Annotated in this window: 57 protein-coding genes (2 of these 57 only partly in view); 35 read left to right on the top strand and 22 right to left on the bottom strand. The window is 69.6% G+C overall.

The features are described from left to right. On the top strand, positions 1-291 hold the 3' end of the coding sequence (locus DMC64_RS22185) for a GlxA family transcriptional regulator (RefSeq protein WP_125735129.1). It extends 672 nt beyond the left edge of the window; the window shows 291 of its 963 coding nt (coding positions 673-963); its start codon lies off the left edge, out of view; the stop codon is at positions 289-291. A gap of 18 nt (positions 292-309) precedes the next feature. Next, a complete protein-coding gene (locus DMC64_RS22180) occupies positions 310-1,053 on the top strand; it encodes a DJ-1/PfpI family protein (RefSeq protein WP_125735084.1) in 744 nt (247 codons plus the stop codon). On the opposite strand, the gene DMC64_RS22175 is transcribed toward DMC64_RS22180, so the two are convergent. Together DMC64_RS22175 and DMC64_RS22170 are read right to left on the bottom strand one after the other, a co-directional pair. Next, complete coding sequence (locus tag DMC64_RS22175; RefSeq protein WP_125735083.1) at positions 1,050-2,276, bottom strand: FAD-dependent monooxygenase; 1,227 nt, start codon at positions 2,274-2,276, stop codon at positions 1,050-1,052. The two genes, DMC64_RS22180 and DMC64_RS22175, sit on opposite strands and share 4 nt — an antisense overlap. Before the next feature lie 31 nt (positions 2,277-2,307). Beyond that, on the bottom strand, positions 2,308-5,298 hold the full coding sequence (locus DMC64_RS22170) for a BTAD domain-containing putative transcriptional regulator (protein WP_125735082.1): 2,991 nt from the start codon (positions 5,296-5,298) through the stop codon (positions 2,308-2,310). Positions 5,299-5,933: 635 nt separating this feature from the next. Between DMC64_RS22170 and DMC64_RS22165 the strand changes: the two genes are divergently transcribed. Together DMC64_RS22165 and DMC64_RS22160 are read left to right on the top strand one after the other, a co-directional pair. Continuing rightward, a complete protein-coding gene (locus DMC64_RS22165; protein ID WP_125735081.1) occupies positions 5,934-7,565 on the top strand; it encodes a cytosine permease in 1,632 nt (543 codons plus the stop codon). Positions 7,566-7,652: 87 nt separating this feature from the next. Then, on the top strand, positions 7,653-9,386 hold the full coding sequence (locus DMC64_RS22160) for a sodium:proton antiporter (protein WP_125735080.1): 1,734 nt from the start codon (positions 7,653-7,655) through the stop codon (positions 9,384-9,386). 6 nt (positions 9,387-9,392) lie between these two features. On the opposite strand, the gene DMC64_RS43280 is transcribed toward DMC64_RS22160, so the two are convergent. Beyond that, positions 9,393-9,623 carry a hypothetical protein gene (locus DMC64_RS43280; protein WP_233629764.1) on the bottom strand — a complete coding sequence of 77 codons (231 nt, stop codon included), beginning with the start codon at positions 9,621-9,623 and terminating at the stop codon, positions 9,393-9,395. Between DMC64_RS43280 and DMC64_RS43275 the strand changes: the two genes are divergently transcribed. The 3 genes from DMC64_RS43275 to DMC64_RS22145 all read left to right on the top strand — a co-directional run bounded on the left by DMC64_RS43275 (position 9,592) and on the right by DMC64_RS22145 (position 11,669). Next, entirely contained in the window at positions 9,592-10,011 is a 420-nt protein-coding gene (locus tag DMC64_RS43275) for a hypothetical protein (RefSeq protein WP_233629763.1), read from the top strand. The two genes, DMC64_RS43280 and DMC64_RS43275, sit on opposite strands and share 32 nt — an antisense overlap. Before the next feature lie 5 nt (positions 10,012-10,016). Then, the gene (locus DMC64_RS22150; protein ID WP_125735079.1) at positions 10,017-10,427 is read left to right on the top strand and encodes a hypothetical protein; all 411 of its coding nucleotides are present in this window, start codon (positions 10,017-10,019) and stop codon (positions 10,425-10,427) included. Between the two features lie 144 nt (positions 10,428-10,571). Beyond that, positions 10,572-11,669: a Vms1/Ankzf1 family peptidyl-tRNA hydrolase gene (locus DMC64_RS22145; protein ID WP_125735078.1), complete on the top strand. Its 1,098-nt coding sequence runs from the start codon at positions 10,572-10,574 to the stop codon at positions 11,667-11,669. Between the two features lie 5 nt (positions 11,670-11,674). Here the strand turns inward: DMC64_RS22145 and DMC64_RS22140 are convergent, their stop codons facing one another. Then, the gene (locus DMC64_RS22140) at positions 11,675-11,929 is read right to left on the bottom strand and encodes a Prokaryotic metallothionein (protein WP_125735077.1); all 255 of its coding nucleotides are present in this window, start codon (positions 11,927-11,929) and stop codon (positions 11,675-11,677) included. A 511-nt stretch (positions 11,930-12,440) separates the two neighbouring features. Here DMC64_RS22140 and DMC64_RS22135 point away from each other — a divergent pair. Continuing rightward, the gene (locus DMC64_RS22135) at positions 12,441-12,803 is read left to right on the top strand and encodes a DUF5313 family protein (protein ID WP_125735076.1); all 363 of its coding nucleotides are present in this window, start codon (positions 12,441-12,443) and stop codon (positions 12,801-12,803) included. Here DMC64_RS22135 and DMC64_RS22130 read toward each other — a convergent pair. From DMC64_RS22130 to DMC64_RS22115, 4 genes are read right to left on the bottom strand one after another with little or no spacing between them, the layout of a single operon-like run. Continuing rightward, positions 12,786-13,886 (bottom strand): acetate/propionate family kinase, encoded by a 1,101-nt coding sequence (locus tag DMC64_RS22130; RefSeq protein WP_125735075.1) that lies wholly within the window; start codon positions 13,884-13,886, stop codon positions 12,786-12,788. The two genes, DMC64_RS22135 and DMC64_RS22130, sit on opposite strands and share 18 nt — an antisense overlap. After that, positions 13,874-16,174 carry a phosphoketolase family protein gene (locus tag DMC64_RS22125; RefSeq protein WP_125735074.1) on the bottom strand — a complete coding sequence of 767 codons (2,301 nt, stop codon included), beginning with the start codon at positions 16,172-16,174 and terminating at the stop codon, positions 13,874-13,876. Before DMC64_RS22125 ends, DMC64_RS22130 begins: the two co-directional genes overlap by 13 nt. Before the next feature lie 51 nt (positions 16,175-16,225). Further along, positions 16,226-16,897, bottom strand: coding sequence for a response regulator transcription factor (locus tag DMC64_RS22120; protein ID WP_125735073.1), 672 nt, complete (start codon positions 16,895-16,897; stop codon positions 16,226-16,228). Continuing rightward, complete coding sequence (locus tag DMC64_RS22115) at positions 16,894-17,991, bottom strand: sensor histidine kinase (RefSeq protein WP_125735072.1); 1,098 nt, start codon at positions 17,989-17,991, stop codon at positions 16,894-16,896. The genes DMC64_RS22120 and DMC64_RS22115 overlap by 4 nt, the downstream gene beginning before the upstream one ends. 193 nt (positions 17,992-18,184) lie before the next feature. Between DMC64_RS22115 and DMC64_RS22110 the strand changes: the two genes are divergently transcribed. The 4 genes from DMC64_RS22110 to chrA are packed head-to-tail and all read left to right on the top strand — an operon-like array spanning position 18,185 to position 20,852. Beyond that, on the top strand, positions 18,185-18,514 hold the full coding sequence (locus tag DMC64_RS22110) for a DUF6223 family protein (protein ID WP_125735071.1): 330 nt from the start codon (positions 18,185-18,187) through the stop codon (positions 18,512-18,514). Between the two features lie 33 nt (positions 18,515-18,547). Continuing rightward, on the top strand, positions 18,548-19,309 hold the full coding sequence (locus DMC64_RS22105; RefSeq protein WP_125735070.1) for an ArsR family transcriptional regulator: 762 nt from the start codon (positions 18,548-18,550) through the stop codon (positions 19,307-19,309). Further along, the gene (locus DMC64_RS22100; protein WP_125735069.1) at positions 19,306-19,689 is read left to right on the top strand and encodes a VOC family protein; all 384 of its coding nucleotides are present in this window, start codon (positions 19,306-19,308) and stop codon (positions 19,687-19,689) included. The genes DMC64_RS22105 and DMC64_RS22100 overlap by 4 nt, the downstream gene beginning before the upstream one ends. After that, positions 19,686-20,852, top strand: a complete 1,167-nt coding sequence (chrA, locus tag DMC64_RS22095; protein ID WP_125735068.1) for a chromate efflux transporter — start codon at positions 19,686-19,688, stop codon at positions 20,850-20,852. The genes DMC64_RS22100 and chrA overlap by 4 nt, the downstream gene beginning before the upstream one ends. Before the next feature lie 3 nt (positions 20,853-20,855). On the opposite strand, the gene DMC64_RS22090 is transcribed toward chrA, so the two are convergent. Continuing rightward, the gene (locus DMC64_RS22090; protein WP_016333342.1) at positions 20,856-21,470 is read right to left on the bottom strand and encodes a carbonic anhydrase; all 615 of its coding nucleotides are present in this window, start codon (positions 21,468-21,470) and stop codon (positions 20,856-20,858) included. Positions 21,471-21,516: 46 nt separating this feature from the next. Then, complete coding sequence (locus DMC64_RS22085) at positions 21,517-21,966, bottom strand: MarR family winged helix-turn-helix transcriptional regulator (RefSeq protein WP_233629762.1); 450 nt, start codon at positions 21,964-21,966, stop codon at positions 21,517-21,519. A gap of 79 nt (positions 21,967-22,045) precedes the next feature. Between DMC64_RS22085 and DMC64_RS22080 the strand changes: the two genes are divergently transcribed. Beyond that, positions 22,046-22,522 (top strand): cupin domain-containing protein, encoded by a 477-nt coding sequence (locus tag DMC64_RS22080; RefSeq protein ID WP_233629761.1) that lies wholly within the window; start codon positions 22,046-22,048, stop codon positions 22,520-22,522. Here DMC64_RS22080 and DMC64_RS22075 read toward each other — a convergent pair. Continuing rightward, positions 22,507-22,908, bottom strand: coding sequence for a hypothetical protein (locus tag DMC64_RS22075; RefSeq protein WP_125735067.1), 402 nt, complete (start codon positions 22,906-22,908; stop codon positions 22,507-22,509). The genes DMC64_RS22080 and DMC64_RS22075 overlap by 16 nt on opposite strands. 77 nt (positions 22,909-22,985) lie before the next feature. Between DMC64_RS22075 and DMC64_RS43635 the strand changes: the two genes are divergently transcribed. Further along, complete coding sequence (locus DMC64_RS43635) at positions 22,986-25,262, top strand: LuxR C-terminal-related transcriptional regulator (RefSeq protein ID WP_125735066.1); 2,277 nt, start codon at positions 22,986-22,988, stop codon at positions 25,260-25,262. 33 nt (positions 25,263-25,295) lie between these two features. Here DMC64_RS43635 and DMC64_RS22065 read toward each other — a convergent pair whose 3' ends face one another. From DMC64_RS22065 to DMC64_RS22055, 3 genes are all read right to left on the bottom strand, one after another. Next, positions 25,296-26,156: a dienelactone hydrolase family protein gene (locus DMC64_RS22065; protein WP_081975980.1), complete on the bottom strand. Its 861-nt coding sequence runs from the start codon at positions 26,154-26,156 to the stop codon at positions 25,296-25,298. 188 nt (positions 26,157-26,344) lie between these two features. Next, positions 26,345-27,535 carry an oxygenase MpaB family protein gene (locus DMC64_RS22060; protein ID WP_125735065.1) on the bottom strand — a complete coding sequence of 397 codons (1,191 nt, stop codon included), beginning with the start codon at positions 27,533-27,535 and terminating at the stop codon, positions 26,345-26,347. Between the two features lie 39 nt (positions 27,536-27,574). After that, positions 27,575-29,134 carry a long-chain-fatty-acid--CoA ligase gene (locus DMC64_RS22055; protein WP_125735064.1) on the bottom strand — a complete coding sequence of 520 codons (1,560 nt, stop codon included), beginning with the start codon at positions 29,132-29,134 and terminating at the stop codon, positions 27,575-27,577. Between the two features lie 158 nt (positions 29,135-29,292). Here DMC64_RS22055 and DMC64_RS22050 point away from each other — a divergent pair, with 158 nt between their 5' ends. Further along, on the top strand, positions 29,293-30,456 hold the full coding sequence (locus DMC64_RS22050; RefSeq protein WP_125735063.1) for a TetR/AcrR family transcriptional regulator: 1,164 nt from the start codon (positions 29,293-29,295) through the stop codon (positions 30,454-30,456). Between the two features lie 12 nt (positions 30,457-30,468). On the opposite strand, the gene DMC64_RS22045 is transcribed toward DMC64_RS22050, so the two are convergent. After that, a complete protein-coding gene (locus DMC64_RS22045) occupies positions 30,469-31,230 on the bottom strand; it encodes an IclR family transcriptional regulator (protein WP_038510908.1) in 762 nt (253 codons plus the stop codon). A gap of 55 nt (positions 31,231-31,285) precedes the next feature. Between DMC64_RS22045 and DMC64_RS22040 the strand changes: the two genes are divergently transcribed. From DMC64_RS22040 to DMC64_RS22025, 4 genes are read left to right on the top strand one after another with little or no spacing between them, the layout of a single operon-like run. After that, positions 31,286-32,266 carry a 2-dehydro-3-deoxygalactonokinase gene (locus DMC64_RS22040; RefSeq protein WP_125735062.1) on the top strand — a complete coding sequence of 327 codons (981 nt, stop codon included), beginning with the start codon at positions 31,286-31,288 and terminating at the stop codon, positions 32,264-32,266. Continuing rightward, positions 32,263-32,859, top strand: coding sequence for a 2-dehydro-3-deoxy-6-phosphogalactonate aldolase (locus DMC64_RS22035; RefSeq protein ID WP_125735061.1), 597 nt, complete (start codon positions 32,263-32,265; stop codon positions 32,857-32,859). The genes DMC64_RS22040 and DMC64_RS22035 overlap by 4 nt, the downstream gene beginning before the upstream one ends. A gap of 11 nt (positions 32,860-32,870) precedes the next feature. After that, on the top strand, positions 32,871-34,019 hold the full coding sequence (gene dgoD / locus DMC64_RS22030) for a galactonate dehydratase (protein WP_125735060.1): 1,149 nt from the start codon (positions 32,871-32,873) through the stop codon (positions 34,017-34,019). Positions 34,020-34,024: 5 nt separating this feature from the next. Beyond that, positions 34,025-35,338: an MFS transporter gene (locus DMC64_RS22025; protein WP_233629760.1), complete on the top strand. Its 1,314-nt coding sequence runs from the start codon at positions 34,025-34,027 to the stop codon at positions 35,336-35,338. Here DMC64_RS22025 and DMC64_RS22020 read toward each other — a convergent pair. Beyond that, positions 35,316-36,050 carry a hypothetical protein gene (locus DMC64_RS22020; protein ID WP_125735058.1) on the bottom strand — a complete coding sequence of 245 codons (735 nt, stop codon included), beginning with the start codon at positions 36,048-36,050 and terminating at the stop codon, positions 35,316-35,318. The genes DMC64_RS22025 and DMC64_RS22020 overlap by 23 nt on opposite strands. A gap of 159 nt (positions 36,051-36,209) precedes the next feature. On the opposite strand from DMC64_RS22020, the gene DMC64_RS22015 reads away from it, so the two are divergent. From DMC64_RS22015 to DMC64_RS21975, 9 genes are all read left to right on the top strand, one after another. Further along, positions 36,210-36,926 carry a helix-turn-helix domain-containing protein gene (locus tag DMC64_RS22015; protein ID WP_125735057.1) on the top strand — a complete coding sequence of 239 codons (717 nt, stop codon included), beginning with the start codon at positions 36,210-36,212 and terminating at the stop codon, positions 36,924-36,926. A gap of 93 nt (positions 36,927-37,019) precedes the next feature. Next, a complete protein-coding gene (locus DMC64_RS22010) occupies positions 37,020-37,880 on the top strand; it encodes an NAD(P)-dependent oxidoreductase (RefSeq protein WP_125735056.1) in 861 nt (286 codons plus the stop codon). Next, positions 37,877-38,266, top strand: a complete 390-nt coding sequence (locus DMC64_RS22005; protein WP_037345193.1) for a nuclear transport factor 2 family protein — start codon at positions 37,877-37,879, stop codon at positions 38,264-38,266. The genes DMC64_RS22010 and DMC64_RS22005 overlap by 4 nt, the downstream gene beginning before the upstream one ends. Then, positions 38,263-39,333, top strand: a complete 1,071-nt coding sequence (locus DMC64_RS22000) for a maleylacetate reductase (protein WP_125735055.1) — start codon at positions 38,263-38,265, stop codon at positions 39,331-39,333. The genes DMC64_RS22005 and DMC64_RS22000 overlap by 4 nt, the downstream gene beginning before the upstream one ends. Continuing rightward, a complete protein-coding gene (locus DMC64_RS21995; RefSeq protein WP_125735054.1) occupies positions 39,330-40,199 on the top strand; it encodes an intradiol ring-cleavage dioxygenase in 870 nt (289 codons plus the stop codon). The genes DMC64_RS22000 and DMC64_RS21995 overlap by 4 nt, the downstream gene beginning before the upstream one ends. 81 nt (positions 40,200-40,280) lie before the next feature. Then, positions 40,281-41,492 carry an MFS transporter gene (locus tag DMC64_RS21990; RefSeq protein ID WP_125735053.1) on the top strand — a complete coding sequence of 404 codons (1,212 nt, stop codon included), beginning with the start codon at positions 40,281-40,283 and terminating at the stop codon, positions 41,490-41,492. 8 nt (positions 41,493-41,500) lie between these two features. Continuing rightward, a complete protein-coding gene (locus DMC64_RS21985; RefSeq protein ID WP_125735052.1) occupies positions 41,501-42,553 on the top strand; it encodes a zinc-binding dehydrogenase in 1,053 nt (350 codons plus the stop codon). An 84-nt stretch (positions 42,554-42,637) separates the two neighbouring features. Next, on the top strand, positions 42,638-43,108 hold the full coding sequence (locus DMC64_RS21980) for a carboxymuconolactone decarboxylase family protein (protein ID WP_125735051.1): 471 nt from the start codon (positions 42,638-42,640) through the stop codon (positions 43,106-43,108). Continuing rightward, positions 43,105-43,539, top strand: a complete 435-nt coding sequence (locus DMC64_RS21975; RefSeq protein WP_125735050.1) for an ester cyclase — start codon at positions 43,105-43,107, stop codon at positions 43,537-43,539. The genes DMC64_RS21980 and DMC64_RS21975 overlap by 4 nt, the downstream gene beginning before the upstream one ends. 3 nt (positions 43,540-43,542) lie before the next feature. Here the strand turns inward: DMC64_RS21975 and sigJ are convergent, their stop codons facing one another. From sigJ to DMC64_RS21955, 4 genes are all read right to left on the bottom strand, one after another. Then, on the bottom strand, positions 43,543-44,454 hold the full coding sequence (gene sigJ / locus DMC64_RS21970; RefSeq protein WP_125735049.1) for an RNA polymerase sigma factor SigJ: 912 nt from the start codon (positions 44,452-44,454) through the stop codon (positions 43,543-43,545). 85 nt (positions 44,455-44,539) lie between these two features. Beyond that, positions 44,540-45,358 (bottom strand): RNA ligase family protein, encoded by an 819-nt coding sequence (locus tag DMC64_RS21965; RefSeq protein WP_233629759.1) that lies wholly within the window; start codon positions 45,356-45,358, stop codon positions 44,540-44,542. Positions 45,359-45,443: 85 nt separating this feature from the next. Beyond that, a complete protein-coding gene (locus tag DMC64_RS21960) occupies positions 45,444-46,019 on the bottom strand; it encodes an ankyrin repeat domain-containing protein (protein ID WP_125735048.1) in 576 nt (191 codons plus the stop codon). 149 nt (positions 46,020-46,168) lie between these two features. Beyond that, positions 46,169-46,720: a heme-binding protein gene (locus tag DMC64_RS21955; RefSeq protein WP_037345206.1), complete on the bottom strand. Its 552-nt coding sequence runs from the start codon at positions 46,718-46,720 to the stop codon at positions 46,169-46,171. A gap of 186 nt (positions 46,721-46,906) precedes the next feature. Between DMC64_RS21955 and DMC64_RS21950 the strand changes: the two genes are divergently transcribed. After that, positions 46,907-48,076, top strand: a complete 1,170-nt coding sequence (locus DMC64_RS21950; RefSeq protein WP_125735047.1) for a sensor histidine kinase — start codon at positions 46,907-46,909, stop codon at positions 48,074-48,076. Next, positions 48,073-48,699, top strand: a complete 627-nt coding sequence (locus DMC64_RS21945) for a response regulator transcription factor (RefSeq protein WP_037345210.1) — start codon at positions 48,073-48,075, stop codon at positions 48,697-48,699. The genes DMC64_RS21950 and DMC64_RS21945 overlap by 4 nt, the downstream gene beginning before the upstream one ends. A 28-nt stretch (positions 48,700-48,727) precedes the next feature. Here the strand turns inward: DMC64_RS21945 and DMC64_RS21940 are convergent, their stop codons facing one another. Further along, positions 48,728-49,786, bottom strand: coding sequence for an aldo/keto reductase (locus DMC64_RS21940; protein WP_125735046.1), 1,059 nt, complete (start codon positions 49,784-49,786; stop codon positions 48,728-48,730). Positions 49,787-49,903: 117 nt separating this feature from the next. On the opposite strand from DMC64_RS21940, the gene DMC64_RS21935 reads away from it, so the two are divergent. From DMC64_RS21935 to DMC64_RS21920, 4 genes are all read left to right on the top strand, one after another. Next, positions 49,904-50,743: a helix-turn-helix transcriptional regulator gene (locus tag DMC64_RS21935; protein WP_125735045.1), complete on the top strand. Its 840-nt coding sequence runs from the start codon at positions 49,904-49,906 to the stop codon at positions 50,741-50,743. Positions 50,744-50,976: 233 nt separating this feature from the next. Further along, positions 50,977-51,345, top strand: coding sequence for a roadblock/LC7 domain-containing protein (locus DMC64_RS21930; protein ID WP_073848829.1), 369 nt, complete (start codon positions 50,977-50,979; stop codon positions 51,343-51,345). Positions 51,346-51,370: 25 nt separating this feature from the next. Continuing rightward, the gene (locus DMC64_RS21925) at positions 51,371-51,742 is read left to right on the top strand and encodes a hypothetical protein (protein WP_037345225.1); all 372 of its coding nucleotides are present in this window, start codon (positions 51,371-51,373) and stop codon (positions 51,740-51,742) included. Positions 51,743-51,764: 22 nt separating this feature from the next. After that, positions 51,765-52,475: a hypothetical protein gene (locus DMC64_RS21920; RefSeq protein WP_125735044.1), complete on the top strand. Its 711-nt coding sequence runs from the start codon at positions 51,765-51,767 to the stop codon at positions 52,473-52,475. A gap of 70 nt (positions 52,476-52,545) precedes the next feature. On the opposite strand, the gene DMC64_RS21915 is transcribed toward DMC64_RS21920, so the two are convergent. After that, on the bottom strand, positions 52,546-53,670 hold the full coding sequence (locus tag DMC64_RS21915) for a S1 family peptidase (RefSeq protein ID WP_125735043.1): 1,125 nt from the start codon (positions 53,668-53,670) through the stop codon (positions 52,546-52,548). Positions 53,671-53,866: 196 nt separating this feature from the next. On the opposite strand from DMC64_RS21915, the gene DMC64_RS21910 reads away from it, so the two are divergent. Then, positions 53,867-55,241: the 5' portion of a fatty acyl-AMP ligase gene (locus tag DMC64_RS21910; RefSeq protein ID WP_125735042.1), read on the top strand. Its footprint extends 275 nt past the window's final position; 1,375 of the gene's 1,650 nt are visible here — the first part of the coding sequence; the start codon lies at positions 53,867-53,869; its stop codon lies off the right edge, out of view.

Here is a 55,241-nt window from a genome sequence, read left to right as displayed (position 1 = left end):
GAAGACCTGAGCCCGCCGGCGCTGGCGGCCCGCGCCGGGGTCACCACGCGGCACCTCACCCGGCTGTTCACCGCCCAACTGGGCAGCACCCCGGCCCGCACCGTGCGGACGGCGCGGACCGAAGCCGCCGCCCAGCTGGTGCGGTCCACCGCGTTGCCGCTGGCCGCGGTCGCGCGGCGATGCGGATTCGCCTCGGCGGAGACCCTGCGGACGGCTTTCCGCCAGTACTACGGGATCAGCGGGGACACACTTCGCAGGATGACGGACATGCCCCGCCCGATCGGCACCTGAGCTCCCCAGAATCGCGGCATGGAGAGTGCGAAGACCACCCGCAGGACAGTTCTCGCCGGAGTCGCGGCAGCCGCGGCGTTCGGCCTCGGCACCGGCACGGCTCAGGCGGAGACCAAGGGACCGAAGATCGGCATCCTGCTCTACGACGGGTTCAGCCTGCTGGATCCGACCGGACCGGCCGAGGTGCTGTCCCGGCTGCCCGGCGCCACGGTGACGATGATCGCCCAGGAACGCGGCCCGGTGCGCACGGACACCCGTGACGTCGCGGTGCTGGCGGAACGTTCGGTGGCCGAGGTGCACCGCCTGGACGTGGTGCTGGTCCCTGGTGCGGGCAACCGCGGCACGGGCGCCGCCATGGAGAACCAAGTCCTGCTCGACTGGATCCGCCGGATCCATCGGCACACGACGTGGACTACGTCGGTGTGCACGGGATCCTTGATCCTCGGCGCGGCCGGGCTGCTTCGCGAGCGGGCCACGACGTACTGGGCCTCGGCGGACTATCTGGAGAAGACCTTCGGCGTGCGTTACGTGCCCGAGCGCTACGTTCAGGTCGGCAAGGTCGTCACCGCGGCGGGCGTGTCCGCCGGGATCGACCTCGCCTTCCATCTCGCGTCCCTTTTGGCCGGTGAAGAGATCGCGCGCGGTATTCAGCTCGCCGTCGAATACGACCCGCAACCGCCTTTCGACTCGGGCAACGCCGCGAAGGCGAGCCCGGAACTCAAGGCGCTCGCGCTGAAACTGCTCGCGGATTCGCAGGTCTAACGGGGGCCGTCCGAGACCGGGCGCTCGGCATAATCCTTCAATACCAACGCGTTCGCCGCTTCCCTGACCGGGCGGGCCATCTGCTCCAGGACACGGTTGCGGCCAGGGAGGTAGGGCATCAGCTTGATCATCCGGGTGTTGAACCACGCGAAAGCCCGCGACTGCGGGATGATCCCGCGCAGCGCGGTCTTCGCCAGGGCTTGGTTCTTCTCGACGTACGGACGCATTTCCGTTTCGTAGCGGGAAAACGCCGTCGTGACGTCGCCCGAAGCCGCCAGCTCGCCCGCCAGGACGTACGCGCCGACGAGGGCCAGGCTCGTGCCCTGTCCCGAGGCGGGCGACGGGCAATAGCCCGCGTCACCTAGGAGGGTGACGCGCCCGGCCGAAAACCGGTCCATGCGGATCTGGCACACCGGGTCGAAGTAGAAGTCGCCCGCCTCGCGCATGGCGTCGAGCAACGCCGGGATCTCCCAGCCCAGTTCGGCGAACTGGCGGGCGACGAGGTTCTTCTGGCTTTCGACGTCCCGCCGGTCGTAGGGCAACGGCGGGGCGCTGAACCAGAACGCGGCCTTGGCGTCGTCGGCGCGCGCGGTGCTGTAGACGTTGACCATCTTGCCGGGCGCGGCCGAGTGCAGCAGTTCCCAGCGGTCGAGTTCGAAGGTGTTGGGCACGGTGGAGATCGAGATGTAGGCGTCGAACCGGTGCAGGAAGTCCTCTTCCGGCCCGAAAGCGAGTGCGCGGACGCCGGAGTGCAGCCCGTCGGCGCCGACGACCAGGTCGAACCGGCGCGGCGCTCCGTGCGCGAACGTCACGTCGACGCCGCCGGAACGCTGCGCCAGCCCGGTGATCCAGTCGCCGAAGACGTACTCGGTGTTCTCCCGCGTGGCGTCGTACAGGATCTTCGCCAGGTCGCCGCGGAGGATTTCGGTGTCGTCGCCGTGGCGGAAGCCGAAAGTGTCGGCGTCGAGCGTGGCGAGCTGCTTGCCTCGTTTGTTCACGAACGCGGCGCCTCGCATGTCGGTGCTCGCCGCGTGCACCTCGTCGAGCAGGCCCATCCGGCGGACGACGTCGACGGCGACGCCGCGGATGTCGACCTTGTAGCCGCCTTCACGCGGGCTCGGGGCCCGCTCGACGACGGTGGCGCTGAAGCCGTGGCGGTGCAGCCACCAGGCGAGGGCGGGCCCGGCGACGCCGGCACCGGAGATCAGGATGTTCTTCGTCATGTCCGGCAGCGTGGACGTGCCCGCTCACCGGTCACGAACCGAGCGCGAACCGCCGCTGACCGAGTTCGTGGATCGCCTGTTCGGGAGGCATTTCGCGGCCCCGGGCGAACGCGTCGGAGTAGGCATCGGCGCCGATGCGGGCCCGGACGCGGTCCATCACTCCGTCGACGTCGGCGTCCCCGGCGACGGGCGCGCCGCGCAGCCCGACCGCCACGCCGAGCAGGAACGCCGCCCGCTCGTCCTCGTCACGCGCGGCGAGGACCCCGGCCAGTCCTTCGATCGCCTGGGCCGCGCCGGGCAGATTCGCGTATTCCAGCGCGGTCGCGAGCGCTTCCTGGTGCAGTCCGGTCGCCGCGTCGAGGTCGCCGGCGGCGGCCATCGTCCAGCCGAAGCCAGTGTGGAGCCGGATCCGTGTCTCGCCGCCGGTCACCGGGCCGGTGTCCAGGCCGAGCGCGGCGGTGTACCAGCGCCGGGCCGTCGCCAGGTCGCCCTCGCGACGGGCGATCTCGCCCAGCCCGCCTCGGGCCCGCGCGAGCGTCAGCGGGTTGCCGCGCGCTTGGTCGGCGGCGGCTTCGTAGTCGGCTTTCGCGGCCTCGGTGTCACCCGCGCGCAGGACGCCGTCGGCGCGGCGGCAGAGCAGATCGGCGGCGTCTTCGAAGGAACCGAGCTCCGCGGCCAGACGCACGGATTCGTCCATCAGCTCGCGGAACCGGACGTGATCGCCGCGCCAGTCCGCGAACTCGGCGAGCTTCTCCAGCGTGCTCGCCGCGCCCCAGCGGTCACCCAGCTCGCGGAACCCGGCCAGTGACGCGGAGAAGTGTTCTTCAGCGTCGGCGATCCGGCCGTTGTACTGCGCGCCGAGGCCGTCGCTGATCCGCGCGAACGCCCGCGACCAGCGATCGTCGCCGATGAGCGCGGCGAGCCGTTCCCCCTCCTTCGCCTTGGGGTGCGGGGAAAACGCCCACAGCAGGAACAGGTACGGGTAGCGCAGCGGGCCGTCGAGCCGCCGCAGGATCGATTCGATCCCGACGTCGGCGGCCGACGCGTGGACCAGGCCGAGGACGTATTCCTCGGTCAGCCCCTGCGGCGGTTCGGGGCCGATGGCGGCGAGCGCGGCGTCCGCGAACGGTGTCGCCTCGCCGCGCAACCCACGCAGCCACCAGTACCAGGTCAGGGCCGCGATGAGCCGCAGGGCGAGGTCCGGGGCGGCGGTCACGCTCCAGCGCAAGGCGGCGTGCAGTTCGGCGTGCTCGGCGCTCAGCGCTTCCAGCGCCACCAGCTGGTCCGCGCCGCGCAGCTTCGGTTCGGACGTGAGGGCGAGATCGAGGAAGTACTGGGCGTGTTCGGCGCGCCGGTCCTCGCCGTGCTCGGCGCAGAACGCGCGGATGGTCTCCAGCATCCGGTACCGGCCGCCGTCGAACTCGACGAAGGACTTCTCGACCAGCCCGGCCAGCACGCCTTCCGCGTCCGGCACGGCGCAGACGCGTCCGACGGCGTCGAGCCTCGCGCCACCGGCGAACACCGCGAACCGGCCGGCGAGCCGCCGTTCTCGCGGATCGAGGAGGTCCCAGCTCCACTCGACGACGCCGCGCAGCGTCCGGTGCCGCGGTTCGGCGGTCCGCTCGCCGCGGGACAGCAGCCCGAACCGGTCGCCGAGCCGGGCGGCGACATCGGCGGCGGACAGGGTCCGCAACCGCGCGGCGGCGAGCTCGATCGCCAGCGGCAGACCGTCGAGCTCGGCGCAGATCCGGGTCACGGCGGCCGGGTCCGGCGTTCGATCGGGAGCGACGGCCGCGGCCCGCTCGGTGAACAACCGGGCGGCGGCGCCCGCGGGCAGGGGACCGACCGGTACCAGCGTTTCGCCGGTCAGGCCCAGCGCTTCGCGGCTCGTGACGAGCACCCGCAGGCCAGGGCACTCCGACAGCAGGCGCCGCACCAGCCGTGCGGCTTCTTCGACGACGTGTTCACAGTTGTCGAGGACGAGCAGCGGCGACCGGTCGGCGAGCCCGGCGACCAGGCGGTCGGCGGGATCCGAAACCGCTCCCGGCGTCAGGACGCCTTGTTCGCGCAGGCCCAGTGCGGCGAGGACGGCGGGCGCGACCTCGGTCGCCGCGGCGAGTTCGACGAAGCAGACTTCGCCGTCCTGCAAGGAAGTCGCTTCGACGGCGAGCCGCGTCTTGCCCGCTCCGCCGGGCCCCGTGAGCGTGACGAGCCGCGTGGTGCCGAGCGCGGCGACGAGCCGGCCGAGTTCGTCGCGGCCGACGAATCCCGTGAGCGGCACGGGAACCCGGCGGGCCGGTGTCCCTCGCAGGACGGCGGCGTGCGCGTCGGTGAGCTCCGCGGACGGGTCGGCGCCCAGTTCGTCGGCGAGGCGGCTGCGGGCCTCGGCGAATACGGCGAGCGCCTCGGCGGACCGGCCGCTGCCATGCAGGGCGCGGACGAGCTGGGCGGTGAGCCGTTCCCGCAGGGGATGTTCCCGCGCGAGCTCACGGAGTTCGGCGACGAGCTTTTCGTGCTGTGCCAAGGCAAGCCCGGCCTCGACACGGTCCTCGATCGCGGCCAGCCGCAGCTCGGCGAGCCGGGCCGCGCACGGTGTGTCGGCGAGCCCGTCGAGAGCGGGCCCGCGCCACAGCGCCAGGGCTTCGGTGAAGAGCGCGAGCTTCGTGTCCGCCTCGGCGGTCTCGCGTGCCTGGGCCGTGAGGCGCTCGAAACGGTGGAGGTCGACGTCCTGGGGATCCACGGCCAGCCGGTATCCGGCGGGGGTGAACTCGACGAGCCCGTCGGGCGCGCCGCCGTCCTTCAGCCGCCGCCGGAGCCGGGAGACCTGGGACTGCAGGGCTTCGGCGGCGCCCTCGGGCGGATGGTCGCCGTGCAGGCCGTCGATCAGCCGGTCGGCGCCGACGATCCGCCCGGCGTCGAGCGCGAGGAGGGCGAGCAGACCCCGAAGCTGCGGCCCGCCGAGCGCGACGGGCGTCCCGTCGGGACGGCGGGCTTCGACCGGCCCGAGGATGGCGAACTGCACGCCGTCGATTCTGGCCCACTCCGGCTCGTCGTGAGCGGGGACTCGGGGATTTGGGCGCTTCGGGCGGGGGCGTGAGTGGCCTATCCCTCAAGAAGTGCGCCACCTTCGCCCTACTGGTCGATAGAACCAACCGCGTCTCAGCTACCTGCGGCCGGGCGGTTTCGCGTGACCGCAGGGACGACACGCGTGATCAGACGGACGACACGCGTGTCCAGGCGGACGACTCGTGACGGGACCCGGCCGCGCTGATGTCGCGATCTTTGCCTTACCCCTCAATAACCGCCTTTATCACTTGCGACCCCTCTGAAATCTCTCAATGTCCCTTGTGGACACTTACTGAAGGTCGCCATGACTGGGAAACCGTGCAGCTGGGTCTCAATCAGACATTTCGCCCTCTAAGGTTGTCGCTCTAGGGCGGCCGTGGCCGCTGACGTTGCGAAAGCCACTTTCCCAACCTCCAAAGTTGCGAAAGTGGCTTTCGCAACACGCCGCCTTCGCCCTACCCCCCTTGTTAACGGCCGCGCCGAATCCGGCAACACACGGAAACCCGCCCGTCACGACCGGGCGGACGGGCGGAAACGAGGCGTTCGTACCTTCTGGCTCCCGTCCCCGGTGCCCTGGAGGAGACCTCGGTCATGACCATCGAAGAATCGGAGACCCGTGCCGCGCCCGCCGGTCTCGGCGCGACGAAGGAAACCCTCGAGGACTACACCCTCCGATTCGCGCCGAGGACGTACCGTCGCTGGACACCGGCGGTGGTCGGCGCTTCCGCGCTGGGCGGGATCGCCTACATGGCCGACTTCTCGATCGGCGCCGGTATCGGCCTGACCCACGGCACGGGCAACGCGCTGCTGGCGATCGCCCTGGCGGCGGTGATCATCTTCGTGACCGGATTCCCGCTGGCCTACTACGCCGCCCGGTACAACATCGACCTCGACCTGATCACCCGCGGTTCCGGTTTCGGCTACTACGGTTCGGTGCTCACCAGCGTCATCTTCGCCAGCTTCACCTTCATCTTCTTCGCGCTCGAAGGCTCGATCATGGCGCAGGGCCTGAAATACGCGATATCGCTGCCGTTGTGGCTCGGCTACCTCGTGTCCACCCTGGTCATCATCCCGCTGGTCGTCTACGGCATGAAGGTGCTGGCGAAGCTGCAGAGCTGGACGAATCCGCTGTGGCTGCTGCTGATGGTGGCGCCGCTCGTGTTCCTCGTCGTGAAGGATCCCGGTTCGGTCCAGCGGTGGCTGTCCTACGAAGGCGAGGGCGGCGCCGGGCTGAGCACGGCCGCGATCATGCTCGGTGCCGGTGTGTGCCTTTCGCTCATGGGGCAGATCGGCGAGCAGGTCGACTACCTGCGTTTCATGCCGCCGCGTACGGCGGAGAACCGGCGCGCCTGGTGGACCTCGATGGTGCTGGCCGGGCCGGGATGGGTGTTCTTCGGCGCGATCAAGCAGGCGATCGGCGTGTTCATGGCGGTCTACATCCTCGACGCGGTGGGCAAGGCGGCCGCCGTCGAGCCGATCGAGCAGTTCACCGGCGTGTTCACCGAAGTCATGCCGTCGTGGCTGGTGGTACCGCTGGCACTGGTCCTGGTGGTGCTCAGCCAGGTCAAGATCAACGTCACCAACGCCTATTCCGGGTCGCTGGCGTGGACGAACTCCTTCACCCGGATCACGAAACGCTATCCGGGCAGGCTGGTGTTCGTGCTGGTGAACCTGGCCATCGCGCTGACCCTGATGGAGGCGGACATGTTCAGCTTCCTCAACGGCATCTTGAGCTTCTACTCGAACTGCGCGATGGCATGGGTGGTCACCGTCGCCACCGACATCGCGATCAACAAGTTCGTGCTCGGGCTCTCGCCGAAACAGCCGGAGTTCCGGCGCGGCATGCTGTTCGCGGTCAACCCGGTCGGTGTCGTCGCGTTCCTGGGTTCCTCGCTCCTCTCGATCTCCGTCTACTTCGGACTCTTCGGCGCCGGCATCCGGCCGTACTCCCCGCTGGTCGCGGTGGTGGTCGCGATCGTGCTGACCCCGCTGATGGCGGTGCTCACCCGAGGGCGTTTCTACCTGCGCCGCACCGATGACGGCATCACCGAGCCGATCCTGGACGAAGACGGCAATCCGAGCGGCACCCACTACGACTGCGAGGTCTGCGGAGAGGCCTATGAGCGCCCCGACATGACAGCGTCCGCGACCGGCGGGACAATCTGTTCGTTGTGCCTGAGCACGGACCGCGCAGGGCATCACATCCTTCCCGCCGGGCCCTGATCGAGGGCGTCGACTTGCGGGTCCGGTGACCTCGTGTCACCAATGGACACGGCAAGCCACTGACCGGCGAGAGGACACGTGAACCCGGTGAACCTGACCCTCGTCGTCGTCCTCGGTGTCGTCAGCATCGTCCTGGTGGCCGCGTTCTCCGAGCGGCTCAACGTGGCCGCTCCGCTGAGCCTCGTGGTGGCCGGTATCGGGCTGAGCTTCCTGCCCGGCGTCCCGCATCCCGAGGTCGAGCCCGAGCTGATCCTCGCCGGAGTGCTCCCGCCGCTGCTGTATTCGGCGGCGGTGAACATGCCGGTGGTCGATTTCCGGCGGAACATCCGGCCGATCACCGGTCTCGCGGTGCTGCTCGTGGTGGGGACGACCCTGGGCGCGGGCTGGCTGTTCCACGAGCTGATCCCGGACATCGGCTGGCCCGCCGCGTTCGCGCTCGGCGCGGTCATCAGCCCGACCGACGCCGTCGCGGCGACGTCCGTGGGGCGTCGGCTCGGCCTCCCGCCCCGGCTGCTGACCGTGCTCGAAGGCGAAGGGCTGGTCAACGACGCCTCCGCGCTCGTCCTGCTGCGGTCGGCCGTCGCCGCGGTCGCCGGGTCGGTGTCCGTCTGGGGCATCGTGGGGGAGTTCTTCTTCGCGGTCGTCGTGGCGGTCGGGATCGGATTGCTCGTCGGGATCGTCAACGTCCGGGTGCGCGCGTTGCTGGGCAACGCCGTGCTCAACACCGCGATCTCGTTCGTGGTCCCCTTCATCGCGTTCCTGCCCGCCGAAGAGGCCGGAGCCTCGGGAGTGCTCGCGGTCGTCGTCGCCGGCCTGGTGGCCGGTCATCTCGCCCCGCGGCATCTGCGCGCGACGGACCGGCTCGCCGAGGCCGTCAACTGGCGCACCGCGGCCTTCCTGCTGGAAAGCGCGATGTTCCTGCTCATGGGACTCAGCGTCAAAACCCTCATCGACGAGGTGCACAAGGACGGTTCGAGCGTGTGGCGCGCACTCGCCATCGGACTGGCCGCGTCGGCACTCGTCATCGTCGCGCGCATCGTCTTCGTCGGGCCGCTGGTCGGCGGCCTGTACCGCGAGCAGCGGAAGGCCGCGCGGTTCAAGCCCCGGCTGGAGACGACACAGGCGGTGCTGCGGGGTGACCAGTCGAATCCCGCCGTCACCGAACGGCTGGACAAGGCGTCACCGAGGCGGGTGGCGCATTTCCGGAAACGGCTCGACCGTGCCGCCGCCGACGTCGAGTTCCGGCTCACCGAGACCTTGGGCTGGCGCGGTGGGGTGGTGCTCGGCTGGGCGGGGATGCGCGGCGCGATCACCCTCGCGGCGGCGCAGACCCTGCCGCAGGACACGCCGGACCGCGCCCTGCTGGTCCTGATCGCCTACGTGGTGGCGACCACGACGCTGCTGGTCCAGGGAATGACGCTGCCGGCGGTCATCCGCGCGGCGCGCGTGCCGTCGGAGGACCCGGGCCGGTTGCGGCGTGAATACGTTCGGCTCACCACCGAACTGGCCGACGCGGCGAAGTCCCTTTTGGACGATCCCGACCTGGAGGACCCGGGCAACGGGCCCTTCGGCGACCGGGTCGTGGACCGGGTGCGCTCGGACGTGCGCGTCCCGCCCGCCTCGCCGGGCGACCGCCCGGCCCCGGAACAGATCGAGCAGTACCTGAGGTTGCGCCTGCGGGTCCTGACCGAACAGTCCGAACGTCTCCAGCACGCCCGGTCGAGCGGCGCATACAGCTCCGAGGCGCTGAGCCGGGCCCAGACCGCCCTCGACGTCGAGATGGCCCGGCTCGAGCAGCTGGCGGACCGGCCGGTCTCCTGATCGCGGTCAGCTCTCGGTCTTGACGTACAGCCGCACGGTTCCGCCGCGGTGCGTGCGGAAGTAGTTCTGGAGTTGCGCGCTGCTCGCGACGCATCCGGCACTGGTGAAATCGTTCTCGCCCGTGCGCGGCAGTACGACGGGGCACTGCGCGAGATAGCTGAATTTGTCCGGCCACAGCACGAAGAACGTCGCGGATCCGGAACCCGTGCCGCCGTTGTTGCGGAAAACCGCGCTCATCGAGCAGGCGTTTTCGTTGCACGGCCCGTTCCACTGCGAGGAACGCACCTGGAAATCGGGCCGCGCCGGTGGCGTCGTCCGGACAGCCCGCTCCGGCGTGGTCCGGGTCGTGCGAGGTGTGCTCGTCACCGCGAGCGGCCGGGAAGCCGTGGTCTGGCTCGACGGGGACGGCGCGAGTCCCTTCAACGGATTGAACCTGTTACGGATCGTTGCGGCGCGAGGGGAAGACGAGCATCTCGCGCCATCCCAGGACGGCGCGTTCCCGCTGGTGAGAGGCGGTGTTTCGTTCCCGCTTCCCAAGTCGCGCCATTCGTCTTGCTTTCGGCAGGCCCGGCTGATGACCATGGAAATCGTCCAAGGAAAAGAGAAAGAGGGGGAACGACAGTGAGCAGGATGAAGCGATTCGCCGCTGTGGCGGCGTTGGTGGCCGCTTCCGCGGCCACGATGGGTGTCACCACCGCGAGTGCGACGGAAGGTCCGCGGGACGGCGAGCGGGCCTCGTGCGCCAAGACGAAGATCTGGCTCAACGACGACTGGGGCTGCGTGATCTCGTACGGCGACCGCATGAAGGTCGCTGACGACACCTGGGACGGGAACGGCACGCGCCTGCGCTGGACCAGCTCGTTGCCGAATTCGCACGGGAAGTTCAAAGGCTCCTGCAAGGACTACAACGGATCGGAGAACGGTTCCGAGGAGTGCGATTACCAGTTCCCGGAGGGGACGACCATCAATTACAAGCTGGAGCAGATCAGCGGCGGTGAGGTCGTCGACGAAACCGACGGCTGGGTCCAGGCCGTGGTTTGACCCGGCCGGACGGGCACCCGGCGGCGGACACGGCCGTTCGGGTGCCCGCCCGTCCGCGCGCGCCGAAGATGACAAAGGGTGATTCACCCGCCTTCTCTCGGGTACCCGAAGATCGAAAGCGGAACCGACGAGACAGGAGGCATCGTGCAAAGCTCAACGCTCCGGGACGTCACCGTCCGAGAAGGACCGTTCGCGTCGGTCTACTTCGACAACTCGCACGACACCGAGGACGCCGCCGCGCAATTGGAGCTGCGCTGGCGTTCGCTCCGCAAGCGGCTGGCCGACGAGGGTGCGCAGGAGCCGACGCTCACCGCCCTCGACGCCGCGGTGGCCGCCGCCCCGCCTTCGGAGGGCAAGGCGGGGCGGGCCCTGATCGCGGAGAGGGACGAGGTCGTACTCGACGAGGAACTCGTGGAGCCGCCGCTCCGTGAGGTCGCCCGTGTCGCGCCGCAGCCGTATCTCCTCCCGCTCCTGCGGCTCGCCCCGGCCGTCGTGCCGCACGTCGTCGTGGTCGCGGACCGGACGGGGGCCGATCTGTTCGCGTCGGGTGAGGACGGTGCCGAACAGCGGACCGTCCAGGGCGAGGACCACCCGGTGCACAAGGTGCGCGGTGGCGGATCGGCCTACTGGAACATCCAGCATCGGGTGGAGGCCGTGGCCGAACGCAACGCCGCGGAAGTCGCGCAGGAGGCGGTGAAGCTCGCCGATTCCGTCGGCGCCGAAGTGCTGGTGCTCGCGGGTGAGGTGCAGGCGCGAGCGCAGGTACGCGACGAACTCGCCCCGCGCGGCAAGGAGAAGGTCGTCGAGCTGGAGGAAGGCGGCCGGGCGGACGGAAGTGGCCCGGAGGCCCTCGAAGCCGAGGTACACCGGGTGCTGACCGAACACGCCGAACGCGGCCGCCAGGACGTGATCGACCGCTTCCGTGCCGAACAGGGGCGCGAGGGCGGCTTGGCGGCGGACGGGCTCGCGCGGACGACGGCCGCCCTGCGTTCGGGTGCGGTCGAGACCTTGCTGATCGACGCCGATTCGTTGGCCGATCGCCTGGTCTGGGTCTCCGGCGAACCGACCCAGGTCGCGGCCGCGAAGGAGGATCTCGAACTTTCCGGCGCGGAGACGCTGACCGAGTGCCGCGCGGACGAAGCGCTTCCGGTGGCCGTGCTGGCCGAAGGCGCGGACATCGTCCCCGTCAGCGGTGAGGGTCTGACGGAGGGCATCGGCGCGGTTCTTCGGTTCGCGGTCTGACCGGATCAGGACGTCGCGACGGCGTCGCGTGCCTTCTCTCCGCCGGCGACCGAGCTCTCCCTTGCGCAGTGCGCGCAGCAGAAGAAGCGATCCTCCACCTGGATGCCGTGGCCGACCACGCGGCAACCGCAGTGCTCGCAGATCGGAGCCAGCTGGTGGATCGCGCATTCGAAGGAGTCGAAGGTGTGCTTCGCTCCGTCGACGGTGTGGATCTCGAACGTCTTTTCGTAGTCGTTTCCGCAGACTTCGCAGTTCGTCATGCTGGAGGGCTACCCGGTGTATGGCGTCGGCAACCGTGAGGGTCAAGTCCGTGAAGGCCTCCTTGAGGGACCCAGAGTCCCTCAAGGAGGCCTTCACGGACCGAAGGGTCGCCACAGGCGCACCAGCAGTCACAGCAGTCACAGCGGCCGCGCGTGAAGGCCCCCTTCCCTCGGCTCAGCCGAGGAAACTCGACCTTCACGCCTTCCCAAGTACATGAAGGCCCCCTTCCTTGCGCCTAGGTACAGGAAGGGGGCCTTCACGTACCTCGGCCGTCACGCGCCGACGGCTGGAACACGTTCCCGCCGCGGAGTCCGGCTCACCGCCCACACACTGCCGACCACGACCGCCGCGGCACAAGCCGCCGTCGTGGAAGCGCACACCGGGAACACGACAGCCCACGTGGCGCTCACGCAGACCAGGGCCCGCCGATCCACGCTCTCCTGGCCGCGCTGATCTCGCGTCAGGAAAACGGTGAGTGGGTACCCCTCCCGGTAGCGGAGGTGATTCGCGATGGACAGGCCAGGCCCGATCCGGTGGGTGCAGTACGTCTACGGGCGCAGACTGCCGGAGCGATACCGCGAATGGGTGCTGTACGACGCGACCTCGCGCACGTGGCTGCTGCGGTTCGCCCTCCGGATCTGTTTCGAGGCGTTGCCGTGGCTCACGATGGCGTTCGTGCTGCTGGTGACGCTCACGCCGTTACCCATTCCCGCCGTGCTGGGCGCGTTGATGCTGAGCCTGTTCCTGGGGCTGTTCTTCACGATGACCAGCGCCGACGAGCTGGCCGAGGTCCGGCTCGGCAAACACGGTTTCCCTCGTGGCACCGGAAAAGCGGCCAGATCCGCCCGGGGAGGCTCAGGCAGCTGGCCGTGACGACACGGTGGCGGCCGCAGCGGCCAGGGACAATTCCTCCCGCGATCGCACCGTCAAGATCGGTATCCCCGCGTTCCGGTCGCTGATGATCGCGTCCTGGGAGCGGTCGCTGGACAGATCGCCCTGTATCCCGAGCACGCCGAGTCCGCGCGCGACGGCCTCGGCGACCTCGGGCTGGTCCCAGCCGATGTCGCCGGTGAACACCAGTGCGTCCACGCGGTCGAGGCTCGCCGCCACGGCCGCGAGTTCGCGACGGACGCGATGTTCGAACACCGCCATGGTGAACCTGGCCGCGGCGTCGCCGGAACGACTGTCGCGGACCAGCTCCCGGGTGTCGTCCGAGGTCCCGGACAACCCCAGCAGCCCCGAGTGGTGATAGAGGCCGTCCTCGAGTTCGTCCAAGCTGACATGTCCTTCCCGCAGGAGCCACAACAGCATGCCGGGATCGACGCTACCGGACCTCTTCGCCATCATCGCGCCTTCGAGCGGGGTGAAGCCCATCGAGGTGTCGACGCTGCGGCCGCCGGAGACCGCGCACACCGAGCTGCCACCGGACAGATGCGCCACGAGCAGGCCGAGCCCGTCCGGCGGGCGGCCGAGCAGCTCGGCGGCGCGTCGGACCGCCCACGCGAACGAGTGCCCGTGGAACCCGTAACGGCGCAGGTCCCAGCGTTCACGCCAGCGCGCGGGCAGCGGGTACGTCCGCGCGACCTCGGGCAGCCCCTGATGGAAGGCGGTGTCCGGGCAGACGACGTGCGGCACGTCCGGCAGCAGCCCGGTCAGCAGCTCCAGAAGGGCTTCGGTGTTCGGAACATGTTCCGGCGCCAGGGATTTCGCCTTCGCGATCGCCTCCCGTACCCGGGCGTCCACCACGGCGGGCGCGACGAGCGCCGTCCCGCCGTGCACGAGCCGGTGCGCGACCGCGTCCACCCGCACGTCCTCGACGAACGACCGCACGTCTTCGGTCGCGTCCGACGGCGGTTTCCCGATTTCCGCCGAGTCGACGACGTCCTCGCCGTCGACCACGTGCAGCCGCAGACTGCCCGATCCGGGATTGACGGTCAGTATCCTCACGGGTGCCACCTCCAACCGGTGATCTCGGCCGGATCTTCACCGTCCTGATAGGACTGTCGCAGCACGGAATCCCGCCGCCGCACCAGTTCGCGGGCGAGATCCCCGCCCGCCGACGCCCAGCCCGCCGCCCGGCGGACGGCGTCGGCGGCGAGGTCGTGACGGGTCATCCGGTTGCTCGCGAGCAGGTCGAACGGGGTGGTCGTGGTGCCTTCCTCCAGGTAACCGTGGACATGGAAGCGGTCGGCGCGCGGACGTCCGTGCAGCACCTCGTGCACCGCGGACGGGTAGCCGTGGAAGGCGAACACCACCGGGGTGCCGTCGCCGAAGCAGTCGGCGAACGCCCCATCGGACATCCCGTTCGGGTGCCGGTCCGACGGGCAGAGGGAGAGCAGATCGACCACGTTCACCACCCGCACCCGCAGTTCCGGCGCCGTTTCCCGCAGCAGCTGGGCGGCGGCCAGGGTTTCCACGGTGGGAGTCGTTCCGGCGCAGGCGAGGACGACGTCGGCCGCGTCTTCGGTGTTGCCCGCCCACGACCATGCCCCGGCACCCGCCCGGCAGTGCGCCCTGGCCTCGTCGGGTGACAGCCACTGCGGGCCGCTCTGCTTACCGGCGACGACGACGTTGATCAGCCCGGTCGAGCCGAGACAGCGGTGCATCGTCTCCAGCAGCGTGTTCGCGTCCGGCGGGAGATAGATCCGGGAAGTGGTGGCCTTCTTGGTCAGCATCTGGTTGATGAATCCGGGCCCCTGATGGCTGTAGCCGTTGTGTTCCTGCCGCCAGCCGTCGCTGGTGAGCAGGTAGTTCAGGCTCGCCACCGGCGCGCGCCAGTCGACCTCGCCGGACATCTTGAGGAATTTGGCGTACTGGTTGACCATGCTGTCCACAATGGACACGAAGGCTTCGTAGCAGGGGAACAGGCCGTGCCGTCCGGTGAGGAGGTAACCCTGCAGCCAGCCTTGGCACAGGTGCTCCGAAAGCACTTCGTGCACTCGGCCGCGGGGGCCGAGGTGTTCGGTGTATCCCGTGACCTCGCGGTCGAATTGCCGCGGGGTCGCTTCGAGCAGCGCCCCCAGTTTGTTGGACTCCAGTTCGTCCGGGCAGACGACGCGGAACGTGCTCGGCGCGCGCCGGACGATCTCCGCCAGCCATTCGGCCAGCACTTCGGGGGCGCTGGCGTCGGCGGCGCCGGGTTCGTCGACGGCCACCGAGTACTTCGCCACCTCCGGAAGGGGCAGGTCACGGCGCAGCAGGCCGCCGTTGGCCTGCGGGACACGGCCGAGCCGCAATTCGGGAGCGGGTGGGACCGCGAGGATGTCCGCGGCCGGCACCCCGTTCTCGTCGAAGAGCTCCTCCGGCCGGTAGGACCGCAGCCAGCGTTCGAGTTCGGCGAGTTCACGCGGATCGTCCGCGGCGCCGGACAGGGGGACCTGATGGGCGTGGAAGGTACCTTCGAGCGGAGTCCCGTCCGGTGTGGTCGTCGGCAGACCCGCACCCTTGGTGTTCCGCAGGACGATCATCGGCGGCTCGTCCGTGTCGCGTTCGTGCGCTCGGGCCAGGGCTTCGGCCAGCGGTGTGTCCGGATCGTCGGCGTCGCGGACGTCCACGATGACCGGGCGCCAGCCGCAACCGGTGAAATAGGCGACGAGTTCGTCGTCCGACATCGCTTCATAGATTGTCGGTGACGCGATCTTGTAGCCGTTGAGATGCAGGATGGGCAACACCCTGCCGTCACCCGGGCCGCTGAATTTGGGGCTGTGCCACGCGGCGGCGGTCGGCCCCGTCTCGGCTTCCCCGTCACCGATCACGCAGGCGACCAGCAGGCCGGGATCGTCGAACGCGGCACCGAAAGCCGTCGCGAGGGCGTAGCCGAGTTCCCCGCCCTCGTGGATGACGCCGGGAACCTCGGGGGAGAGGTGGCTGGGGAAACCGCCGGGCCAGGAGAACCGTTGGACCAGGTCCGCGAGCCCACGCTCGTCGAGGGACAGCCGCGGATCGTATTCGGCGTGCGTCCCCTCCAGCCACAAATTGGCGTGGATGGCGGGCGCGCCGTGGCCGGGGCCGGTGATCAGCAGGGTCCGTTGCCCGGTTTCGGCGACGAGGCGATTCAACCCGGCGTACACGAGGGTCAGTCCGGGGCAGGTGCCCCAGTGCCCGAGCGGCCTCGGTTTCAGGTGTTCGGGCCGGAGCGGTTCGCGGAGCACGACGTTGTCCTTGAGATGGATCATCGCCGCGGCGAGGTAGTCGCACGCGCGCCGGTACCGCCGGAGCGTCCCGACCTCTGTTCCGCCAGGCACCCGGTCCTCCTTTCCGAGGGGTTTTCCGACGGGTACCCGACGACCGGACGGCTAACCGGGCGCGGACTCGCCCGGTGTGACCAGGCCTGATTCGTAAGCGAGGACCACGAGTTGCGCGCGGTCGCGGGCGTGGAGTTTGGTCATGGCGCGATTGACGTGCGTCTTCGCGGTCTGCGGGCTGATCACCATGTGGCCGGCGATCTCGTCGTTGGACAGGCCCCGCGCGACCAGGACCACCGCTTCGCGTTCGCGGTTGGTCAGTTCCTTCAGCCCGGAACCGCTGCCGCCGCCGAGCGGGACGGTGACGTACCGGTCGATCAGCTTGCGCGTGATCGACGGCGCGAGCAAGGCGTCACCGCGCGCGGCGACACGGACGGCGTGCAGGAAGTCTTCGGGCTCGATGTCCTTGACGAGGAAGCCCGCCGCGCCCGCGCGCAGCGCGTTGAAGACATATTCGTCCAAGCCGTAGTTGGTCAGGATGACGACGTGCACGCTTGCCAAGGCCGGGTCGGCGGCGATGCGCCGGGTCGCCTCGATGCCGTCCACGCCGGGCATCTGGATGTCGATGAGCGCGATGTCGGGCAGGTGTTTTCTGGCGAGTGTCACGCCTTGGCCCCCGTCGGAGGCTTCGGCCACGACCTCGATGTCGTCCTCGACGTCGAGCAGCGCGCGGAATCCGCTGCGGATCAGGGGCTGGTCGTCGACCAGCAGGACGCGGATCACGAGCGCTCCACGGGAAGTTCGGCCCGGACGGAGAAACCGCCCGTGTCTTTCGGTCCGGCGTCGAGACGGCCGCCGAGCGCGGTGACCCGTTCGCGCATCCCCAGCAGTCCGACACCGGGGATCGGTGTGGTGCCCGGGGTGGCCTTGCCGTCGTCCTCGACCTGGATCGTCAGAGTGTCGGGACGGTGGTCGATGCGCACCGACGCGGTTTTCGCCGCGGCGTGCCGGGCGATGTTGGTCAAGGATTCCTGGACGATCCGGTACGCGGTGCGGTCCACGGCCGCGGGCAGATCGTGTCGCCGCCCTTCGACGGTGAGCGTCGCGTCGAGACCGGCCGCCTGGGCCCGTTCCACCAGGTCGGGGACCCGGTCGAGTCCGTGCGGCGGGTTCGTGTCGTCGTCGCGCAGCGCCTCCAGGGTCGCCCGCAGCTCCCTGGTCGCCTCACGGCCTGCTTCGCGGATCGCCAGCAACGATTCCGGCACCGTCTCGCCCCGTTTGGTGGCCAGGTGGACGGCGACCTCGGCCTGAACCTTGATGACGGAGATCTGGTGGGTGAGCGAATCGTGCAGTTCCCGCGCGATGTGCAGCCGTTCCTCGTCGGCCCGGCGCCGCGCGGTCTCCTCACGGGTGCGCTCGGCCTCGTCGGCCCGCCGTTCGGCCTGTCGCAGCGCTTCACCCGCCGCGCCGGCGGCGATCAGCCAGGCCAGCTGCAGCGCGTCACGGCTCTGGGCGAAGGCATCGCTGACGGAAGAAGCGTTGGCGGAGGCCAAAAGCACGAGCGGGAGCGCGACGATCATGAGCACCGACCCCGCGACGGCGACGATCCGGTGTCCGGCGCGGACCGCGGCGTAGACCGCGACCAGGTAGGCGACGGCGGGCACGGTGAAACCCATGGCCTGATACCCCAGCGCGCACACCGCGGTCACGGCCAGGACCGTGAGGGGCACCCGGCGATGCGCGGCGAGCGCCAGGCCGCCGGCGACCAGCACCACGTAACCGAAGGGGTTCATGGTGGTGTCTTGATCGGACAGTGCCGTGACGAGCAGGACCACCGTCACCCCGACGGCGATCGCCCAGTCCCAGACCCTGTTCATGCGAGAACCCTAACCAGCCGTCCTCGCGCGCGACTCCTCCCCACGGACGATGCCGGGACTACCACGTACGCGGTAGTCCCGGGATTTCCACGACCGCGGCGGCAGTCCGGAATGCCTGCGTTCACCGGACGACGCGGGGCGGGTCCGGCGGACACGATCTGCGGACATCAGTCATCGAGCGAAGGAGTACCCCATGACCGTCCACTTGCTGTCCGCCGGCTACCTGACCCCCGGACGCGTCTGGTCCCTGATCGCCGCGCTGGTGGGGGTGATCGGGGTGGTCGCCGGCGGACTGGCCGTCGCGCGTAGCCGGTCCGGCGACACCCGGCGGGGAGCCGTCGTGGCGCTGGCGGCGGGGCTGCTCGGCATGGCGGGCGGCGTTTACGTGGTGGCCGCGGCGAAGGGCGGCCCTGGTACGGGCTACGGGATCGTCGGTGGGTTCCTCGCCTTGGTGGTCGGGCTGATCGCCGCGGCGCTGGGCGGGGTGGCTCTTTCGCGTTCCCGTCGCGCCGCCGAGGTCTAGATATATCAACCTGCGTTGATGTATCTTCGGCCGGTGGCGACCTTCGAGACGGCCGATCCGCCGCCGTTCGTACGGCTGGCGAGCGATCCGCTGCGCTGGCGGCTGCTGCGCGAGTTGTCGCACGGCGACCGCCGGGTGCGGGAGCTGGTCGACCTGGTCGGGCAGCCGCAGAACCTGGTGTCCTATCACCTGCGCAAGCTGCGGGCCGCGGAGCTGGTCAAGGCGCGGAGGAGCAGCTTCGACGGCCGCGATACCTACTACCACCTCGATCTGGGGCGGTGCGCGGACGCGCTCGCCGAGACGGGAAGCTCACTGCACCCCGCCCTGTCGCCGATCGGGGTGGAGGTGAAGCGGGCCGAGCCCCGCATCAAGGTGTTGTTCGTGTGCACCGGGAACAGCGGGCGCTCGCCGATGGCCGAGGCGCTGCTGCGGCACCGTGCCGGTTCGAGGGTCGAGGTGTCCAGCGCGGGCAGTCACCCGAAACCGCTGCATCCCGACGCCGTGCGCGTTCTCGCCGAACGCGGCATCGCCCTGACCCACGAACCGTCCCATGTGGACGATCTCCGGCGCAGGCGATTCCATTGGGTGATCAGTCTTTGCGACCGGGTCCGCGAGGTCTGCCCGGAGTTCCCCGGGCATCCGCACGTCGTCCACTGGAGCCTGCCGGATCCGGCCAAGGAACCCGAGAGCCGTTTGGCGTTCCGTCGGCTCGCCGACGAACTGGACCGCCGGATCGGGTTCCTGACCGCCCGGTTCGGCGGGAAATATCGCGATGATGAGGTGAACAGGACATGACTTCGGATTTGGTGAGTGTGCGGTACCTGGTCGACGACGTCGCGGCCGCCGTCGAGTTCTACACCGGACGCCTGGGTTTCGCCGTGCGTTCGAGCGCGTTGCCCGCGTTCGCCGACGTGGTGCGCGGGAATCTCCGGCTGCTGCTCAGCGGTCCGGCGAGTTCGGCGGGGCGGGCGCTGCCGGACGGTGCGAAACCGGCGCCGGGCGGGTGGAACCGCATCCATCTCGTCGTCGAGGACATCGACGCCGAAGTCGCGCGGTTGCGCGCGGACGGTGTCCCGTTCCGCAGTGACGTCGTGACCGGGCCGGGTGGCCGTCAGATCGTGTTCGACGACCCGGCGGGCAATCCGGTCGAACTGTTCCAGCCCGCTTCCCGGTGACGCCACACCGCGAGCCGAGCCTCGGCACCGTCCTGCGGGAATGGGGCCGGATCGGCTGCATCGGGTTCGGCGGGCCGCCCACCCATATCGCCCTGCTCCGCAAGTTGTGCGTGCAGCGCCGGGAGTGGTTGTCGGATCAGGAGTTCGAGGACGCCATCGCCGCTTGCAACCTGCTGCCCGGCCCGGCGTCGACGCAGCTCGCGATCTTCACCGCGTGGCGGGTCCGCGGCCGGGCGGGGGCGCTCGTCGGCGGCGCGGCGTTCATCGTCCCCGGTCTCATCGTGATTTTGGCGCTGGCCGCGCTGTTCCTCACGGGTTCCCCGCCGGCCTGGGTGCGCGGGGCCGGTGCGGGAGCGGGTGCGGCGGTCGCCGCCGTCGCGGTGCACGCGGGGGTCGGCCTGATCCCGGCGGGCTGGCGGCGCGCGGCCTCCACCGGTCGCGTGCGCTGGGCCCTGTACGTCCTGGCGGGTGTCGTGTCGGCCGCCGTGCTCGGCCCGTGGCTGGTGCTCGTCCTGCTGGGCTGCGGCGCGGTCGAACTGACCGTGAACCGCGCACGCCGCGGCGAGTCCAGTGCCGCGTTGTTCGCCGTTCCCGCCCAATCCTGGGCCGCGGCGGTCGCGGGCGCCGGTGTGTTCGCGTCCGTCGCGTGGGTCTCGCTCAAGGTCGGGATGCTGTCCTACGGCGGCGGCTTCGTGATCATCCCGCTCATGCAGGACGACGCGGTGAACACCTACCACTGGATGAGCGCGGGGGAGTTCCTCAACGCGGTCGCGCTGGGCCAGGTCACCCCCGGTCCGGTGGTGCAGACCGTCGCCGTCGTCGGCTACGCCGCGGCCGGGCTCACCGGCGGCATCCTGGCCTCGCTGGTCGCCTTCGCCCCGTCGTTCGTGTTCATCCTGTTCGGTGCCAAGCATTTCAACCGGTTGCGTGGCAACCCGAACGTCCGCGCGTTCCTCGACGGCGCCGGCCCGGCCGCGGTCGGCGCCATCCTCGGCTCGGCGATCCCGCTCGCGCTCAGCCTGACCCAGGGATGGCAGTACGCCGTGCTCGCCGGTGCCGGGGTCCTGCTGTTCGTGTTCCGGCGTGGCGTGGTGACCACGATCCTGGCCGCGGCGGCGGCCGGAACCGTGCTCGCGCTCGCCGGAGTGCTCCTGCCGAGCTGAGGATCAGCCCAGTCCCCGCGTGGTGACGACCCGCGCGTTGCCGTCGGACAGGTGGTACGACAGCCCGACCACGGCGGTCTTCCCGGCGTCGATCTGCTCGGAGAGCAGCCGGGAACGGTCGACCAGGAGGTCGACGGTGTGGCGGATGTGCTCGTCGATGATGTCGTCGTTGCTGGTGAGCCCGGCGGCGCGGGCGGCGAGGACGCTCGGGGTGACGCGCTCGATGACGTCACGGACGAAGCCGTTGGTGCCGAGGCCGTCCTTCAGTGCTTCGCGGGTCGCGGCGACGGCACCGCAGGAGTCGTGGCCGAGGACGACGACCAGCGGGCAGTCGAGGATGCTGACGGCGTACTCGATGCTGCCCAGCACCTCCGAACCGGCGACGTGGCCCGCGGTGCGGACGACGAACAGGTCGCCGAGCCCGCGGTCGAAGATGATCTCGGCGGCCAGTCGTGAGTCGGAGCAGCCGAAAAGCACCGCGAACGGGCTCTGCTCGGGGGCGGTTTCGGTGCGGCGGACGGCATCCTGGTTCGGGTGCTCCGGAGTACCGGCCACGAAACGCCGGTTGCCGGCGAGCAAAAGGTCGAAAGCCTCGGAAGGGGTCGGCGCGTCGCTCATGGGCCGGACATTACCGGGCGCCACCGGCTTCGGCAGGTGGGCCGCGTCACTGATCGAGCCGTCCGGACACGGCACGCATGGCGCGGCCGACGGCCCGGAGGTCGTCCGGCGCGATCACGTCCACGAAGTGCTCGCGGACGGTGCGGAGATTGTCCGGTGCCGCGCGGCGCAACGTCTCGTAGCCCTGGTCGGTGAGCCGGGCCCGGACGCCGCGGCCGTCGTCTGAGGTCGATTCCCGCTGGACCAGGCCGCGCGTCTCCAGCCCGTTGATGCGGTGCGAAAGGCGGCTGCGCGAGTAGTACGCGGATTTCGCGAGGTCCGCCATGCGCATCGACCGGCCGGTGGCTTCGGAAAGCCGCACCAGGAGTTCGAACTCGGCAAGGGAAAGCCCGTGCTCCTCGCGGAGCCGCCGGTCGAGCAGGTCGACGAACCGCACGGATCCTTCGATGAACGCCCGCCAGTCGCGCTGCTGTTCCGGGTCGAGCCAGTCGGTCACGGCGCACAGGGTAACAGTTGACGCCTTCAACCACTTCGGGCTAGTTTTGGTTGAAGACTTCAACTAGATGGGGAACACGATGACGAACGAAGCCTGGGTGATGCACGAGAAGGACGCGGAGGTCATCGAGCGGCCCGCGTTGCGGTTGCTGGCCGACGGTGAGCACACGGGCGGGCTCCTCGGCGCGAACCGGTTGTCGCTACGACCTGGGGAACCCGGGACGAAACCGCACTATCACCGGAAATCCGCGGAAGCGTTCTACGTCCTCGACGGGGCGTTGCGGATGCTGGTGGGCGACGAAACGATCACGGTCGGGCGCGGTGGGTACGTGGTGATCCCGCCGGGCGTCCGGCACGCGTTCGCCGCGCCGCCGGAGGTGGCCGCGGACGTCCTCATCACGCTGGCGCCCGGCGTCGACCGGTTCGGCTACTTCCGGGTCCTGCCCGAGATCCTGCGCGGAAACGTCGCACCCGAAGAGGTCGAGCGCCTTCACGAGCGGTACGACGTGCACTTCGTCGAGGCGCCCGAATGGGACACGGCTCAGCCGACGCCGTAGCGCTCGCGCACCTGGCCGACGTTCGGCACGCCGTTGAATCCGAGGTCGTTCGCCCCGACAACGATCGTCCCGTCGTTGTTCGTGTACTTCTGCGGGGTCGCCCAACCGTCCTCGAGATCGGGAGAAGCGGCGAAGGCGCGCAGGACGTCTTTCATCACCGCGATCGCCTTGCCCTTGTCGCCCGCCGCGATCCGCACGTCACCTCGCTGCCATCCACCGCCGAAGCCGTTGTCGCAGTCCCAGGTCGCGGAGATCACGCCGGGGACCGCCGTCGCCGCCGCGGCGAAGGCCTCTTCGCATTTCTCCGCGCTGGACGCGCACGCCGAGACGGGCAGGGTCAGCGCCATGACCGCGGTGACCGCCACAACCCGCGCACATCGCCTCATTCGGGCATTATGCGTGGATGCCCGGGCTGTGGTGTGAACAGCCCACTCCGTTCGGCGAGCAGGTTCGATGGGGAATCATGACGAACGACAGCGAGGTCCGGTCGCGGCCCCTGACGAGCTACGTCAGCCGGACGGACGACGAGGACGAGGTGCGGCGGCTGCTCGGCGTGGGCCGTCTGGTCACCTTGACCGGCGCCGGCGGCGTGGGCAAGACACGGCTGGCCGCCCAGGTGGCCAGTTCGCTCACCCGGGCCTTCCCCGGCGGCGTGGCGGTCGCCGGACTGGGTGAGCTGCGGGACGAACGGCTGGTCGCGCGCACGGTCGCCGACGCCTTGGGCCTGCACGACACGGCGGGACGCACCGACCTGGAGGCCGTCGTCTCGTATCTGCGGCCTCGGCGGTCGTTGCTGCTGCTGGACAACTGCGAGCACCTCCTCGACGGCAGCGCGGACCTGGTGACGGCGTTGCTGCGGGAGTGCCCGGACCTCGTCGTCCTGGCCACCAGCCGCTGCTCGCTGGGGCTGACCGGCGAGCACGTCCTGGCGATCCCGCCCCTGGCCGTGCCCGACGAAGAGGCCGGGACACCGGAAGTGGCGCTCACGTTCGGCGCGGTGCGGCTGTTCGCCGAGCGCGCCACCAGCGTCCTGCCCGCGTTCGAGGTCACCGAGAGCAACGCCGCGGACGTCGTCCGCCTGTGCCGTCGGCTCGACGGCCTGCCGCTGGCGATCGAACTCGCCGCGGCCCGGATCCGGGTCCTGTCGCCGTCGCAGATCGCCGACCGCGTCGAGATGAACTCGGGTGTGCTGGCCACCGGTCTCCGGATGCCGGTCGAGCGGCATCGGACGCTGCGCGCCACCATCGAGTGGAGTCATTCCCTGTGCACGGACATCGAGCGGATCGTCTGGGCACGCTGTTCGGTGTTCGCCGGCCAGTTCGACCTGTCCGCGGCGGAGGACGTCTGCGCCGGAGCCGGGCTCGACTCGCTCGCCGTGCTCGACGCGGTGGACGGTTTGGTGGACAAGTCGGTACTGGCGCGCATCGACGGCACGGACCCGGTCCACTACCGGATGCTTCGGCTGCTCCGCGAATTCGGTGGGCACCGGCTCGCCGAATCCGGTGACGAGCACGCCGTGGCGCGAAAGCATCGAGACCACTATGCCCGGCTGATCGACCAAGCCGCCGCCACGTGGTTCGGGCCGGGGCAGGACGAAGCCTACGAGCGCCTGACCGCGGCGCACGCCGACATCCGCGAGGCCCTGTCGTGGTCGCTCCGCACGCCCGGTGAAGGCGCGGTGGCCTTGGAGATGGCCACCGGCATGATCGAATACTGGGTGGCCCGCGGCGCGGCCTGGGAACTGCGGGACTGGATCGATCGCGCGCTCGAGGCGATGGCGCCGGAGACCCGGGGGCGGGCCCGCGGCCTGGCGATCGCGGCCCTGTGCGCCGCGCTGCACGCGGATCTGCCGCGAGCCCGGCAGCGGTTGGCCGCCGCCGAGGCGATCGAAGACGACGAGGCCGCGCCCTACATCGCTCACGCTCGGGCCTTCGTGAAGATGCTGGCCACCGAGCCGAATTCGATGGTGGACGCGGCGGAGGCCGTGCGGCTCTTCGGCGAACGCGGCGATGTACGGCGCCAGCTGCATCCGATGTTCCTGCAGGGCGTCGCGCTGGCTTACCGAGGAGACCTGCCGGGAGCGCGGGAGCTGCTGGGCTCGATGCGCCGTCTGTGCGAGGAGGCGGGGGAGGAGCGGTATCGCTCCATGGCCCTGTTCGGGCTGGGTGTCGCCGAAGTCTGCTTCGGCGGTGATCTCGACGCCGGGGAGCGATTCATCCGCTCCGCGCTGGAGATCGACCTCCGCGCTTCCGACGTGCTGTCCGCGGCCTACCGGGTGGACGGTCTGGCGTGGGTGTCGGCGAGGCGCGAGGAGTGGGTCCGGGCGGCGGAACTGTTCGGGACCGCCGCCACGCTCTGGGACCGCTGCAGCGCCGAGCCCGACGTGGCCGTCACCGCGGCGCACCGGATGTTCCACGACGCCACCCGGAACGCCTTGGGGGCGGAGAGGTTCGACTTGGCCTTCGCCGAGGGGCGGCGCCGGAATCCGCACGACGCCCTGGCCGGTCCCGAGGCTTCGTCCGTCGGCGAACCGGCCGATCTTCCGCCGCTGACGCCGCGCGAGTCGGAGATCGCGCGGCTGGTCGCGGCCGGGCTGAGCAACCGGGACATCGCGGCGAGACTGGTCATCGCCCGGCGCACGGTCGAGACGCATCTGCAGCACATCTCGCACAAGCTCGACTTCGCCAACCGGACCCAGCTGGCCGTCTGGGTCGAGCAACGGGACCGCGGACCGCTGTGACCCGCCGAGGTCACAGCGGTCGCGCCCCTTGCGTCAGCCGAGCGGGCAACTTCCCCGATATACGGCGATCTTCGGGTCGTTCGCCGGGAGCGGGCACAGGAACTGGTCGTACCTGGTGTCTTCGTCGACGAAGCGTTTCAGCCACGAAAGGCTGTACTTCGCGATGGTCACGTTCGGTTTCGTCGGCGCCATGTGACCGGCGCCGGCCAGCAGCATGTACGCCTTGTCCAGCGATTCGGGAAGGCTTTGGTAGAACGGCCGGGAATGCGAGCCGTCCGGGGCGATGAAATCGTTCTGGGCACTGACGACGAACGTGGGGACCTTCAAATCGGAGAACGTCGTGTTCGGGTTCCAGCCCGTCAACGGGATGGCGGCCTTCAGCGTGGGCGCTTTCTGAGCGGCGATCAACGATCCGCCGCCGCCCATCGAATGGCCCATGACGGCGAGCCTGCCCGGGTCGACGCGGTCCTTGGCCTGGCTCTTGTCCGTCACGTACCGCAGAGCCGCGAGCAGCTGATCGGACCGGACGTCCGGAGTGTCCCAGGTGCTCTTGGTGGAGAACGTGATGACGACGAATCCCTGGGACGCCAGACGCGGGCCGTACCAGGCGATCGCGCTCTCCGTTTCCAAGAAGCCGGGCGCGATCGCGATCGCGCCGAAAGTGCCCTGGCCGGTTTCGGTCGGGTAATGGATCGTCCCGCCGCCGAAACCTTGTCCGGCGGGGACTTTCTCGGTCGCGGTCTGGAACGATCCCCGGTCCGCCTCGATGCTGGCGTTCGTCGGAGCGGGGCCGCGGGCATAGGGATTCTCTTCGGCGTCAGCCGGTGCCGCCGCCACGAGCAGTGCGGTCACCGCACTGAGCACCGCGGCGCCCCATCGTGATCCACGCTTCATCGCGCATGTCCTCTCGGAAGAACCGTTCCGGAGCCGGAACGGTTTTCCAGATATAGCGGGGACCCGGCCGGGCGCGCGTCGTGGAAACTACTGAGAAGCGAAAAACTGTCACGTCGATAAGTCTTTCGGCCTCGTGAGTGATAAGGACGGTTAGAACCGTCCTAACCACTCACGAGGTGACGAGGCGGTCAGGTGCCGGCCCGGTTCCCGGTGGGGATGGTGATCGGGGTCGTCGTCGGTGAAGTGCCCTTGTTGAGGAACAACATCGCCAGCGCGCGCACCATCTGGTCGAACATGTAGAACCCGGCAGGCATGATCGGGATCAGCCCCTCGCGGAACGCGATGTAGGCCGGCCACGCGGTGCGGATGAGGGCCGCGGACGCGTAGTCGCGGCGCAGCCCGAGCCAGTCGCCGATCGCGTCGCTCAGCACGTAGCGCACGAATTCGTTCAGGAATCCCCGTGTGACGCCCAGATCGACCTGTGCGGTCAGCCCCAGCAGATCTTCCGCGAGCTCTTTTCCTTCGTGCGAAGGGGAAAGGATCGGGGTGAGCACCTGCGCCGACTGCGCGTAGGCGGCCGCCCACGACTTCGGGATGAACTCCTCCCGCACGCCGAGCAGATGGATGGCGACCTGCCACATGTGGAGGAAGGCGTCCTCGTCGGCGGCCGACATCGGGACCTTCCATTCGCGCAGCTTCCGGTGCACGTAGGTGCCGAGACTGTGGAAGGTCACCAGGATGTCGCCGTTGCTGATCGGGATCCGCTCGTCCGCGACGGCCTTCCAGTACGGCGACCGCGGCAGCAGATGCCGCACCGCGGCGTGCACCAGCCGCGTCTTGTTGGCGGTGACCACGAACTGGCCGTCGGGCTCGAAGGCGTTCAGGTCGCTCAGGTCGTAGCCGAAGGTGAACGTCTTGGCCGCGCGGTCCTGCATGTCGGCCCCGCCCGCGGACCAGTAGACCGATTTGGCCTCACGCGGGATGACCGTGCTCATGATGCCGCTGCCGAGGCCGTACAGCATGAACAGATAGGTGTCCTTGCGCCGGTTGAAATCGGCCGCGCGGCGCAGTTTCGCGGGGTCGGCCCAGGACGGCAACCGGTTGACACGCTGGAGGTGGCCCGCCAGATCGGCGGGCAGGCCGCCGGGGAGCGGATCGTTGTTGTCCACCCAGGACCGCAGCGCGGTGTTGACCGCGGGCACCTGGCCCGCTTCGAGAACCCCCGCCATGATGCGGTCGATCTCGTCGTCCCAGACCCACCAGGGGTCGGCCGCGGTACCGGTCTGAGTCGCGCCCCAGGCGGGGGCGACGCTCGCCGCGCCCACCAGGCCCAGTGCGACGCCGAGGGACAGGACGTTCCTCCTGCTGAGATCGCTCATTTACTTACCTAACTTCCTTGGTAGGTGCCGATGAGTGATTCACGATCGTTTTTCGTCCAGCTCGCGAAGCGAACCTTTGACCACCTTCCCGCCCGCGTTGCGCGGGAGTTCGGGGACCACCACGAGATCCTTGGGCATCTTGAACGAAGCGAGCCTGCCGTCGAGGAATTCGACCAGTTCGGCCAAGGACGGTTCGGGCTCCGTCGCGGCGACGAAAGCGACCGGCACCTGGCCCCAGCGCTCGTCGGGCCGTCCGATCACGGCGACCTCCCGCACCGACGGATGCGCGGAGATCGCGTTCTCCACTTCGGCGCAGTAGATGTTCTCGCCGCCGCTGATGATCATGTCCTTCTTGCGGTCGACCACCCAGATGAAACCGTCTTCGTCCTGCGAAACCAGATCGCCGGAATGGAACCAGCCACCGGCGAAGGCTTCCGCTGTCTCCTTGGGTTTCTTCCAATAGCCCTTCGTCACCGAGGGCCCGCGGTAGACGATCTCGCCCACTTCGCCCGGCGCGACGTCGTTCATGTCGTCGTCCACGACGCGGTATTGGAGCGTCGGGATCGGTTTGCCGACGGAGCCGAGTTTGCGCGTCGAGTCCTCGCCGCTGAGCACGCAGGTGATCGGGGAGGTCTCGGTCTGGCCGAACACGGCCACATTCAGGGCGCCGGGGAACTTCTCGGCCATGGCGAGCAGCGTCGCCCTCGACGCGGGAGCGGCACCCCAGCTGATGATCCGCAGTTTCAGCTTCCGTTCGGCGATGTCCGGCTGGGCGCAGAGCAGATCCCATTGCTGGGGAACGTTGAACACCACGGTGGCGCCTTCGCGTTCGTAGGCGTCGAGCACCGCTCGCGGATCGAAGGCGCCCAGCGGGTGGATCACGACCACCCCGCCGACCAGGAAATTCGCCACGATCGAACCCAGGCCCGCGATGTGGAAGAACGGCGCGGTCAGGAAGGCGACGTCGGTGTCGTCGAAGATCTTCATCGCCCGGATACAGGTGATCGCCTGCATCTGCAGGTTGCGATGGGACAGCATCACCCCTTTCGGCCTGCCGGTGGTGCCCGAGGTGTACATGATCAGCGCCGTCGATTCCTCGCTGACGTCGGGCAGTTCCAACGGTTCGTGCGCGGTCAGGAATCCCTCGTACTCCGTGCGCCCTTCGGCGTCGTCCGGCTCACCGATGACGAGCACGGTCCCGATCGACGCGGCGTTCGGCGCGGCGTCGAGCAGGGGGAGCAATCCCGCGTCGACGACGATGGCGGACGGCGTGCAGTCGGCCAGGATGTAGTCGAGCTCCGCCGCCGCGAGGCGGAAACTGAGCGGGACGGCCATGGCGCCCAGGCTGTTCGCCGCGAACACGGTCTCCACGAACCACGGATGGTTCAAGGTCAGCGTCGCCACGCGATCGCCCTCGGTGACACCTCGCGCGGCCAGGGCGGCGGCCAATTGCAACGACCGTTGTGAGAGTTCCGCCCAGGTGGTCGTCTCGCCGAGGTACCGCAGAGCCGGCCTGTCCGGTCGCATCATCGCGTGCGTGGCCGCGTGCGCCATCCAGTGGTGCCGGAAGGACGAGGCGGGAGCCGAAGCGGTCGACATGGCCATCCTCAGGTGTCGGAACGGGACCTCTCGCGTGGCCAGTATGCATGCCAAGCCGCCGGTTGAGAAGCGATAAGTTAATCGAAAATCACATCGCGACGCCGACCTGCCCGGCAGTTTCCGCTGGTGGTGATCCGGTTCGTGGTTGACTTCCCGGCATGAGCGCCGAGTCGACCGCGGCCGTCCGGCCGCGCCACCGCAAGCAGCAGATCGTCGACGCGGCCGGGCGGATCTTCAGCGAGCACGGCTACCACGCGGCGTCGATGGAGGAGATCGCCGCCGACGTGGGCATCACCGCGGCGGCCCTGTACCGGCACTTCCCGAACAAGTACGCGTTGTTCGCCGCGTGCGCGAACGTCATGGCCGACCGGCTCGTCGCCACGCTCGACGAGGTGGCGCCCGGCGCGCCGCTGGCGGACGTGCTCGCCGCCGTCACGCAGGGGACGGTCGTCCATCGCGCGTCCAGCGGCCTGTACCGCTGGGAATCCCGGTACCTCGAACGCGAGGACCGGCAGTCGCTCGCGCTGAAGTTCGGGCAGGTGGTGGACCGGGTCGCCGAGGCGGTGCGCCGGGAGTACCCGCTCCCCGACGAGGGCTTGCGGGCCGTCGCCGCCCTCGGCGTGATCGGCTCGATCACGATGCACCGCACCTCGATCGCCCAGCGCCGGGTCGAAGAGGTACTCGTCGAGTCCGCCCTGCGAGTGGTCGCGACCGATCCGGCGGCGGGTGCCGGGGGCGCGCACGCCGTCGAGTTGCCGTCCAATCCGGAGCCGCGCACCCGCCGTTTCGAGATCATCGCGGCGGCCATCCCGCTGTTCGAACGGGACGGGTTCGCCAACGTCACGAACGGCAGGATCGCCGAAGCCGTCGGGCTGGTGCCGTCCGCGCTCTACCGCTATTTCCCCGGCAAGGCCGACATCCTCGCCGCCGCCTGCCTGCAGGCCGCGGGAATCCTGGCCCAGGCGGTGGAACAGAACCTTCGCGGCGTCGAGGGCCCGGGCGACGCGCTGCTCGCGCTGGCGCGGACCTATGTCGCCTACAGCTTCGAGTACACCGCGCTCACCAGTGTCGCCAACGCCGAACTCGCGGGTCTGCCCGCGGCCCTGCAACGTCCTTTGGTCAGCGCGCAGCGCGAGCACATCGCCGTCTGGGAACGGCATTTGCGGTCGGCGCGGCCGGAGCTCGACCAGCGTCAGGCGAGGGTGCTCGTGCACGCCGGTTTCGGGGTGGTGGTCGAGGCGGGACGGAGGTTGCGCTGGGAGGACGTCCCCGCCAACCGTGACGCCGTCAGCGCCCTGCTCGTCGGTGCGTTGGGGATCTGACGCGCCGGCGGCTCAGGGCTCGCGGTGGCCGAGGCCGGCGGAGACCTGCCGGGCCGCGCGGCCGACGACGCGGTTCAGGCCGCGCATCCGGGCGGCGGGCATGTACGGCCGGGTCGCCGAAACACTGATGGCCCCGGCGATCGCGCCGGTGGCGTCCCGGATCGGCGCCGCGACACAGCGGATCCCCGGTTCGTTGTCCTCCAGGTCCATCGCCACCCCGGACTCCGCGTACTCGCGCATACGCGCCAGGAACGCGTCGACGTCTTCCGGGCGCACCCTGCCGGGTTCCACGGGTGTCTCGGCCAGGTAGAGGTCCCGCCATTCCGGCGCGGAGTCCAGCAGCAGCGCCATACCGACACCGGTGCGGGTCAACGGCATCCGGTGCCCGATCCGGGAACGCATCTCCGCGCCCCGTGAACCGGGCAGCTTGTCCAGGTACAGCACCGAATCCCCGTCGCGGACGGCCAGGTGCACGGTGTCGCGCAACTGCTCCGCCAGCTCCTCCAGCACCGGCCGGGCGACCACCGGCAGCGGACTGCCGTGCAGGGCCTGGAAACCCAGCTCGATCAAGGTGGGCCCGAGCGCGTAGCCGTCCCGGCCGCTGCGCAGGTAACCCTCGCTGACCAGCAGCTGGACCAGCCGGTGCGCGGTGCTGCGGCCCAGCCCGGTGTCCTCGACCAGGCCGCGGAGGTCGGTCGCGCCACTGGCGACCGCGCGGATCAGCGCGAGGCCGCGGGCGAGCGTCTGGGTGCCGGGCGGTGCCGTGTCGGACATACCGGAATCCTACATATAGGGACGGCGATCGCATTATCGGGAACGCGCCCGCACGATGTCGCTCGTGACCGACACCGAACCCGCCTTGATCGCGCTCGACTGGGGAACCTCCGGTCAGCGTGCCTGGCTGCTCGGCGCGGACGGCGGGATCCTGGCCGCCCGCGGCGCCGGGCGTGGACTGCTGACCACGACCGAGGACGTGGACCTCCGCGACCCGCGGGCCAGGGCGGCCGCCTACGAGTCCGCCTTCCGGAAGACCTGCGGAGACTGGCTCGCCGCGTTCCCCGGGCTGCCCGCCCTCGCCGCCGGCATGGTGGGCAGCGCGCAGGGCTGGACCGACTCCGGCTACCGCACCGTCCCGGCCGGACTCGACTTCCCGTCGCTCGTCCCCGTGTCGCATCGCGACGGGAAGCTCCATCTCGTGCCGGGACTGCGGATCCCGTCCGGCGTGCACCCCGGCGACGTGATCCGCGGCGAGGAAACGCAACTGGTCGGCGTGCTCGAAGCGCTCGGCGACCCCGGCGGACCGCTCACCGTGGTGCTCCCCGGTACGCACAGCAAATGGGTCCGCGTCGAGGACGGGGTCGTCACCGGATTCACCACCGCGATGACCGGCGAACTGTACGGATTGCTGATCGCGCACGGCATCCTCGCCCGCACAGCCGCTGATCCGGTCGCCGACGAAGAGGCGTTCTCGCGGGGCCTCGCCGCGGGACGGCGTTCGCGCGGGCTCGCCACCGAGGCGTTCGGCGCTCGCCCGCTCGTGCTCGACGGCGTCCTGGAACCGGAGTCGCTGCCCGACTACCTCTCCGGCGTCCTGATCGCCGACGAGGTCTCGCATCTGTTGCGTGACACCGACACCCGCGTGGTGCTGTGCGGCGCGGACGAACTCTGCCGTCGCTACGCCACCGCCCTCGCCGGAAGGGGAGTGGAGGCCATCGTGCTGTCCGAAGAGGTCACCGCCCGCGGGCTGTGGCGGATCGCGACGGCCGCCGGACTGCTCGAAGACCGTCTCGAAAGGACACTGAAACCGTGACCGGATTGATCGCGATCCTGCGCGGGGTGACCCCGGCCGAGGTCGTCGGCGTCGGCCGGGCGCTCGTCGACGCCGGATTCCCCGCCATCGAGGTACCACTGAACTCACCGGAACCGTTCGCGAGCGTCCGCCTGCTCGCCGACGCGTTCGGGGACCGGTGCGAGATCGGCGCGGGCACCGTGCTCACCACCGAAGACGTCGGCCGGGCGAAGGCGGCCGGGGCGCGGCTGATCGTGGCGCCCAACACCGATCGCGCGGTGATCGCCGCCGCCGTGGCCGAGGGGATGACGCCGTATCCCGGCGTCGCGACGCCGACCGAGGCGTTCGCCGCGCTGGCCGCGGGCGCCCGGTATCTCAAGCTGTTCCCCGCCGACGCGGTCGGGATCGGGGGCATGAAGGCGTGGCGCGCCGTGCTGCCGCGCGACGTCGGACTGCTGCCGGTCGGCGGGGTCGACGAAACGAACCTGGCGGCCTGGGCCGCCGCCGGGGCGGCCGGGGCGGGGCTCGGTTCCTGCCTCTACCGGCCGGGTGACACCGCCGGCGCGGTCGGCGTCCGTGCCCGCGCACTTTCCGAGATCTGGCACCAGGAATAGGAAAAAGAACCATGAAGATCGTGTCAATGACGACATACCAGGTGCCGCCGCGCTGGTCGTTCCTGAAGATCGAAACGGACGAGGGCGTCACCGGCTGGGGCGAACCGGTCCTGGAGGGCCGGGCCGCTTCGGTCGCGGCGACCGTCGAGGAGCTTTCCGACTACCTGATCGGCAAAGACCCCTCGCAGATCGAGGATCTGTGGACCGTCCTGTACCGCGGCGGGTTCTACCGGGGCGGCGGACTCCACATGAGCGCGCTGGCCGGTATCGACCAGGCCCTGTGGGACATCAAGGGCAAGGCGCTCGGTGTCCCGGTGCACGAACTGCTCGGCGGCCGGGTGCGCGAGGCGATCAAGGTGTATTCCTGGATCGGCGGCGACCGCCCGGCCGAGACCGCCCGCGCCGCGCGCGAGGTGGTGGACCGCGGGTTCAGCGCGGTGAAGATGAACGGGACCGAGGAACTGTCCTATCTGGACACCTGGGACAAGGTCGACCGCTGTGTGGCCAATGTGGACGCGGTGCGCCAAGCGGTCGGCCCGAACATCGGCATCGGGGTGGACTTCCATGGCCGCGTGCACAAACCGATGGCCAAGGTCCTGCTGCGCGAACTGGAGCCGTACCGGCTGATGTTCGTCGAAGAGCCGGTGCTTTCCGAGCACGTCGACGGATTCGCCGACGTCCTCCGCAACTCGCCGATCCCGATCGCGCTCGGCGAGCGGCTGTTCTCGCGGTGGGATTTCAAGACCGTGCTGGTGTCGGGCGCCGTCGACATCATCCAACCGGACCCGTCGCATTGCGGCGGCATCACCGAAGCCCGCAAGATCGCGCACATGGCCGAGGCGTACGACGTCGGCCTCGCGCTGCACTGCCCGCTCGGCCCGATCGCGCTGGCGGCCTGCCTGCAGATCGACGCGGGCTGCTACAACGCGACCATCCAGGAGCAGAGCCTCGGGATCCACTACAACACGAGGAACGATCTCCTCGACTACCTGGCGGATCCGTCGGTGTTCGCCTACGACGACGGCCAGGTCGCCATCCCCCGCGGGCCCGGGCTGGGCATCGAGATCAACGAGGAGTACGTCGCCGAACGGGCGGCCGAGGGGCATCGCTGGCGGAATCCGGTGTGGCGGCACGCCGACGGCTCCTTCGCGGAATGGTGAGCGCGATGACCACCGCCGTGCGTCCCACCAGGTTCCGGATGCTCATCGCGGTGATGCTGTTCATCACCGTCGTCATCAACTACCTCGATCGGTCGAACCTGTCGATCGCGATGCCCGCGATCGCCGGCGAGCTCGATCTGTCCAAAGCGGAACAGGGCATCCTCCTGTCGGCCTTCGGCTGGACCTACGCCGCGTTGCAACTGCCCGGCGGCTGGCTGGTCGACAAGATCCCGCCACGGTTGCTCTATCCGGGCTGCTTGATCCTTTGGTCGCTCGCGACGTTCTTCATGGGGATCATCGGCGGGTTCGTCGCGCTGATCGCGTTGCGGCTGATGGTCGGCGTCTTCGAGGCGCCCGCCTATCCGATCAACAGCAAGATCGCGACCGTCTGGTTCCCGGAACGCGAACGTGCCACGGCGATCGGCTTCTACACCTCGGGTCAGTTCATCGGCCTCGCCCTTTTGACGCCCGTGCTGTCCTGGCTGCAGACCGTGCTTTCGTGGCACTGGGTGTTCATCGCCACCGGTCTGGTCGGCATCCTCTGGGCCGTGCTCTGGTACGCGAAGTACCGCGAACCACGTGAGTCGCGGGCCAACGAGGCCGAGGTGGAGCTGATCCGGTCCGGCGGCGGCCTGGTGGACCTGCCGCGCGAGCGGCCGGAGCGGGCCCGCGTCACGCGCGCGGATCTGGCGACCGTACTGGGCAGCCGGAAGCTGTGGGGAATCTACTTCGGACAGTTCTGCCTGACCTCCACCCTCTGGTTCTTCCTCACCTGGTTCCCGACGTATCTCGTCGAGTACCGGGAAATGGACTACATCAAGTCCGGTTTCCTCGCGTCGCTGCCGTTCATCGCGGCATTGGTGGGCGTGCTGGTTTCCGGTGTCCTGTCGGACTTCCTGGTACGGCGCGGCGCTTCGCTCGGAGTGGCGCGCAAGGGCCCGATCATCGCCGGGCTGCTGCTGAGCACCGTGATGGTCACGGCCGGGTTCACCGACTCGACCACGATGGTCATCGTGATCCTGTCCATCGCCTTCTTCGGCAACGGGCTCGCGTCGATCACCTGGTCACTGGTCTCCGCGCTGGCGCCGCGGCGGCTGCTCGGGCTGACCGGCGGGATGTTCAACTTCATCGGGAACCTGTCGTCGATCGCCACGCCGATCGTCATCGGCCTGATCGTCACCGACGACAGTTTCGCGCCCGGCTTCGCCTACATGACGGTGATCACGGTCGCCGGGATCCTGTCCTACGTCTTCCTGGTCGGCAAGGTCGAGCGCGTGGCCGAGCGGGACGGCGTGGTCAGCGTGCGAACGCCAGGGTGATCCAGTTCGAGAACTCGCAGGCGAGGTGCATCCGGTGCTGGGTGACCATCGTGGGCATCGTGAGCCGCGGGAACTCGACGCAGAGGTGGGCGTGGAAGCCGTCGGCGTGGTCGCGGAACTCGTGCCGGACCCCGCCGATGGCCAGCCCCGACCCGGACCTGGCGACGCCCGACGCTTCGAGCGGGAACGCCGCGTCCCGGTGGGTGACGATCTCCGCGGTGTCGGTGTAGTCGACCAGGAACCGGGTCGCGAGCGGACTGCCGCCGGTCGTCTCGATGACCTCCTGCCGCCCGTCGGGGGCGGTGTCGATCAGGAAGTGGTCCGGGTTGGCGGCGATCATGCTGCGGGCGTAGTCGTCCCGGCCGGTGTCGTCGAACCAGGCGAGGAATTCGGCGGCGGTCCCTGCCCCGCGCACGAAGAGGTCGCAGGTGCTGGTGACCCGCCTGCCGCGGGAAAGGTGGGTGGACGTCCGCGCGACGGCGTCCGCCCGGCGGATGTCCCGGCCGAGGCGGCGGCGGATCTCGTCCGGGCCGAGGGCCAGTTTGGCGTCGGCGAAGGCCGTCCGCATCAGGGAGAGTTCGCCGGTCGGCGCCGGGAGGCCGATCTTCGCGGCGGCCTTGCCCATCCGCTTCGTCTCCCACGCGCGCACGTCTTCGCGTGAGACGGGGCGCCCGGCCAGCACGGCCTCGATCGTCGGTTCGGTAGTGGGCATCGGTGCCTCCGGATCGGTGAGCGGGTTGCGTCGCAGTGTTTAATGCTACTGAACGGTACTGTCAAGTGAGACGCGCCGCAGGTCACCCTGACCGGTGCGGAGGCTCGAACCCGGCGGTACTGTCCAGTGCCGTCGAACTGAGGTGCAAGGGGGCTCGCGGTGGAGGACAGGATCGGGCCCGCGCTGCGGCAGGCGCGGGAAGAACGCAAGCTGAGCCTGCGCAAGGTGGCGACCGCCGCCGGAATCTCGGCGAGCCTGCTCTCGCAAGTCGAGACGGGGCGGTCGCAGCCTTCGGTGAGCACGCTGTACGCGCTGGTCAGCCACCTCGGCATCTCGCTCGACGAACTGCTCGGCATCGGCGCGGGCACGCCCGCCGCCCCGGAGCGGCCGGTCGCGCCGACGTCTTCCGGGGTCGTCCAGCGCGCTGCGGACAACCCCGTCCTCGAGATGGCGAACGGCGTCCGGTGGGAGCGGCTCGCCGTCGGCGGCCAGACCGACGTCGACGCCCTTCTGGTCACCTATGAGCCCGGCGCGGCCAGTTCGGTCGACCGGAAACTGATGCGGCACAGCGGAACCGAGTACGCGTACCTGCTTTCGGGTGAGCTGACCCTGCTGCTCGACTTCGATCGGCATCTGCTCGCACCGGGCGACTCGCTGTGTTTCGACTCGACCCGTCCGCACATGTACCTCAATCACGGCACCGAACCCGCGCGCGGCGTGTGGTTCGTATCCGGCAGGCGCGACCTCGACCACACCCGCGAATGGGTGGAATCCCAGGTCGGAGGGCTCGCCGGCGAGAACCCGGTGCGACCGTCCAATGCCGTCGAGGCTCTGGCACTGCTGGGTGTCCCGTCCGTGAAGGGCGCTCGCGACTGAGGACTTCTCGTCCGCTGCCACTTGACGTCACTGCTCAAGTGTTCAATATTAGTGAACACTTGAGCAAGGCAAGGGCGACGGAGAGGAGATGCCGTGCTGATCGGATTCGCCGGCCTCGGCCGGATGGGGCTGCCGATGGCCCTCCGGCTCGTACGGGCGGGGCATACGGTCCTGGCCCATGACCCGGGTCTCGGCCGGGTTCCGGAGGGCGTCACGGCGGTCGGCTCGGCGGCCGGGCTCACCGAGGCGGAGCTGTCCATCAGCATGCTGCCGGACGGCGCGGCGACGCGGGATCTGGTGCTGACCGGGCTGGCCGGTGCCGGACGGGACCACCTGCACGTGGTCATGGGCACCGTCGGACCCGCGCTCGTGAAGGAACTGGCCCGGACCGGGCCGGTGGACGTCATCGACGCGCCGGTGTCCGGGAGCGTGTCGATGGCCGAGGCGGCGACGATCACCACCATGGTCGGCGGCACCGCGGAGCAGTTCGAACGGGTCCGCCCGATCCTCGCGGCGATGACGTCGGCACAGTTCCACACCGGTCCGGCCGGTTCGGGGTCCGCGGCGAAACTGGCGGTCAACGCCGTGCTCGCCACCCTCAGCCAAGGCGTCGCCGAGGGCTTGCTCATCGCCGAGGCGGGCGGGCTGGATCTCAAGGTCTTCTATGACGTTCTGCGCGCGAGCGCGGCGGGCGCGCCCTATGTCGGTTACAAGGAGGCGGCGTTCCTGGCCCCGGCGTCCGCCGGTGTCGCGGCCCCGATCTCGTTGATCCGCAAGGATCTCGGCCTCGCTCTCGAACTCGCCGCCGGACTCGTCCTGCCGGGGGCGGAAGCCGCCTACGCCGTGCTGGACGAGGCGACGGCGACAGGGCACGGCGAAGAAGACATGGCCCAGGTGCTCGCGGCGCTGCGGCTGCGCAACCGGCCGGTGACCAAGGAGGAAGCACGCTCATGACCAGCGGCGACGTCGAATCGACCATCCGCGCCCTCGAGGACGCCCGGTACGAGGCGGTGATCGCCGGTGATTTCGCCGCCTTCGCCGCGCACGCCCATCCCGAACTCGCGTACACCCATTCGAACGCGGTCACCGACACCCTTGAGTCCTATTTGGACAAGCTGCGTTCGGGTTTCTACGTCTACCACCGCATCGACCATCCCGTTGACCGGATCACGGTGGCCGGGGACACCGCGGCCGTGGTGGGACAGATGCACGCCGACATCACCGCGGGCGGGACGCGCAAGACCCTCGCGAACCGGTCCCTCGCCGTGTGGGTGCGCGAGGACGAGCGCTGGTTGCTGCTGGCGTATCAGCCCACCGTCCTGCCGGAGCCCGCGCGATGAACGCCTTCGTCTACGACGCGTTGCCCGCGCGGGTGGTGTTCGGTCCCGGTGTCGCGCGGACCGGGCTGCCGAACGAGGTCGACGCGTTCGGCGCCGGGCGGATCCTGCTCGTCGCGGCGGATTCGGAGGCGGACCTGGCGCGTGAACTGTGCGCCCCGTTCGCGGACCGGATCGCGGCGACGTTCTCGGGAGTCCGTCCGCACGTCCCGGTCGAGGTCGCCGAACGCGCCCGTGCGGCCGCGGCCGGAGCGGATCTCGTGCTGTGCGTCGGCGGGGGATCGACGACCGGGACGGCCAAGGCCGTCGCGCTCACCACCGGACTGCCGATCGTCGCCGTGCCCACCACGTACGCCGGATCCGAGGTCACCCCGGTGTGGGGACTGACGGAAGAGAGCCGCAAACGCACCGGCACCGACTCGCGGGTGCTGCCGCGGACGGTCGTCTACGATCCCGAACTCACCCTGACGCTGCCCGTGGACCTGTCCGTCGCGAGTGGACTGAACGCGATGGCGCACTGTGTCGAAGCGTTCTGGGCGCCCCGGCGGAATCCGGTGTCGAGCGCCATGGCCGAAGACGGGATCCGGCATCTCGCCGCCGGACTGCCCGCCGTCGCCGCCGACGCCGGCGACCTCGACGCGCGTACCGAGCTGCTGCTCGGCGCGTATCTCGCCGGCTCGGCGTTCGCGGTGGCGGGATCGGGGCTGCACCACAAGATCTGTCATGTCCTGGGCGGCGCCTTCGACCTCCCGCACGCGCGGACCCACGCGATCGTGCTCCCGTACGTCCTGGCGTTCAACGCGTCCGCCGCCCCCGAAGCGGCTTCCCGTATCGCTTCCGCGCTCGGCTTCGCCGACCCTGTCGAGGGATTGCGGCGGCTCGGCGAAAAGCTCGGCGTGCCTGCCGGTTTGCGGGAACTCGGCCTGCGAGAGGACTACGCCGACGTCGTGCTCGAAGACATCCTCGCGCTCGCTCCCGCCGACAACCCGCGTCCGGTCACCGCCGACGGCCTCGGTGCCCTGCTGCGTGCCGCCTGGGCCGGAACCGATCCCGCGAAGGAGATCCCATGAGCCCCGCTTCGGACCGCGAACAGGCCGTGACCGACGAGGTGCTGGCCAGTTTCGACGGGACCACCGATCCACGGCTGCGGCAGGTCATGCGGAGCCTCGTCCGCCACCTGCACGCCTTCGCCAGGGACGTCCGCCTGAGCGAACAGGAATGGGAGGCGGCCATCGGGTTCCTCACCCGCGCCGGGCAGATCACCGACGACCGCCGCCAGGAGTTCATCCTGCTGTCCGACGTCCTCGGCCTGTCCATGCTGACCGTCGCCATCAACGAGCCGAAGGTGCCCGGGGCGACCGAAGCGACGGTGTTCGGTCCCTTCTTCGTCGACGACTCACCGGAGATCCCGCTCGGCGGCGACATCGCGCGCGGTGCCGCCGGGACACCGTGCCATGTGTCGGGGCAGGTCCGCGACACCGACGGCACCCCGATCCCGGGCGCGCGGGTGGACGTCTGGGAAGCCGACGAGGACGGCTTCTACGACGTCCAGTACACCGATGACCGCACGGCGGGGCGGGGCTGGCTGCGCACCGGGCCGGACGGCGAATACCGGTTCTGGTCGGTCCTGCCGGCGCCCTATCCGATCCCGCACGACGGCCCCGTCGGCGATCTGCTGAAGGCGGCGGGCCGGGGGCCGATGCGGCCCGCGCATCTGCACTTCAAGGTCACCGCGCCGGGGCATCGGACGCTGATCACGCATATCTTCCTCGACGGCGACCCCTACCTGGACGACGATGCCGTGTTCGGCGTCAAGGAAGGTCTCGTCGTGGAGAGCGGGAAGCACCACGGCGGCACCGCTCCAGACGGCTCCCGGCCCGCAGGTGAATGGGCGAGCCTGACCTTCGATCTCGTGCTCGTCGCCGAGCCGGCCTGACCCCGCTTCCCCGCCCGGCGGCCCCCATCACGGTGGCCGTCCGGTTCCCCCTGCCCGGAAACCTCACTGTGGAGGCGCAAGATGCGAAGTACCCGATGGATCGTGTTGGGCGGGTGTTTCCTCGCGTATCTGTTCGACGCGCTGGAAATCGTCCTGCTGTCGTTGTCGCTCCCGGCGATCCGGCACGACATGGGCCTGTCCGCGACGCAAGCGGGTCTCCTCGCGACCGCGACGTTGCTGGGCATCGGGGTCAGCAGTGTCGCGGGCGGCTACGTGGCGGACAACTTCGGCCGGAAGAAGGCGCTGATCGCGTCGCTGGTCATCTTCGGGGTGTTCACCGCGGCTTTGGCGGTCGTGCCGAACTTCGCCGTGTTCCTGGTCCTGAGGTTCCTCGCCGGGATCGGGCTCGGCGCGGTGTGGAGCGTCGTGTCGGCGTACGTGGTCGAGACCTGGCCTTCGCGGCACCGGGGCCGCGCCGCCGCGTTCGTGATCAGTGCCTTCCCCGCCGGAGGCGCACTCGCCGCGGTGGTGTCCGGACAGTTCCTGCCGGACTGGCGGCTGATGTTCCTCGTCGCCGGAACCGCGGTGGCCGTGCCCGTACTCGTCGTGCTGGTGTTCTTCCGCGAGTCGGCCGACTGGGTCGCGCACAAGGTGCAGCGGACCGAGCACGCGGTCACCGTACGGGACGTGCTGAGCGGATCGCTGCGCCGGACCACCTTGCTGGGCACGCTCATGGCCGCGCTGGCGCTCACCGGCTATTGGGGCGCGACGACCTGGCTGCCGACCTATCTCACCGCCGAACGCGGTCTCCCCGCGGGCGACGTCGCCCTGTTCGTGACGATCCTGAACCTCGGAATGTTCCTGGGATACAACGGTTTCGGCATGCTCGCCGACCGGGTCGGCCGCCGGCGGACGATCATCCTGACCCTGCTCGGCGTCGCGCTCACGCTACCCGTCTACGCCTTCACCACGCATCAGACGAGTCTGCTGTGGCTAGGCCCGCTGTTCGGCGCGTTCACCGCCTTCTTCGGCATTTTCGGTTCCTATCTCGGCGAGCTGTTCCCCACGCGAGCCCGTGCGACAGGCGCGGGATTCTGCTTCAACGTCGGCCGCGGTATCTCCGCCTTCGCACCCTTCGGTCTGGCAGGGCTCGCTGGAGTCGTCGGCTTCAGCGGAGGACTCCTGGTGTGCGCCGGTTTCTTCGGGCTGGCCGCGCTGGCGACGTTGCTTCTTCCGCGAACCGGCGCCCACGAACCCGTCGCCGACCGGCTCGAAGTCGAGGCCGGTACATGAGCGGGACCATGAAAGCCGCCGTGTACCACGGAAACCGCGACCTCCGGATCGAGCGGGTCCCGATTCCGGAACCCCGCGCGGACGAGGTGCTCGTCGCCGTCCGGCGCAGCGGGATCTGCGGCACCGACGCGACCGAGTGGGCGGCCGGGCCGGTGATGGTGCCGCTGCACCGGCGGCATCCGGCCAGCGGTCACCTCGGGCCGATGATCCCCGGCCACGAGTTCGTCGGCGAGGTCGTCGACGGCCGTGCCGGGCTGCCCGGGGGCACACTCGTCGCGGCGGGCGCCGGAGTCTGGTGTGGACAGTGCGACCGCTGCGCGCTTGGCCGTACCAACATCTGCCGCGCCTACTACACCCTCGGCCTGAACGCGCCGGGCGGCCTTGCCGAGTACGTCGCGGCACCCGCCAAGACGTTGAGGCCGATTCCCGACAGGCTCCCACTCGACGCGGCGGGAATGGCGCAACCGCTGGCGGTCGGCCTGCACGCCGCCCGCCGCGCGGGAGTCCGCGACGGCGACTCCGTCGTGGTCATCGGCGCCGGTGCGATCGGCACCTTCGTCCTGGCCGGTCTCGGTCATCTGAGGCAAGCGGAGGTCACCGTGATCGACCTCCCCGGGACCAAACTCGAACGCGCCTCGAAGCTGGGCGCCCATCGCACGCTCTCCGCACGCGAGGACGTCGTCGACGCGGTCTTGGAGAGCACCGCGGGCCGGGGCGCCGACGTGGTGATCGAGGCGAGTGGCGCACCCGGGCAGTTCGAGACGGCGCTGAGGATGGTGGCCACCGGCGGACGCGTGCTGGCCGTCGGCCTGCCCAAGGAAAAACCCGCCGTGGATCTGTTCGCGCTCACCCTGCGCGAAGTCACCGTCGACTCGACCGTGGCCCACGTCTGCGACGAGGACCTGGTTCCGGCATTGGAGATCCTCGCCGAAGGCACGCTCGCGCCGCTGATGCTCCACTCCGTGATCGAGCTGGACGATCTGGTCGGCCGAGGCCTCGAACCGCTCGCCAGCGGACAGGTCGACGGCAAGATCCTGGTCGCGTTCGGAGAACCCCGATGACCTCGGCGGAGACCCCCGGCCTCACATTTCGCGCGGCCGCGTCGTCGGTAGGGCAGAAACATCCACTACCGCAAGGAGAACGCGATGAACGCGCGGCTCGACTACTTCGCCAACCCGGTCGGCGGAAAGTTCATGAGGCCCCTGATCTCGGCAGGAAAGGGGCTGGCCGACTCGCCGCTGTCGCTCACGATCCAGGAGCTGGTCCGGATGCGCGCGAGCCAGATCAACGGCTGCGCGGTGTGCCTGGACATCCACACCAAGGAAGCCGCCGCCGCAGGCGAAACGGACGTGCGGATCAACCTGGTCGCCGTCTGGCGCGAGGCGACGGTTTTCAGCGAGGCCGAACGTGCCGCGCTGGAGGTGACCGAGCAGGCCTGCCGTATGGCCGACGGCGGCGGAGTCAGCGATGAGGCGTGGGCGAACGCCGCCAAGCATTTCGACGAGGACCAGCTCGCCGCGCTGGTGGGAGTGATCTCGCTGATCAACGCCTTCAACCGGGTGAACGCCATCGTCCAGAACCCCGGCGGCGACTACCGGGTGGGGCAGTTCGCATGACCATGACCGAGACGGCACGCAATCGGGCGGCGTTCAGCCGCTTCCACGAAGCGACCAACACCGGCGACTTCGCCGTCATCGAGAAGACGATCGACGAGGTCGTCGCGCCGGACGTGGTGTTCCACGCGCCGGTACCGATGGAGACGACCGGAGCTCAGGCACTGAAACAAGTGTGGACGGTGCTGCTTCGCGCCTTCCCCGACCTGCGGGTCAAGGCCGAGGACGTACTCGCCGACGGGGACAGGATCGTCTGCCGGAACACCGTCACCGGTACCCATCAGGGCGAGTACCGGGGACTGCCCGCCACCGGGAAGACCGTTTCCTACAACGAGATCTTCATCCTCCGCTTCGCCGGAGGGCGGGTCGCCGAGATCTGGGGTGTGGTGGACGTCCTCACCCAGCTACGGCAACTCGGCGCCCTCGCGGCGTAGCGGTCAGGCTCCGGCCCAGGGCCGGAGCTTCTCCGGATTCCGCATCCCCCAGATGTGCTGGATGCGGTCCCCGGCGACGTGGAACGCGAAGACGGCGACGGTCTGTCCTGCCTGCTGGAGCACGAGTCCGGGCAGGCCGTTGACGTCCCGCTCCACCAGATCGAGGCCGGACGTCCACCGCGCCAACGTCATGAGATAGGAAGCGACCTCTTCGCTTCCTTCGAACGGATGCAAAGCCGCCCTGACAACCCCGCCACCGTCGCTGGCCGCCTTCACATCGGGATCGAGGAGACCGATGAGCGCTTGGATGTCCTGGGCCTCCCAAGCCTTCTTGAATTCCCTGACGAGATCGGCCTGCCGGGCGACCGGGGCAGGCGCGACCTGCGTCGCACGAATACGACGTCGTGCGGAGGACGCCAGCTGGCGGCAGGCGGCCGGGCTGCGGCCGACGATCTCCGCGACCTCGGCGAAGGCGTAACGGAACACGTCGTGCAGGACGAACGCGACCCGCTCGGCCGGGGTCAGCGATTCGAGCACGACGAGGAACGCCATGTTGATCGACTCGTCGAGGGTGATCCGGTCGGCCGGGTCGACGGCGGGCGGCCGCCCGGTCGTCCACTCGACATGTCCCGGCAGCGGTTCGGGAAGCCACTCTCCGACATAGCGTTCCCTCCGCGCGCGTGCCGACCCGAGGAGGTCCAGGCAGATCCGGCTGGCGACCGTCGTCAGCCAGGCTCCCGGGGACTCGATCGCTTCCCGCTGCGCGGAGGACAAGGCGTACCAACGGGTGTAGGTCTCCTGCACCACGTCCTCGGCCTCGGACAGGGAGCCGATCAGGCGATACGCGAGCCCGATCAGCTGGCGCCGCTCACTCACGATCGCCTTGAGTCCCGGATCGAGCGTCGGTTCGTTCATGGGTTTCGCCCCTTGGTCGCGTGTGGTGTCCCGGGTACGACGAGACACCGCCGCCGGATGTGAGGTCACCTCCGGCGGCGGCGGGCTAGGCCGTCACCGCGCGGGGGAAGTCCTTGCGCTTGATCTTGGCCCGGCGGCCGTCGGGATGGTGGAACACGACGCCCTCGGCCACGTGCCCGGGGGAAAACCGGCTTTCCAGCGTGTCGAGGAATTCCCGCAGTTCGTGGTAGCTGCGCGGCACTTCGGGCAACGCCGGTGCCTGGAGATCGAACGGGACGCACCGGTGCTCTTCCAGCCCGAGGGGATTGCCCTGGATACGAGGGCCCAGCGCCTCGCTCGGATGCTCCCCGTCCGGCCAGCCGGACACGTCGGTGTTCCCGGCCGCCGCGAGGATCCACTTGTCGTCGGCGGATTCGCTGTCGGTGTCCACGTACCAGCCGTCCACGATGCCCTGCTGCTTCTGCGCCTTGCTCGGGTTGCGGCGCCGCTCGACCCGGACCAGCTGTCCCGAGCGCACGGTCAGCCGGACGTTGGTGCCGTCGAGTTTCTCGGTTCCCACTCCGGCGCCGTCGAATACCCAGGCGCACTCGGCGCGAGGCTTGTCGATGACGTGGAAGCGCTCGTCGCGCTCGAAAAGCGTGGGGATCTTCTCCATGACTGTCTTGCCTTTCACGACGTGCCCGATGAGTTCTTCAGGAGTGATGACGCCGGCGGTCAGCCCGCCGGCGAGCGCCCGTATCAGCTCCGCCACGGAAACGTCGGCTTCGACGGCCACGTGCTTCAGTGCCTTCTTTTCTTCAGGGGAGATCCACGCGACCAGCCGTGACCACCCTTCAGGAGGCGTCCATCGGGCCAGTGCCGCCGGGTCCTTGCGCGGCCTGCCCCGTCCTCGTGCCTGCTCCACGGCTGAACCGTAGCCAGCCGCAGAGCCTTGTGTCAATTGGCATAACAGAAAATAATCGCCAGCTCAGAGCTCTCTTCCGCCGGAGTCAGTGCGCCCCGGCTTCCTCGAGGATCCGGGCGACGGCCGTCTGGCCCTTGGTCCGGGCGTGGGCGAGGGGAGTGACGCCCTGCTTGTCGGCAAGGTTCACATCGGCACCTGCGGCGACGAGTGCCCGGACCACCTCCTGATGGCGCGGCCCGCCGTCGCCGAGGATGACCGCTTCCAGCAACGCGGTCCAGCCGAGGTCGTTCACGTGGTCGACGTCGATCCCGCTGCCCGCCACCAGCCGCACGTACTCGGCGTGCCCGCGTTCGGAGGCGGGGATCAACGAGACCCCGCCGTACCGGTTGGTGATGGTGAGATCCGGCTTGGCTCCGAGCAGCAGCTTCGCCATCGGGACGCTTCCGGTGACCCCCGTGACCAGCCACGGTGTGTCGTGTCGGCCGTCGAGCGCGTTCGGGTCGGCGCCCGCCTTGACGAGGATCTCGGCGACGTCGAGCCGGTTCTCGGTGACGGCGACGAGCAACGGGGTCCGGCCGCGATCGTCACGGGTCTCCAGGTCGGCACCGTCGTCGACGGCCTGCCGGACCCGGTTCGCGTCGGCTTCGAAGAGTTGGCTCACAGGGACTCCTTGACGGGGCGGCTGGGACGACGCGGGTGGCGTGGTGGTGGTGCTCGGTGCCGCCGGGGGTGGTGCGCTCGGTGCCTGCGGGGAGCAGGCACCGAGCACGAGGGCGGTGAGCAGGGCCACGATCGCCCGCTCACCGATCATCAGCGAAGTTCCCCGATGGCGCGCAGGCCCGCCGCGGCGAACTTCTCGTCGAGGTCGCCGCTGGGCGCGCCGCCGACACCGATCCCGGCGATCGGGCCGCCGTTCGCGGCGACCGGCACACCGCCGCCGAGGAAGAGCGTGCCCGGGATGTCGCGGATGGTCGGACCGTCGCCCTGGGCGTTCTTGGCCAGTGCGGAGGTCGGCTGTCCGAAGGAGACCGCGGTGAAGGCCTTCCGCTTGGCGGACTCCTCCGTCTGCGGCCCGGCGCCATCGCCCTTGAGCAGGACGCGGACGTCGCCCGACCGGTCGATCACGGCGACGGTGACCCGCTGGCCCTCCTTCTCGGCGGCGTCCAGCGCGGCCTGCGCGGCGCGGGTGGCGGCGTCGACGCCGAGCACGCTGGTCTGCACGACGGCCTGCGCGGCGGCGGGCGGCTGCGGTTTGCGGTCCTGCTGTGCCTGCGCCGCGCCCACGCCGGTGGCCAGCGCGACGGTCGCGAGGCCGGCCGTCATGCCCAGGACGAGACGAGTGCGGGGGAGCTTGGCGTTCATCGGATTTCCTTTGCGGTGAGGGGGTGTTTCGTTCTCCCTCGACTTTCCCGCCTGGCGGGCCGGGGCGAATCGGGAGAGCGGATATCGATCGGGCGCCGAGCGGTCGGTGCGGGCATCAACCGAACGATTGATGCGGAGCACCCCGCCTCCCCGCATACGATCATCGGCGAGGAAGGGAGGGCCGGAATGAAACCGCATCTGGGCGAGACCACAGGGCTGAACGCCGCGATGCACGCCGGGTTCTTCCTGCTGCTCGCCGCGTCCGTGGCACGGTTCGTCGCGGGGCACGGATTGAGCGGTGCCACCCCGTTGATCCTCGTGCTCACCGGCGCGCTCGCGCTGGTCTACGTGGCGGGCGTGCTGAGCTGGGAGGCGCTCGACCGGTGGCGTCCGGTGTGGCTGACGGCGGTGATCGCGGTCTGGCTGGCACTGGTGGTGGCCGCGCCGAGTTTCGCCTGGTGCGCCGTGCCGTTGTTCTTCGTCTGCCTGCAGATGCTGCGCCCGCGGATGATGATCGCGGTGGTCGTGCTCCTGACCGTCGCGACCATCCTCGCCCAGCTGAGGATCGCGGACGGGTTCGATCCGAGTATCGTGCTCGCGCCCATCGCGGTCGCGCTGATGGCCACGATGACGTTCCTGCAACTCGACCGGGACCGGCACGAACTGGGTCAGACCGTCGGGGAGCTCCTGCGCACCAGGATCGACCTCGCCGAGAGCCAGCGCGTGGCCGGGATGGTGGAGGAACGGGAACGGCTGGCGCGAGAGATCCATGACGTCCTCGCGCAGGGGCTGTCGAGTCTGCGGATGCTCCTGCAGGCGGCGCAGCGGTCGTGGGACACCGATCCGGAACTGGCCAAAGCCCACGTGTCCCGCGCCGTCGACGCGGCGGGGGACAACCTCGACGAAGCCCGCCGGTTCGTCAAAGGCCTCGGATCGCCGCGGCTGGAGAGCACCGACCTCGGCGAGACCCTGAGCGCGCTCGCCGAGCAGGTCACGTTCGCCGCCACGCATCCGGTGCGCTTCGAGACCAGCGGGGATCCGTATCCCCTGGAACCCGAAGTGGAGGCATGTCTGCTCCGGGTCGCGCAGAGCGCGCTGGCGAACGTCAGCGAGCACGCCAGGGCGACGAAGGCCGCCGTCACACTGACCTATCTGGCCGACAAGGTCGTCCTCGACATTCGTGACGACGGCGTCGGTTTCACCCCGGCTTCGACTCGCGCGAGCGGCTTGCGGGGGAACGGGTTGCGGATGATCGGTGAGCGGGTCGCCGAACTCGGTGGTGAGATGGTCGTCGAGAGCGCGCCGGGAGAGGGCACCGCGCTCGCCGTCGCCGTGCCCACCAGGGAGGTTCGATGACCGTCCGGGTGCTGATCGTCGACGACCATCCGGTCGTGCGGGCCGGTATCGCCGCGTTGCTGGCCGGTGAGCCCGGCTTCGAGGTGATCGGCGAATGCGCGAGCGCCGAAGAGGCCGTGCGCTTCGCGACCGCCCAGAAGCCGGACGTCGTGCTGATGGACCTGCAGCTCGGCGACGGTCCGGACGGCGTGAGCGCCACCGAACGTCTGACCGCCCTGCCGGATCCGCCGAAGGTGCTGGTGCTCACCACCTACGACGCCGAACTGGACATCACCAGGGCGGTGGCCGCCGGCGCCACCGGTTACCTGCTCAAGGCGGGACCGCCCGAGGACCTCTTCAAGGGCATCCACGCGGCCGCGCGTGGAGAGACCGCGTTGGCGCCGCAGGTCGCGGCCCGGCTGTTCGGGCACATGCGGGCTCCGGCGCCCGCGCTGAGCCCTCGTGAGACCGAGATCGTGCAATTGGTGGCGGAAGGGTTGATCAACCGGCAGATCGCCGCGCGCCTGTTCATCTCCGAAGCCACGGTGAAAACACACCTCGTCCACATCTACGACAAACTCGGTGTCGACAGCCGTGCCGGTGCGGTCGCCGTCGCCACGGAACGGAGGATCATCCGCAACTGAAGGCGGTGCCTGCCGGACCCCACGAGGTTCAGCGGCGCGGTTCGATCGTCATGTCGCCACGGGTCAGCGCGAGGATCGAGTCCCTGGCGAGGATGTCGTGCGGGAAGCCGAGTTCGATCGCGGAGGCCTCGCCGAGGCGGGCCAGGTGCGAGTCGGTGAACTCGACCTCCAGCGCGCCGAGGTTGTCCTCCAGCTGCTCGGTGGTGCGGGCGCCGATGATCGGTGCCGTCACGCCCGGGTTCCGCAGGGTCCAGGCCAGACCGACCTGGGCGGGGGTGTGGCCGAGTTCCGCGGCGACCTCCTTCACGACGTCCACGATGGCGAAGTTGCGCTCGGTGAGTGTGCCCAAGGCGAGGTTGAAGTCCTTGCGGGTGCCGTCTTCGGACGGCGTCGCGGACAGATCGGCTCGGCTGTACTTCCCGGTGAGCACGCCGCCGGCCAGCGGCGACCACGGGACCACGCCCAGTCCCATCTCGCGGGCCATGGGGATCAGGTCACGTTCCCCGGTGCGCTCGATCAGGTTGTACTCGATCTGCAGCGCGATCAGTGGCGACCAGCCGCGCAGGTCGGCGATCGCCTGCATCCGAGACACCTCCCAGGCCGGGGTGTTGGAGATCCCCACGTAGAGGACCTTGCCCTGCCGGACCAAATCGTCCATCCCGCGCAGGATCTCCTCGACCGGCGTCGTGAAATCCCACAGGTGCAGGTAAAGCAGATCGAGGTAGTCCGTGTCCAGTTGCCGCAGGCTGGCTTCCACCGACGCGAACAGGCTCTTGCGCTGGCCGCCGCCGGAATTCGGGTCGCCGGGGCGGCGCAGAGTCGTGTACTTCGTCGCCAGGACGAGGCTTTCGCGGCGGTCGCGGGCGAATTCGCCCAGCAGCCGCTCGGAGCTGCCGTTCGTGTAGGTGTTGGCGGTGTCGATGAAGTTGCCGCCGCGTTCGACGTAGCGGTCGAACAGCTTGCGTGCCTCGTCCTGCTCGGCGCCCCAGCCCCAGTCCGTGCCGAAGGTGGCCGCGCCCAGCGCCAGCGGGGAAACCCGCAGCCCGGACCGGCCCAGCAGCCGATAGGTGTCGAGGGTGAGCGACATCGGGTCCTCCTGTGCTCGTGTTCCGTTGCCGTAGACGAGTCTGCGACCGCCGCGAGCGGGGGATAAGGGAGAACACTTCCTGGGAACAGGGGTCCTACCCTGCCTGTTGGACCGGACATGACGACCTCCACCGTGGACACGACACAGGAGCTGGCCGCGTTCCTGCGGACCCGGCGTGAACGCCTGGACCCGGAGGAATTCGGCCTGCCGTCGCGCCGTCGGTCCCGGCGGACCCCGGGGCTGCGCCGCGAAGAGGTCGCCGAACTGGCGGCGGTCAGCGTCGACTACATCGTGCGGCTGGAACAGGCCCGTGGGCTGCGGCCGTCGGCCGAGGTCGTGGAGGCGCTGGCCAAGGCGCTGCGCTTGGCTCCGGACGAACGCGCCTACCTCTTCGATCTGGCCCGGCAGCGTCCCCGCAACGCCGGCAAGCCCGCCACCACCGCGGCACCGTCGCTGGCCCGGCTCGTCGCGGATCTTTCGCCGCTGCCCGCCATGCTGATGAACCACCGCTACGACATCCTGGTCTGGAACGACGAGATGGCGAGGCTGCTGGTGGACTTCGACACCCTGCCGCCGTCGCAGCGGAACGCGATGTGGTTGTGCCTCAAACACCCCGAGATCCGCGAGTTCTATGCGGATCGTGAACGTGTCGTGCGGGAGGGCATCGCCCATCTGCGCGCAGCCTGGGCCGCGCATCCGGACGACCAGGCACTGACCGAGCTGATCACCGAATTCACCGCCGACGAGGAATTCGCGCGACTGTGGGCAGAACGCGACGTCAAGGTCAACGTCCGCGGGCGCAAGGCGATGCGGCATCCCGAGGCCGGTGTGGTCGAACTGGACTACGAAGTGCTCATCCCGCTCGAGGATCAGGACCAGCGCTTGGTGATCTACCGCGCCACGACCGAAGAAAGCCGCTCGGCACTGGGCCGGTTGTTCGCCCTTCCCCGGCGGTAGGCAATTCGCGTACCGCGTCGATTTCCGGTGCCGGCGGTACGAAGAAACCCATGACCTGGTGCGTACACGGAAAGTGTATGAGCCGATCGCGTGATGCGCATAGGACGTCGGTTCGACGCATAGGTGACGGCTGATTTCGGTGGTACGGTCCATCGCGGTCGAGAAACCTCCAACGAGTGATCATTGCCTCGTGTCATTCAGTGATGGGCCTTCGGAAACAGAGAGTATGAGTCGTGGATTTCGACGCACTGATCGCCGAATTGCGGACCCTGCGGGACAATGTCGCCGGGGTGACCGACACGGTGATAGCCGCTGTCGACGGAATACCGATCGTCGCCGACGCGGCGAAGAACATCGACCCCGCGGAGGTTTCCGCGCTCGCCGCCGCGAATCTCGGGATCGCGCGCCAGGCGGCCGAAGTGACGGGCAAGGGCACGCTGCGGCAGACCGTCGTGTTCAGCAGTGACGGCTACATGGCCGTTTACGCCATCGACCGGATGGCGCTCATGGTCATCATGGGAGACCGGCAGCTGAATGTCGGCCGCCTTCTTTTCGAATGCCGCCCGGTCATCGATCGGATCAGCTCGATACTGGCCGCTTAGTCGTCAAACCAGGAAAGTGAGTCCGATGAACATCGAAAACGCGCTCAAGGAATGCATGTCGATCGCCGGGGCGGTCGGTGTCGCGCTGGTCGATTACGACAGCGGGATGTCGCTCGGCACCAGCGGGGGAGGTGATTGGCTCAATCTGGAGGTCGCGGCGGCGGGCAACACCGATGTCGTCAGGTCGAAGATGCGGGTCATGTCCGCGTTGTCGCTCAACGACAGCATCGAGGACATCCTCATCACGTTGCACCGCCAATATCATCTGATCCGGCTGCTGGATTCCGTGAACGCCAGGAGCTCTCTCTTCCTGTACCTGGTGCTGGACCGGGACCAGGCGAATCTCGCGCTGGCCCGGCACTATCTCAAGCGCGTCGAGACGGAGTTGCAGGTCTGAAGACGAACGGGGGAAGCCGGCGATGACCGGAGTCGCGTCCAGTCACCACGCACTCGTCGCCGGCTCGGCGCTCATCGGCGTTCTCGGCTCGTTGTTCCCGGCGGGGTTGAAGCTCGCCGGCGACCGGCTTGAGTTCGTGTTCGTCCTTCCGGACGGCCGTGAGGCCCTGGACGCCGAACCATCGGACCATCCGTTCGTCGCGGTGAAGGAACGGATCCGGCAGGGTGGCGGGATACCACCACCGCGGTTCTTCCTCGACACCGACGGCAGGTGGACCCGGCTGCACGTGGAGCTCGCCGGAACCGCGGTCCGGGCGGTGATCGTGCTGCCGGACGAGCTGACGGCGGGGGCGATCAACGCGCCGTTCCTCGGCCACTGGCAGAACCAGGTTCCCGGCGCCGTCCGGCTCGCGGTGGACGAGTTCGCCCGGATCCTCGCGCGGTGCCGTCATCGGGCCGGGGGACCGGAGCCACTGATCGATCTGGAACTGGTGTACGTGCCCATCCGGGACTTCGAGGCCGTGTTCGCTCGCGCCCACGAGCCGGTCCGGCCGTTCATCGCGCCGGTCCGTCCGGCGTTCAAGATGCGCTGGCACGCGGTGACACCCGCGCAGCGCAAGGCCTTCACCGCCGACCTGATCGATGTCACGAGCGCGGGCCGGTGGCTTCGCCGCAGGCCGACCGCGACGATCATGGGAGTCGAGCTGGAACTTCCGCCGAGGCACTGGCGCTAGGCCGCTCGCGTGTCCGTGAAGGCCTCCTTACCTACCTTCAGGGTAGGCAAGGAGGCCTTCACGGCATGCGTCAGGCGGTGACGAGCGAAAGACCGTAGTTCTGCAGGATCTCGTTCACCGGCTGGAACCAGGTCTCACCTCCGGAACCGCAGTTGCCCCAGCCGCCGGAGGTGACGCCCTGCGCCTGGTCGCCGGTGATGAAGGAACCGCCGGAGTCGCCGGGTTCGGCGCAGACGTTCGTGCGGGTCATCTGGTGGACGGCGCCCTGCGAGTAGTTGACCGTCTCGTTGTGCCCCAGCACGGTGCCGCAGTGCCAGTGCGTCGTCGAACCGGACCGGCACACCGAAGTGCCGACAGGCGCGACCCACGAACCGCGGACGAGCGCGTCGCTCACGGTGCCCCAGCCGAGGACGACCGGCGCCGTCCACCAGCCGTTGCCGATCCGGATGAACGCGTAATCGTTGCCGGGGAAGGAAGAACCGGCGAAACTGCCCATCGCCGAGCCGTCCCAGCCGACGACCGGGCTGCCGGTGCCGCCGCAGTGACCGGCGCTGACGAATCCGCCGTGGACGCTGAACCCGATCGAACAGCGGGTGTTCCCGTTGATGTAGTACGGGTCGCCGCCGACGGTACCGGCCGCGAACGGTTCGGCCTTGGGTGCGGTGACCACCGTGACTGGACCCGATTTCCTTGCCCTGGCCAGGAAGTCGTTGACGTCGGCGCCTTGCGCGCCCGGCCGCAGCGCGACCACGACGCTGCCGCTGCGCGGGTCCGCGCGCCAGCCGCTGACGGCGGCGGGGGCCGGCCGGGTCTTGGCCGACATGTCGATTTCGGCCTTGGCCGCGTCGAGCCGGGCCGCGCTGATCGCGACCGCGGTGGGTTCGGCGCCTGCCTCCCGGACCGCGGCCGCCGCCGCGGGATCGGTCACCCCGACGACGAGAGTGCCGCGCGCCGGATCGAACCAGGCGCCGCCGAACGCCGCGCCGGCGGCCCGCTGCGCGGCGGGCAGCACCCGCGAGGCGGTCATTTCCTGGGTGAGCCGGGTCGATGCCTGTGTGGCGGTGAGCCCCAGATCACGCTGCATCGCGGCGAGCATTCCGGGGGAAGCCTGCGCGACCGGGGCGAGGGCGGCGGAAGTGAGACTCGCGGTCAGGACGGCGGCGCCGCCGAGTGCCAGGGCGATTCTTCGACGCATGGTTACTCCTCCAAGGCTGGGGGAAAGAAACACACTGCCCGCCGAGTGTGGGGCCGTGACCGGCGAAAGAGCGAGGAATGTCCGGTCTTCTGTCCGGAATTCCCAAGAGCGAACGCCGCCGTTGAACGTCTACTTAGGACGGTTTGCCGATAGGCCCTCCGCGCGCTCTCGCGGCGGTTCCAGTACGTTGCGGGACATGACCGCGTCGCCGGAGGATGTGCCGGAGCAGGTGCTGCGCACCTCGATCGTCGAGCGGCTGTTCGCTCGTGAGGCCGACCCGCGGCCGCTGTTCACGCACCAGGACCACGGTGCCGGTGTGGACAGCACGGTCACCTGGACGGAGTTCGTCTCCCGGGTGCGAGTGGTCGCGGGCGCACTGCGCCTGGTCACACGGCCGGGTGATCGCGTCGCCGTGCTCACCGGCCAGGACCTGAATTACCCCTTGGCCTTCTTCGGCGCCCTCGCCGCCGGTCTGGTGGCCGTGCCGTTGATGGCGCCGGGCAGCGCTTCCCAGCGCGGCAGGCTCACCGGGGTGCTGGCGGACTGCGGCGCAAGGGTTTGGCTGACGTCTTCGGCAGCCGTCGCGAAAGTGCGCGAAGCCGGCGAGCCGGATCACCTGATCGTGGTGGACGAACTCTCCGGGCCGGGGATCGATCCGGTCCCCGTCGCGCCGGAAAGCCCCGCATATCTGCAGTACACCTCCGGATCGACCCGCGAGCCCGCCGGTGCCGTGATCCCGCACCGGGCGGTGGCCGCCGCCTGCTGGCAGGCGAGCCGGGCGTACGCCGTCGACGAGGGCACGACCTGTGCCGGATGGATCCCGTTCTTCCATGACATGGGCCTGATCCAGCTGTTGTGCCTGCCGGTTTACGCGGGAGCGCGATCGGTGTTCATGTCGCCCGCCGAATTCGTGCATCGCCCCGTGCGCTGGCTGCGGCAGCTCGCCGATCACCCGGCCGTGTTCACCGCCGCGCCGAACTTCGCGTTCGACCTGGCCGTCGAAGCCGCCGAAGAAGCAGGGGAAGACCTCGATCTCTCCGGTGTTCGGGTCGCGCTCAACGGCGCCGAACCGGTGCAGCCGCGGACGGTCGCGCGGTTCCTGGAGGCCTTCGGTCCGCGCGGATTCCGCGCCGAAGCGCACCGTCCGTCTTACGGTCTGGCCGAGGCCACTGTGTACGTCGCGAGCGCGGGCGCCGAAGGGCCGCGGAGCGCGAAGTTCGACAGAGAAGCCCTGGCACAGGGCCAAGCGATCGAGATTCCGGACGGCCAGGAACTCGTCTCGGTCGGGCGCCCGCTCGGCCAGCGGGTCCGGATCGTCGGCGACGGCGTGGCGCGACCCGACGGCCTCGTGGGGGAGATCTGGATCCACGGACCGAATGTCGCGTCGGGATACTGGGGCCGTGGTGACGCCGCCGCGTTCGGAGGCGAACTCGACGGCGTCGGCGGTTGGCTGCGCACCGGTGACCTCGGCGTGTTCCACCGCGGGGAGCTCTACATCACCGGCAGGCTCAAGGATCTCATCGTCATCGACGGCCGCAACTTCCACCCGCAGGACATCGAAGCCGTCGCGG

This window comes from Amycolatopsis sp. WAC 04197, assembly GCF_003947475.1.
Lineage (GTDB): Bacteria > Actinomycetota > Actinomycetes > Mycobacteriales > Pseudonocardiaceae > Amycolatopsis > Amycolatopsis japonica.
This window is presented reverse-complemented; position numbering and strand designations above follow the sequence as displayed.

Bases quoted from the DNA above. Each gene is read 5' to 3' on its own strand.
- DMC64_RS22180 (WP_125735084.1), top strand. From the start codon at position 310: ATGGAGAGTGCGAAGACCACCCGCAGGACAGTTCTCGCCGGAGTCGCG.
- DMC64_RS22175 (WP_125735083.1), bottom strand. From the start codon at position 2,276: ATGACGAAGAACATCCTGATCTCCGGTGCCGGCGTCGCCGGGCCCGCC.
- DMC64_RS22165 (WP_125735081.1), top strand. From the start codon at position 5,934: ATGACCATCGAAGAATCGGAGACCCGTGCCGCGCCCGCCGGTCTCGGC.
- DMC64_RS43280 (WP_233629764.1), bottom strand. From the start codon at position 9,623: ATGAGCGCGGTTTTCCGCAACAACGGCGGCACGGGTTCCGGATCCGCG.
- DMC64_RS22150 (WP_125735079.1), top strand. From the start codon at position 10,017: ATGAAGCGATTCGCCGCTGTGGCGGCGTTGGTGGCCGCTTCCGCGGCC.
- DMC64_RS22140 (WP_125735077.1), bottom strand. From the start codon at position 11,929: ATGACGAACTGCGAAGTCTGCGGAAACGACTACGAAAAGACGTTCGAG.
- DMC64_RS22135 (WP_125735076.1), top strand. From the start codon at position 12,441: ATGGACAGGCCAGGCCCGATCCGGTGGGTGCAGTACGTCTACGGGCGC.
- DMC64_RS22115 (WP_125735072.1), bottom strand. From the start codon at position 17,991: ATGAACAGGGTCTGGGACTGGGCGATCGCCGTCGGGGTGACGGTGGTC.
- DMC64_RS22110 (WP_125735071.1), top strand. From the start codon at position 18,185: ATGACCGTCCACTTGCTGTCCGCCGGCTACCTGACCCCCGGACGCGTC.
- DMC64_RS22100 (WP_125735069.1), top strand. From the start codon at position 19,306: ATGACTTCGGATTTGGTGAGTGTGCGGTACCTGGTCGACGACGTCGCG.
- DMC64_RS22090 (WP_016333342.1), bottom strand. From the start codon at position 21,470: ATGAGCGACGCGCCGACCCCTTCCGAGGCTTTCGACCTTTTGCTCGCC.
- DMC64_RS22080 (WP_233629761.1), top strand. From the start codon at position 22,046: ATGACGAACGAAGCCTGGGTGATGCACGAGAAGGACGCGGAGGTCATC.
- DMC64_RS22075 (WP_125735067.1), bottom strand. From the start codon at position 22,908: ATGAGGCGATGTGCGCGGGTTGTGGCGGTCACCGCGGTCATGGCGCTG.
- DMC64_RS43635 (WP_125735066.1), top strand. From the start codon at position 22,986: ATGACGAACGACAGCGAGGTCCGGTCGCGGCCCCTGACGAGCTACGTC.
- DMC64_RS22065 (WP_081975980.1), bottom strand. From the start codon at position 26,156: ATGAAGCGTGGATCACGATGGGGCGCCGCGGTGCTCAGTGCGGTGACC.
- DMC64_RS22060 (WP_125735065.1), bottom strand. From the start codon at position 27,535: ATGAGCGATCTCAGCAGGAGGAACGTCCTGTCCCTCGGCGTCGCACTG.
- DMC64_RS22055 (WP_125735064.1), bottom strand. From the start codon at position 29,134: ATGTCGACCGCTTCGGCTCCCGCCTCGTCCTTCCGGCACCACTGGATG.
- DMC64_RS22050 (WP_125735063.1), top strand. From the start codon at position 29,293: ATGAGCGCCGAGTCGACCGCGGCCGTCCGGCCGCGCCACCGCAAGCAG.
- DMC64_RS22045 (WP_038510908.1), bottom strand. From the start codon at position 31,230: ATGTCCGACACGGCACCGCCCGGCACCCAGACGCTCGCCCGCGGCCTC.
- DMC64_RS22040 (WP_125735062.1), top strand. From the start codon at position 31,286: ATGTCGCTCGTGACCGACACCGAACCCGCCTTGATCGCGCTCGACTGG.
- dgoD (WP_125735060.1), top strand. From the start codon at position 32,871: ATGAAGATCGTGTCAATGACGACATACCAGGTGCCGCCGCGCTGGTCG.
- DMC64_RS22025 (WP_233629760.1), top strand. From the start codon at position 34,025: ATGACCACCGCCGTGCGTCCCACCAGGTTCCGGATGCTCATCGCGGTG.
- DMC64_RS22020 (WP_125735058.1), bottom strand. From the start codon at position 36,050: ATGCCCACTACCGAACCGACGATCGAGGCCGTGCTGGCCGGGCGCCCC.
- DMC64_RS22005 (WP_037345193.1), top strand. From the start codon at position 37,877: ATGACCAGCGGCGACGTCGAATCGACCATCCGCGCCCTCGAGGACGCC.
- DMC64_RS22000 (WP_125735055.1), top strand. From the start codon at position 38,263: ATGAACGCCTTCGTCTACGACGCGTTGCCCGCGCGGGTGGTGTTCGGT.
- DMC64_RS21995 (WP_125735054.1), top strand. From the start codon at position 39,330: ATGAGCCCCGCTTCGGACCGCGAACAGGCCGTGACCGACGAGGTGCTG.
- DMC64_RS21990 (WP_125735053.1), top strand. From the start codon at position 40,281: ATGCGAAGTACCCGATGGATCGTGTTGGGCGGGTGTTTCCTCGCGTAT.
- DMC64_RS21985 (WP_125735052.1), top strand. From the start codon at position 41,501: ATGAAAGCCGCCGTGTACCACGGAAACCGCGACCTCCGGATCGAGCGG.
- DMC64_RS21980 (WP_125735051.1), top strand. From the start codon at position 42,638: ATGAACGCGCGGCTCGACTACTTCGCCAACCCGGTCGGCGGAAAGTTC.
- DMC64_RS21975 (WP_125735050.1), top strand. From the start codon at position 43,105: ATGACCATGACCGAGACGGCACGCAATCGGGCGGCGTTCAGCCGCTTC.
- sigJ (WP_125735049.1), bottom strand. From the start codon at position 44,454: ATGAACGAACCGACGCTCGATCCGGGACTCAAGGCGATCGTGAGTGAG.
- DMC64_RS21955 (WP_037345206.1), bottom strand. From the start codon at position 46,720: ATGAACGCCAAGCTCCCCCGCACTCGTCTCGTCCTGGGCATGACGGCC.
- DMC64_RS21950 (WP_125735047.1), top strand. From the start codon at position 46,907: ATGAAACCGCATCTGGGCGAGACCACAGGGCTGAACGCCGCGATGCAC.
- DMC64_RS21945 (WP_037345210.1), top strand. From the start codon at position 48,073: ATGACCGTCCGGGTGCTGATCGTCGACGACCATCCGGTCGTGCGGGCC.
- DMC64_RS21940 (WP_125735046.1), bottom strand. From the start codon at position 49,786: ATGTCGCTCACCCTCGACACCTATCGGCTGCTGGGCCGGTCCGGGCTG.
- DMC64_RS21935 (WP_125735045.1), top strand. From the start codon at position 49,904: ATGACGACCTCCACCGTGGACACGACACAGGAGCTGGCCGCGTTCCTG.
- DMC64_RS21925 (WP_037345225.1), top strand. From the start codon at position 51,371: ATGAACATCGAAAACGCGCTCAAGGAATGCATGTCGATCGCCGGGGCG.
- DMC64_RS21920 (WP_125735044.1), top strand. From the start codon at position 51,765: ATGACCGGAGTCGCGTCCAGTCACCACGCACTCGTCGCCGGCTCGGCG.
- DMC64_RS21915 (WP_125735043.1), bottom strand. From the start codon at position 53,670: ATGCGTCGAAGAATCGCCCTGGCACTCGGCGGCGCCGCCGTCCTGACC.